Here is a 56,380-nt window from a genome sequence, read left to right on the forward strand (position 1 = left end):
GCGACCGTGGCGGCTACCAGGGCGGCGGCGACCGGGGTGGTTTCCGTGGGGGTGACCGTCCGCAGGGTGGTGGCTTCCGTGGCGACCGGGACCGGTCCTTCGGCGACCGCCCGCGGAGTGACCGTCCGGGCGGAGATCGTCCGGGTTACCAGGGCGGCGACCGTCGTCCGAGTGGTGACCGGCCCGGCTACCAGGGTGGCGGCGACCGCGGTGGATTCCGTGGTGGCGACCGCGACCGTGGCGGCTACCAGGGTGGCGGCGACCGTGGTGGTTTCCGCGGCGGTGACCGGGACCGCGGTGGAGATCGCGGCGGCTACCAGGGCGGTGGCGACCGTGGCGGATTCCGTGGTGGCGACCGCGACCGTGGCGGCTACCAGGGTGGCGACCGGGGCGGATTCCGTAACGACGACCGTGGTGGGTTCCGGGGAGACCGGGATCGGGGCGGCTTCCGGGGGGACTCGGACCGCCGGCCGCAGGAGGAGCAGGACAACGGGCAGGTCTCGTTCGTCGCTCCGGAGATCCCCGAGGACATCACCGCCGACGACCTCGACCAGGAGGTCCGTGCCGAGCTGCTGAGCCTGGCCCGGGATGTCGCGGACAAGGTCGCGCGGCACCTGGTGGCGGCCGGCACGATCATCGACGAGGACTCCGAGCTGGCTCTGCAGCACGCGGTCGCGGCGCGGCGGCTCGCCTCGCGGATCGCTGTGGTGCGGGAGGCCGTCGGTCTGGCCGCCTACGCGGCCGGGGACTGGACGACCGCCATCGCTGAGCTGCGCACCTACCACCGGATGACCGGTCGGCAGACGCACCTGGCCGAGCTGGCCGACTGCGAGCGGGCGCTGGGCCGTCCCGAGCGGGCGATCGACCTGTACCGGGGCGCCGACGTGGCGAAGCTGGAGAAGGCGACCGCGATCGAACTGCTGATCGTCGCCGCCGGAGCCCGGGGCGACCTGGGACAGCACGACGCCGCGGTGGCGATGCTCCAGGTCGGCGACCTGACCGGCAACGACAGCGCGGAGTGGGCGCCGCGCCTGCGGTACGCGTACGCCGACGCACTGCTGGCCGCGAGCCGTCGTGACGAGGCCCGCGAGTGGTTCTCCCGTGCCGCCGCGGTCGACGAGGAGCAGGTCACCGACGCGGCCGAGCGTCTGCTCGAACTCGATGGCGTCACCATCGAGGGTGACGAGCACGACGAGGACGAGGACACCGACACCGACCGTGACCCGTCGGCCGAGGACGACTCCGACTCGGCCTCGGACCATGAGCGGGAGACCGCCGAGAACGACGCCGACGAGGACGACGACCAGGACGGCGACGACCTCGAGGACGACGGGCTCGAAGACGACGACCTCGAGGACCAGGACGAGGACGCCCGGGACGAGATCACCGCGGTCGCGACGACCGACGTGAACACCGACGGGCTCGCCACGGACGCGGACGCGGCCGCTGTCGCCCCGGAGACGTTCGCTGAGGGCACCGGCACGCCGGCCGCCGCGGCTGACGACAAGCCGGACGTGGCGGACGCCGCCGCGCCGGTCGCGGGTGAGCCGGTGGCGACCACCGGTGATTCGGCGGACGACACCGTCGCGCCGTCGGAGAAGGCCGGAGAGCCGGAGGCCAAGGCCGAGGAGAAGGCCGAGGGTGACGAGTTCGTCGGCCGGGCCGACGCCGAGGAGAAGCCGAAGGCGTGAGCGATCACCTGGCCGGCGGCTACGACCTGGTCATCTTCGACCTGGACGGCGTCGTCATCCTGATCGACGAGCCGATCCCGGGCGCGGTGGAGGCGGTCGAGAGACTGCGGGCGGACGCCACGACTGTGGCGTTCGCTACCAACAACGCGTCCCGGCGGTCCGCCGAGGTGGCCGCGCTGCTGACCGGCATGGGTGTGAACGCGGAGCCGGCCGAGGTCCTGACCTCGGCCGGCGCCTCCGCGGCAGTACTCGCCGAACGACTGCCCGCCGGTGCGAAAGTACTGGTGGTCGGCTCGGAGGCGTTGCGGGCCGAAGTGCGTGACGCCGGGCTGATCCCGGTGGAGACGCTGGAGGACGATCCGGCCGCGGTGGTTCAGGGGTACGGGCCGGAGGTCGGCTGGAAGATCCTGGCCGAGGCGGTGCTGGCGGTGCGGGCCGGGGCGACCTGGTACGCCACCAACACCGACCGCACCCTGCCCAGCCCGCGCGGTCCGCTGCCGGGCAACGGCTCGCTGGTCGCGGTACTGCGGACCGCCCTGGACCGGGAACCGGACGTGGTGGTCGGCAAACCGCAGCCGGGCCTGTTCCGGACCGCGGCCAGACTGTCCGGCGCGCAGCGTCCACTGGCCGTCGGTGACCGGCTGGACACCGACATTCAGGGCGCGGTCAACGCCGGGGTGGACAGCCTGCTGGTACTGACCGGAGTGAGCGGGCCCGCCGATCTGCTGGCGGCGCCCGAGGACCGGCGGCCGACCTTCGTCGCCGCCGACCTGTCCGGACTGTTCCGGCCGGCCGACGAGACCCGGGTGCCGGCGCCTCTCCCGGTGGCCGGTGGCTGGCGGGTGACCCGCACCGGAGACCGGGCGGAACTGGACGGCTCCGGCGACCCGGTCGACGCGCTACGCCTGCTCTGCGGAGTGACCTGGAGCGGTGTCCCACTCACCGGCGTCACCGGCGCCTCGGACGAGGCCCGGAACCTGCTGGAAGCCTGGCATATCCGCTAACCGGCGCGACGACCCGGACCCGACCCGACGAACTACGGCTAGCCGTACCGCAGAGGTCAAACTCGGCTCCTATTACCTGTCTGAGGTACGGCTGAGCAACCTCGGCCGTACCTCAGACAGGTAATAGGTGTCTCGAAACATGTCTGAGGTACGGCTAGCCGTAATGGGGCGGTGGTGGGTTGGGGCGGTGGTGGGTTGGGGTGGGTGGTGGTGGGGTGGGGTGGTAGCCGTTTTCGCCGCATTCGGCCCGGCGGTCGCGGGTCGGTCTGGAGTGGGACGGCCGCGCGGGGACGACGCGGGGGGTCCTGGATTTCTGGGGAGGTGTGGAACGTACCGGCGGAGGGTTTGGTTGGGTCTGCCCTTCGGGGTCAACGTGGGCGGGGAAGTGTCGAACAGGAGAGTGTGAGTTCTCTGACGTTGCCCCGGGGTGCGCGGCTGTCCGAGGCGTCCTGGGCGGCGCGGCACCGGATCGTCACCCGGCTGCTCTGGTGTCACGTTCCGGTCTTCCTGGTGGTCGGCTTTCTCGGGCCGCGCCCGGTGTGGGAGACCGTGCTGCTGACGGTCGCGCTGGCGGGGTGGGCGGCGGCCGTTCCGGCGCTGCCGTCGATGAAGACCAAAGCCAGTCACACCAGTGTCGGTTTGATCGCCTGTACGTTCGTCGCGATCGAGCTGACCGGCGGCGAGATGTCGACACACATCCATCTGTACGCCGTGTTGATCTTTGTCGCGCTGTATCAGCAGTGGACGCCGCTGGTGTCGGCGATCCTCGTGGTCGTCGTGCATCACGGGGTGCTCGGGCTGATCGCGCCGGACCGGGTGTTCGGCGACCATCACATGGGGGTCGGCGCGGCACTCGGCATGGTCGCCCTGCACGCCGGGCTGGTCACCCTCGAAGTGGCCGGGATAGTGGTGTTCTGGCACTTCGCCGAACAGGCCGAACACGAGAACGAGGTGCTCTCCCAGCAGGCCGAGCAGGCCCGGCGGGAGGTCGAACGGGCCGAGGAGGAAGCCCGCGAACGAGCCGCCGGTGAACTGCGGGCCCGCTCCGAGGAAGCCGCCGAACGGGCCCGGCGGATCACCGGCGACGTGGCCGGGATCAGCGCCGAAGCGCACGCGGCCATCTCCGCCGTCGCCGCCGTCGACCGGGAACTCGCGGCGCTCACCGAGTCGGTACGCGACATCGCCGAACGGTCCGCGCGGGCCGCCGGCACCGCGTCCACCGGCAAGGACGCGGCTGCCTCCGCCGGGGACAAGGTACGGCGGCTGGAGAAGTCGGTCGGGGAGATCGCCGACGTCAACGCGATCATCGCCTCGCTCGCCGAACAGACCAACCTGCTCGCGCTGAACGCCACCATCGAGGCGGCCCGCGCCGGTGAACTCGGCAAAGGTTTCGCCGTGGTCGCCAGCGAGGTCAAGGACCTGGCCCGGGAGACCGCCACGTCGGTGGAACGGGTGAATCAGGTGATCGCCGCGATCGTCGCCGAGACCGGGGACGTGGCACAGACCTTCGCCGCCACCACGAGCGCCGTCGACGACATCCACGACCTCCAGCTCGACATCGCCTCGTCGGTGGAGGAACAGGCGGCCGTCCTCGCCGAGGTCACCAGTCAGCTCTCCACCGCCACCGTCTCCGCCGGGCAGGTGCTCACCGGGCTCCAGGAACTCTCGGTCGCCGATCGCTGATCTTTGAACCCCCGGTGGGTCGCGCCCGTATCCCCGGGCACAACCCACCGGGTGCGTCGTCAGAGGAGCTTGCGGAGCTTGAGCAGGTCGAACGGGTTCGCCCGGATGCTGGTCAGCACCCGGGAGACGTCCAGCCTGCCCGCCACCAGATCCAGCAACTCGTCGCTCGTGGTGACCAGGGCGATCTTGGCCTTCGGGTCGTCACCGTCGGCGATGTCGAGCAGCAGGCCACCGGCGATCCGACCGTGGAAGGCCACCTTCAGATCGGTGAGCCGGCAGGCGAGAGTGCGATCGAGATCCAGCTTGCCGCGCGCCTCGGCGTTCGCCGCCAGCCGGGCGGCGAGGTCGTGCAGGGCTTGTCGGCAGTCTTCCACGGTGGCCATGGGGCCATCCTGCCTCACGACACCCACCCGGTACCTCAGGAGTTTCCTGGAGGTGCCCGGTAGCGTGGCACCCGACGCGGCGAGAGGAGGCGGGACATGCCGGACGCATGGCGGGCGTATCTGGACCTGGCACTCGGCTTGACGGAGGCCCCCCGGAAGAAAGCACAGCAGGTCGCGGGCGACCTGCTCAACCGGGGCGGTGCCACAGCCACACAGGTGCAGGGCCTGGTGGAGGACCTGGTGTCGGCGGGGCTGGCCAACCGTGAGGCGCTGACGAACATCGTGCGGTACGAGGTGGACCGGGCGCTCGGGCGGGTGGGACTGGCCACCGCCGACGAGGTGTCCGATCTGACCGGCCGGGTGCGCGATCTGGAACGGCAGTTGCGGGAGGCGCGGGCGGAGAAGCCGGCGCCGGCCACGGCCGCCGAGTTCGAGCCCGCCAAGCCGGCGGCGGTCAAGAAGGCGGCCAAGGCGGTTCCCAACGCGATGCCGGCGGCCGGGACCGGGGGGAGTGGGGTCTCCGGGAACGCGGCTGCGGCTTCGGCGCCGTCCGCTTCCTCTTCTCCGGCGTCTGCGGCGGAATCCGTTCCGGCGCCGGCCAAGCGGGCACCGGCCAAACGGGCGCCGCGTAAGGCCACCGGTCCGGTCGCGGAGGTTGCGGCGGCGCCGGTCAAGCGGGCCCCGCGTAGGGCCGCCGGTCCGGTCGCGGAGGCGACGGCGGCGCCGGGCACCGAATCCGTCGCCGGGTCTGCCGGGGCGGACACCGCCGCGCCAGCTCCCGTGCCCGGGAAGGCTCCGGCCAGGAGATCACCCGCGAAGAAGGCTCCGGCCAAGACCACAGCGACGGCACCGGCGAAGAAGGCCGCGCCCGCGGTGAAGCCGGAGGCCGCGCCGGTGAAGAAGGCTGCGCCCGTGGTCAAGCCGGAGGCGGCGGTGGTGAACGCGCCGGTGAAGAAGGCCGCGCCCGCGGTGAAGCCGGAGACGGCGGTGGTGAACGCGCCGGTGAAGAAGGCGGCGCCGCGGAAGGTTCCGGCGGCCTCGTTCGTCGCGCCGGTGACGGAGACGTCGTCCGGGGTGACCGCAGGGACGGACTCCGGTGGCGGTTCGGGGAGTGCTGCGGGGGCTGCCGCGCGGGGGCGGAAGGCGGCGCCGCGGAAGGCGCCGGCCAAGCGGGCTCCGCGGGTGCCCACGCAGGCGAAGCCGGAGCCGGACCCGGTCGAGAGCACGGAGGCCTGAGGCTGTGACGTTTCCCCACGCGGCGAATCCGCACCCGGGCCGGCCGGGTCCGCCTCCGGGTGGTTTCCGGCCGGGGCCTCCGGCGGGTGGTCTCCGGCCGGGAGCTCCGGTGGCGGCGGTTCCGGTGGAGGCCGGGATCCGGGATGGTGAGGGCAGCGGACACCCGGCGGTGGACGCGGTGTTACGGTCGCTCGCCAACGCCGCGCGGCTGGCGCCGGCCGAGCAGATCGCCGAGTACGAGGCCGCGCACCAGGTGCTCCAGGAAACCCTGGCCGGCATCGACCGCTGATCGACCGTTTCGACGAACGTACCGAATAAAAGGAATTTGATGGCCCGCCGTGCGCGTCTCGACGCCGAGCTCGTCCGTCGTAAGCTCGCCCGCTCCCGGGAGCAGGCCGCCACACTGGTCGCGGCCGGCCGGGTGCAGGTGCGCGGCACCGTCGCCCACAAGGTGGCGGCGATGGTGGATCCCGCCGATCCGATCCTGGTGACCGGGGAGGATCCGCAGACCGAGTACGTGTCCCGTGGCGGGCACAAGCTGGCTGGCGCCCTCAAGGCCTTCGATCTGCGGGTCGAGGGCCGCCGGTGTCTGGACGCGGGCGCGTCCACCGGCGGGTTCACCGATGTGCTGCTGCGGGCCGGGGCCCGGCAGGTGGTGGCGGTGGACGTCGGGTACGGGCAGCTGGCCTGGCCGATCCGCACCGATGAGCGGGTGGTGGTGCAGGAGCGCACCAACGTCCGCACGATCACGCCGGAGTCGATCGGCGGCGAGGTCGATCTGACGGTGGCGGATCTGTCGTTCATCTCGCTGCGGCTGGTGCTGCCCGCGCTGACCGCGTGCACCGGGCCGGACGGTGATCTGGCGCTGATGGTGAAGCCGCAGTTCGAGGTGGGCCGGGAGCGGGTCGGTTCGGGGGGTGTGGTCCGGGACTGGCGGCTGCGTGCCGAGGCGGTCCTGGATGTGGCGGCGGCCGCCGCCGGGCTGGGGCTGGGTGTGGCGGATGTGACCGCCAGCCCGCTGCCGGGCCCGAGCGGCAACGTGGAGTTCTTCGTGTGGTTCCGGCGGGACGCCCCGCCGGCCGATCCGGCCCGCATCGAAGCGGTGGTCGAGGCCGGGCCTCATGCTGTCGAGCTCTTGGAGGAGAAATGAGCCGCTCGGCCCTGCTGGTCACGCACACCGGGCGCCGGCAGAGCACACAGCACGCCCGTGCCGTGGCGCTCGATCTGATCGCCGCCGGTTTCGAGGTGCGGGTGATCGCCGAGGAGGTCGACGATCTGGAGCTGCCGCCGGGGGTGAAGCCGGTGGAGGGCCCGGCCGCGGCCGAGGGTGTGGAGATCGTGCTGGCGCTCGGCGGGGACGGCACGATCCTGCGGGCGGCGGATCTGGCCCGGCCGGCGAAGGCGCCGCTGCTGGGGATCAACCTGGGCAAGGTCGGTTTCCTGGCGGAGACCGAGATCGATCACATCGATCATGCGGTGGCCGAGGTGGTGGCCGGGAACTACACGGTGGACGAGCGGCTGACGCTGGACGTGCGGGCGGAGTACGACGGCCGTCTGATCGCCGAGTCGTGGGCGCTCAACGAGGTGACCGTGGAGAAGGGGCAGCGGGCGCAGATGCTCGAACTGCTCGTGGACGTGGACGGGCGGCCGCTGTCCCGCTACGGCTGCGATGGTGTGGTGTGCGCCACACCGACCGGGTCGACGGCGTACGGGTTCTCGGCCGGTGGGCCGGTGGTCTGGCCCGAGGTGGAGGCGCTGCTGCTGGTGCCGATCAGTGCGCACGCGCTGTTCAGCAGGCCGATCGTGACCGCTCCGACGTCGACCTTCGTGCTGACGGTGGACCCGTACACGTCATTTGCGGTGTTGTGTTGTGACGGCCGTCGCACCTGGGACCTTCCGCCGGGCTCGCAGGTCACGGTCGAAAGGGGTCAGCTGCCGGTGCGCCTGGTGCGCCTGGCACCGCGTCCGTTCACCGACACGCTGGTCGCGAAGTTCGGCTTGCCGGTCGTCGGCTGGCGCGGGAATCGACGCTGATCAGACGAACTCCGTTGGGCAATTGTCGGGGGCTCCCGATACTGTCTGGCTGTGCTGGAGGAACTGCGCATCACCGGGCTGGGTGTCATCGACGACACCACGCTGCGGCTCACCTCGGGAATGAATGTGATCACCGGCGAGACCGGTGCCGGTAAGACGATGGTGGTCACCGGCCTCGGTCTGCTGTTCGGTGGCCGGGCCGACGCCGGCCGGGTCCGGGCCGATCCGGGCCGGGCGGTGGTCGAGGGCCGGATGAAACTGCGCGGCACCCTGGGTGACGCGGTGCGGACCCGGATCACCGACGCCGGCGGCGAGGCCGACGACGACGGCGCGATCCTGCTGAGCCGCACCGTGACGGCCGAGGGCCGGTCCCGGGCGCACGTGGGTGGCCGGAGCATGCCGGTGTCGACGCTGAGCGAGCTGGGCGAGCAGGTGCTGGCCGTGCACGGCCAGTCCGACCAGCTGCGGCTGCTGCGGCCGTCGGAGCAGCGTTCGGCGCTGGACCGGTTCGCCGGCCCGGAGCACGAGAAGCTGATCGACACCTACAAGGAGTCGTTCGCCCGCTGGCGCGCGGTGGTCGACGACCTGGCCGACCGGCGGCGCAACGCCCGGCAGCGCTCGCAGGAGGCCGACCTGCTCAAGCTCGGCCTGGACGAGATCACCCGGGTGGACCCGCAGCCCGGTGAGGACGAGGACCTGCGCAACGAGGTGCAGCGGCTGGAGCACGCCGAGGGGCTGCGGGTCGCGGCCACCCTGGCGGCGCAGGCGCTGGCCGGCGGGGTCGAGGTGACCGACGAGACGCCGGACGCCACCCAGCTGCTCGGGCTGGCCCGGCGCACCCTGGAGGGGCAGGCCGCGGTCGACTCGTCGCTGGGTGACCTGGCGGCCCGGCTGGAGGAGGCGGCCACCCTGGTCGCCGACGTCTCCTCGGAGCTGTCCACCTACCTGAGCTCGCTGGACGCCGATCCGGCCCGGCTGGAGGCGATCTACGAGCGGCGGGCGGCGCTGCGGGCGCTGACCCGGAAGTACGCCGACGACATCGACGGTGTGATCGCCTGGGCGGAGAACGCCAAGACCAAGCTGGGCGAGCTGGACTCCTCCGACGAGCTGCTGGAGGAGCTGGACGCCGAGCGCCAGCGCCTGGCGGTCGCGGTCGGCGAGCTGGCCGGGCGGCTGACCGCGGCCCGGCGTGAGGCGGCCGGGCGGTTCTCCGAGGCGGTCAGCGTGGAGCTGGCCGGGCTGGCGATGCCGCATTCGCGGGTCGAGGTGGCGGTGGTGACCCGGGCGCCGTCGCGCGACGAGCCGGCGGTGACGGTGGAGGGGGAGACCCTGGCCGCCGGGCCGGACGGCGCCGACGAGGTGGAGCTGCGGCTGCACGCCCACCCGGGCGCCCCGGCGCTGCCGCTGCAGAAGGGCGCGTCCGGCGGTGAGCTGTCCCGGGTGATGCTGGCGATCGAGGTGGTGTTCGCCGGTGCCGGTGGCCCGCCGACGCTGGTCTTCGACGAGGTCGACTCGGGTGTCGGCGGCACCGCGGCGGTGGAGATCGGCCGGCGGCTGGCCCGGCTGGCCCGGACCCATCAGGTGCTGGTGGTGACGCACCTGCCGCAGGTGGCCGCCTTCGCCGACAGGCACCTGGTGGTCGCCAAGGACACCGGCGGAGCGATCACTACGAGTGGTGTCCGGATCGTGGAGGAGACCGAGCGGGCTCGGGAATTGTCCAGGATGCTGGCGGGTCTGCCCGATTCGGATCTGGGCATCGCGCATGCCGAGGAGCTACTCTCCGTGGCTGCTCGGGAGAAGCGCGCCTGATATTAGTGAGCTGGCGCATGTCGCGGGGGACTCGTGTGCGGTGGCATGTCAGGATGGCCGGGATGCGACTTCCCATTCCCACCCTGCGACGGACCCGGAGCGTCGAGCCCGGTCCGGTCTCCGGCGTGGCCCGGCTCGACCGGCGGACCAAACGGCTGACCGGCCGGTTGCGGCCCGGGGAGATCGCCGTGATCGATCACGTCGACCTCGACCGGGTGGCCGCCGACTCCCTGGTGGCCTCCGGTGTGATGGCCGTGCTCAACGCCAAGCCGTCGATCTCCGGGCGTTATCCGAACCTCGGCCCCGAGGTGCTCGTCCAGGGCGGCGTGATCCTCGTCGACGACCTGGGTGAGGACGTCTTCACCGGCCTGCGCGAGGGCAAGGTGGTGAGCATCGAGGGCGGCACCGTGCTGCTCGACGGCGAGCCGGTGGCCTCCGGGGTCCGGCAGGACGCGGAGTCCGTCGCCAAGTCGATGGCCGACGCCCGCGAGGGCCTGTCGGTGCAGCTGGAGGCGTTCGCGGCGAACACCATGGACTACCTCAAGCAGGAGCGCGACCTGCTGCTGGACGGGGTGGGTGTGCCCGACGTGCAGACCCGTGTCGGCGGGCGGCACGTGCTGATCGTGGTGCGCGGTTATGACTACAAGGAGGACCTGGAGGTTCTCCGGCCGTACATCCGGGAGTACAAGCCGGTCCTGATCGGTGTCGACGGCGGCGCCGACGCGCTGGTGGAGAACGGCTACACCCCCGACATGATCATCGGGGACATGGACTCGGTCACCGACGACGTGCTGCGCTGCGGCGCCGAGATCGTGGTGCACGCCTATCCGGACGGCCGGGCCCCCGGCCTCAAGCGGGTGGAGAATCTGGGCGTCGACGCGCTGACCTTCCCGGCCGCCGCGACCAGCGAGGACCTGGCGATGCTGCTCGCCGACGAGAAGGGCGCGTCCCTGATCGTGGCCGTCGGCACCCACGCCAACCTGGTCGAGTTCCTGGACAAGGGCCGCGGCGGCATGGCGTCGACGTTCCTCACCCGGCTCAAGGTCGGCGGCAAACTGGTCGACGCCAAGGGTGTCAGCCGGCTCTACCGGCAGAGCATCTCCGCGTCGGCGGTGCTGCTGCTGGTGCTCTCCGCGGTGGCCGCGATGGCCTCGGCGGTGGCGGTGTCCACGGTGGGGAAGGCGTACCTCACCGTCGTGTCCGAGTGGTGGGACAATTTCGTCTTCCAGCTCGGCAATCTTCTCTGAGGGCGTCGTGATCAACTTCCGGTACCACGTGGTGTCGCTCACCGCGGTCTTCCTCGCGCTGGCGATCGGCCTGGTGGTCGGCACCGCCGCGCTCAACGGCCCGGTCTCCGAGAACCTGCGTAACAACCTGGCCGCGCTCAACAAGGACAACAACGTCCGGCGCGAGCAGGTCAACAAGCTGAACGAGGAGGTCAACCGCAACCAGGAGTTCGCCACCGAGATCGCGCCGATGCTGCTCGGCGGCAAACTGGCCGGCCGCAAACTGGCGGTGGTCTCGCTGCCCGGCGCCGAGGAGCCGGCCACCGGTGTGGTGGCGATGCTGACCCGGGCCGGCGCCACGGTCACCGCCCGGGTCGCCGTCGAGGACAAGTTCTTCGACCCGAACTTCGTCAACGAACTCCTCGACCTGGCCGACCAGTCGACCCAGCCGAGCATCCAGCCGACCGGCCTGCCGCAGAACAGCGACGGCGTGGAGACGGCGAGCGCGCTGCTGGCCTTCACCCTGGCCCAGGGCGGTGCCACCCCGCCGTCCACCGACGACGTGACAGCGGTGCTGACCGCTTTCGCCCAGCCCGGCTACCTCACCGTCGAGGATGGTGCGACAGGTGGGGCCGAGGCGTTCGTGCTGGTCGCCGGGGTGCCGGCCACCGATCAGGACGCGGTGAAGAAGAGCCGGTTCGCGGTCACCGCCGCCGAACAGTTCGGCAACGACCGGTCACTGGTGGTCGCCGGTGATGACGCGGGCGAGGGAAATCTGGTCGCGAGCATCCGCAACGACCCGACGCTGAGCACCAAGATCTCCACGGTGGACAACGTCAGCACCGTGCAGGGTCAGGTCGCGACCGCCCTGGTCACCTGGGACCGGCTCACCCAGAACAAGATCGGTCACTACGGGCTGGCGGCCGGCGCCACCTCGATCGTGCCGTCCGCCGCCCCCTAGCCGCACCCGTCTAGACTCTGCGGCCATGGCCTACCTCCGTTCCGCCGGTCTCGGTGCCCTGGTCGCCCGTTCCGTCCTCGGCTGGGTGCGACAGGACCCCCGGGCGGGTGAGCTGCGGCGGACCAACTTCCGCGGGCGTTCCGTCACGCTGGCCGGTGGCCCCGCCCTGGCCGCCGGGGCCACCGCCGGAGCCGCCGCCGGCGCGCCGACCGCCCGTCTCGCCGCCGCCGCGGTGACCGCCGGAGCGGTCAGCGGCGCGGTCGGCTTCTACGACGACGTGGCCGGCAACCGGCCCGAACAGAAGTCGGCCAAAGGCTTCGCCGGGCACCTGGGCGCCCTCCGCGAGGGTTTCGTCACCAGCGGCCTCGTCAAGATCGCCGGAGTGGGCGCGGCCGGGCTCGCCGCGTCCGCGCTGATCGGCAGCCGCCGCACCGGCCGGCTCGGGCGCACCACCGACGTGCTGCTCGGGGCCGGGGTGATCGCCGGCACCGCCAACCTGATCAACCTGCTGGACCTGCGGCCCGGTCGTGCCCTCAAAGCCGGCGCGATCATCGGGGCGCCCCTCGCCGTCGGCCGCCACGCGTCGATGACCGCCGGAGCCCTCGGCGCCGGCGCCGCCCTGCTCCCCGACGACCTCGGCGAAGAGATCATGCTCGGCGACGCCGGGGCCAACTCGCTGGGCGCGCTGCTCGGCGTGGCCCTGGTCGCCCGGAGCGGGACGGCCGGCCGGGCCACCGCGCTGGCCGCGCTGGCCGCCCTCACCGCGGCCAGCGAGAAGGTCAGCTTCACCAAGGTCATCAACGACACGCCGTGGCTGCGCACGCTCGACGAGCTGGGCCGCCGCCCACAGTGACGACCGCGCCGGACGATTCCCCCGGTGGCCGGTCCGGGGTGGCCAAGCTCGCCGGGGCCGCCGCGCTCATCTCGGTGCTCACCGTGCTGGCTCGGCTTGCCGGGTTCGGCCGTACCACGGTCTTCTTCTACACCGTCGGCAACGGTCAGGTGGACGGTGGGCTGGCCAGCCTCTATCTGGCCGCGAACACGGTTCCCAACATCGTCTTCGAGCTGGTCGCCGGTGGGGCTCTGGCCAGCCTGGTGGTGCCGTTGCTGGCGGGGGCGGTGGCCGCCGGTGACCGGCAGCGGGTCGACCGGGTCGCGTCCGCTCTGCTGACCTGGGTGCTGGCGCTGACCGTTCCGCTCGCGCTGGTGGTGTTCGCCGCGGCCGGGCCGATCACCGGGCTGTTCCAGGGGATTCCGCCGGAGCAGCAGGAGATCGCCGCCCGGATGCTGCGGATCTTCGCACCGCAGCTGCCGCTCTACGGTGTCGGGATCGTGCTGACCGGGGTGCTGCAGGCGCATCACCGGTTCGCCTGGCCGGTGATCGCGCCGCTGCTGTCCAGTGTGACGGTGATGACCGCGTACCTCGCCTATGCCGGGATCGACGGCGCCCGCAGCGGGTTCGCCGGGCTGAGCCGGGCCGGTGAGCTGACCCTGTCGGCCGGCACCACGCTCGGTGTGGTCGCGTTGAGTCTCTGCCTGGTGATTCCGGTGGCGAGGTTGCGGCTGCGGATCCGGCCGTCGTTCCGGTTCCCCGGTGACGAGGGCCGTCAGGCGGTGCGGCTGGGCTGGGCGGGCGCGGTCACCGTCGGCGCCCAGCAGCTGGTGGTCGGGCTGGTGATGGTGCTGGCCCTGTGGCAGGTGGCGCCGTACACCGGTGCGCAGACCCTGTTCCTGCTGCCCTGGGCGGTGCTGGCGGTGCCCCTGGCGACCGCGGTCTATCCGCGGCTGTCGGCGGCGGCCGAGGCGGGGGACGACGGCGGATACGCCGCGGCGCTGTCCGGTACGGCCCGTTCGGTGGTCCTGCTGGCCGGTCTGGGCACCGCGGGGCTGGTCGGTGTGGCCGTCCCGATGACCTTCCTGATGAACGTGCCGAACGCCGTTCCCGGTGTGCTCGGGTTCGCGCCCGGCCTGCTCGGTCACGCGCTGTTCGCGCTGCTGTCGCGGGCCCTGTACGCGCGGGGCGCGACGGTGGCGGCGGCGGTCGCCTCGGCGGTGGGCTGGGGTACCGCCGGGGTGGGCGTGATCGTCGCCACAGCGGTGGCCGAGGGTGGGCCACAGGTGTTCGGTCTCGGCCTGGCCACCGCGGTGGGCATGTCGGTGACCGGGGTGCTGCTGGTGCTCGCGGTCCGCCGGCATGCCGGGGTGGCCGCGCTCGCCGGGCTGGGCCGGGCGCTGCTCGCCGCGATCGCCGGGGCTGCGCTGGCCGGGCTCGCCGGGTGGGGTGTGGTCGCCGTGCTGGGGTCGGCGGTCTGGCCCACCCCGGGCGTGCTCGGCAGTCTCGTTGAAGGCATGCTGGGCGGTACGGCGGTCGTGGTGGTGTTCGGGGCGGTGGCCTTCGCGCTCGACCGCCGCGATCTGGGGCCGCTGGCCGCCACCGTGCGAAGACGCCTGCGCCGGTGACACCTGCCGTAACGGCGGACGGAAAGCAGCAGGAGAGGGGTTACGGGGTCGTGAGCAGCGACGAGGAGTGGCGCGGTTCGGTCGTGCTGGTGGTCGCGTCCAGTACCGGCGGGATCGGCCAGCACGTCGCCTCGCTGGCCCGTGGCCTGGTCGCCGCCGGCTGCCGGGTGCTGGTGTGCGGGCCGTCCGCGGTCGACCAGCATTTCGGGTTCTCGGCGTCCGGCCTGGAGTTCGCGGTGGTGGAGATCCCGGCCGACCCGGGCCCGCAGGACTCCGGCGCGATCCGGCAGCTGCGCAAGGCTCTCACCGGGCGGGACGCCGAGGTGATCCACGCGCACGGGCTGCGGGCGGCGTTCGTGGCCTCGGTCGCGCGGACCGGCGTACCGCTGGTGGTGACCTGGCACAACGCGGTCCTGGCGCGGGGTCTGAAAGGCCAGGCCGGTGCCCTCCTGGAGCGGATCGTGGCGCGCAACGCCGCGATCACCCTGGGCGCCTCGGACGACCTGGTGCAGCGGGCGGTGGCGCTCGGGGCGCGCAACGCGCGGCTGGGCCCGGTGGCGACTCCGCAGCTGGCGGCCCCGAAACGCACCCGGTCGGCGGTGCGCGCCGAGTTCCGGCTCAAGAGTGACGTGCCGCTGATCGTCTCGGTCGGCCGGCTGCACCCGCAGAAGAACTACGACATGCTCGTGGACGTGGCGGCCCGCTGGCGGGAGCGGACGCCCGCGCCGGTGGTGGTGATCGCCGGTTCCGGGCCGAGTTACATGCCGCTGGCGCAGCGCGCCTCCCGGCTGCACGCCCCGGTGCACCTGCTCGGGCACCGCACCGACGTGCCGGATCTGCTGGCCGGCGCCGACCTCGCGGTGATCACCAGTGACTGGGAGGCCCGGCAGCTGTTCGCGCAGGAGGCGCTGCACGCCGGGGTGCCGTTGATCACCACCGCGGTCGGTGGGCTGCCCGGCCTGGTCGGCGACGCGGCGGTGCAGATCCCGCCGCGCGATCCGGACGCGCTCGACGAGGCGGTCCGCGGGCTGCTGGACGATCCGCAGCGGCGCGCCGACTACGCGGCCCGCGGCCCCCGGCAGGCGGCGACCTGGCCCGGTGAGGCCGACGTGGTCGCCGACGTGCGTTCGGCCTACGCGGAAGTCGCGGCGGTTCGCCGGTGAACATTCTCGGTCACCGGCTGGACCGGCTGCGCCGGGTGCGCCGTCCCGGGAGCACCCGCCGCCCGATGGCCGCCTGGGTGCCGTACCTGCTGACCGTGCTGGTCGCCACGGCCAGCCTGGCCGGGCTGACGATCCGGCCGGGCGGGCAGGCCACCCGCGGTGACGCCGACTACGTGGTGATCGCCGCCGCGGCCGGGCTGCGCTGGGAGGACCTGGACCCGGTGCGGACCCCGGCGCTGTGGGGCCAGGCGCGGGCCGGTTCGGTGGGCTGGCTGTCGGTGCGCTCGGCGCACGCGGTCACCTGCCCGTCGGACGGCTGGCTGACCCTGGGCGCCGGCAACTACGCCGCCTGGGACACCCGCGCGGTCTCCGGCCGCTGCCCGGACGCGGCCCCGAAACTCACCCAGCCGGACGGGATCGGCGCCAACCTCACCGATCAGCCGACGGTGGTGCGGACCAACCAGGACCGATTGCCGTACGGTACGACGCCAGGCGCCCTGGCCGAGTCGGTCCGGTGTTCGGTGGCGGTCGGGCCGGGTGCCGCGATCGCCGCCGCCCGGCCGTTCGGGCGGGTCGACAGGTATGTCGCCGAGCTGCCCGACGACCCGGCCCCGCTGCTCGCCGACTGTGTGATCAGCATCGTCGACCTGGGCACCATCGCCGGGACCGGCGCCGAGCGGGCGGCCGAGGTGGCGGCCGCCGACCGTACCCTGGCGCGGGTCCTGGCGGCCCGCCCGCCGCGGTCGACGATGGTGATCGCCGGCCTGGCCGACACCGACACCACCTCCCGCCTGCACGTGGCGATCGCCGAGGGCCCCGGCTGGGAGAACGGCTGGCTGACCTCGGCCGGCACCGGCCGGGAGGGCTACCTGCAGCTGGTCGACCTGGCGCCGACGGTGCTGGCCGCGCTGGGCCGCCCGGCGCCGGACAAGCTGTTCGCCGGGTACGCCGCCACCTCCACCCCGGGCCGCCCGCTCGACCCGGCCGAGGCCATGCAGGGTGACCGGGACGCCGACCGGCGGGCGATCGCCCAGCGCGGGGTGGCTGAGATCTTCTTCACCGTGCTGGCGATCCTGCAGCTGGTGCTCTTCGCGGCGGTGATCCCGGTGCTGATCCGGGCCCGCCGGCACGCCGGGCCGCTCGGTCCGCCGCTGCCGCCGCGCCGTCTGGTGGAGCTGGCCGAGTTGGCGCTGATCGCGGCCGGTCTGGCCATTCCGGCGGCGCTGCTCGCCGACGTGGCGCCGTGGTGGAGCAGCGAGCATCCGGCCTGGATGTTCGGGGCGGCCACCGCGGTGCTGATGGCCGCCGGGACGCTGCTGGTCCGGCTGGCGCCCCGCTACCAGCGGACGTTGTGGCCGATGGCCGCGGTGTCCGGGGTGAGCGTGCTGGTGGTGGCGGTGGACCTGATGACCGGGGCCCGGCTGCAGCTCAACGGGGTGGCCGGGTATTCGGCGATCCACGGGGTCCGGTACGCCGGCCTGGGCAGTGTCGGCCTGGGTGTGTTCGTGGCCGGCCTGCTCCTGCTGGCCGGGACGCTGGCCCAGTGGGTGAACCGGCGCTGGCGGCCGCTGGTGGTGGTCACCTTCGGCGGGCTGGGCGTGGTGATGGTGGGCAGCCCGTACCTGGGCGCCGACCCGGTCGGTGCGATCGCGGTGACCGCCGGGGTGTGCGTGGCCGCGGCGATCAGCACCGGCGGCTGGCTGACCTTCCCGCGGTTCGCCTGGGCGACGCTGTCCGGGGTGGCGGTGACGATCGCGTTCGCCGTGATGGATCTGCGCCGCCCGGCGCTGGAGCAGGGCACGCTGGGCCGGATCCTGACCGCTCTGGGCGACGGCACGGCCGGCCCGGCGATGCAGCGGTCCACCGCGGCCAACGGGCAGGCGCTGGTGGACAGCCCGCTCACCCTGCTGGCTCTGCTCGGCGCGGTGATGCTGGTGTTCTGCCAGTTCTCCCCGTGGGGCGGCCTGAACCGGCTGTACGGCCTGCATCCGGCGGTCCGGGCCGGGGTGGCCGGGACGGTGGTGGCGACGCTGATCGCGGGGGTGCTGGGCGGCACCGCGCTCGGTGCGGCCGGAGCCGCCGCGGCGGCCGCCGTGCCGGTGGCGGTGCTCACCGCGCTGCGGGTCCTGCTGCACGCCGCGGACCGTACGCCACCGCCCGGCGAGACCGACGGACCCGGTGGCCCGCTGCTGCGTAAAGCCGACGAGGATCAATTGACCGGCTCGTGACACGCAGGTCAACCAGCCCGGACGTGGTGGCCGCGGCAATGAGTGTTACGGTGAACTCCCGTGGATGGGGCTTGCCCCGGCCGCAAGAACCGGTAAGAACGGCGACCACGGGAGCGGGCCTTGGCCTCAACAGTGCGCGACACGCGGCACATCTTCGTCACCGGGGGCGTCGCCTCCTCGCTCGGTAAGGGCCTCACCGCCTCGAGCCTCGGCAATCTGCTCACCGCCCGCGGCTTGCGTGTCGTGATGCAGAAGCTGGACCCCTACCTCAACGTGGACCCCGGGACGATGAACCCGTTCCAGCACGGCGAGGTCTTCGTCACCGAGGACGGGGCCGAGACCGACCTCGACGTCGGTCACTACGAGCGTTTCCTGGACCGGGATCTGTCCGGCAAGGCGAACGTGACGACCGGCCAGGTCTACTCGGCGGTCATCGCCCGGGAGCGGCGCGGTGAGTATCTCGGGGACACCGTGCAGGTCATCCCGCACATCACCAACGAGATCAAGAGCCGGATCTTCGCGATGGCCGATCCGGACGAGAACGGTCTCGTCCCGGACGTGGTGATCACCGAGGTCGGCGGCACGGTCGGCGACATGGAGTCGCTGCCGTTCCTGGAGGCGATCCGGCAGGTCCGCCACGAGGTCGGCCGTGACCACGTGTTCTACCTGCACGTCTCGCTGGTGCCCTATCTGGCTCCGTCGGGTGAGCTGAAGACCAAGCCCACCCAGCACTCGGTGGCCGCGCTGCGCAACATCGGCATCCAGCCGGACGCCCTGGTCTGCCGCAGTGACCGGGAACTCCCGGAGAAGATGAAGCACAAGCTGGCGCTCTACTGCGACGTCGACGCCGAAGCCGTCATCGCCTGCCCGGACGCGCCGAGCATCTACGACATCCCGAAGGTCCTGCACGACGAGGGGCTGGACGCGTACGTCGTACGGCGGCTGGGTCTGTCCTTCCGTGACGTGAACTGGAAGACCTGGAACGACCTGCTGGAGCGGGTGCACCACCCGAAGCGGACGATCACCATCGCGCTGGTCGGCAAGTACGTCGACCTGCCGGACGCCTACCTGTCGGTCAGTGAGGCGATCCGGGCGGCCGGTTTCGGCAACACCGTGAAGATCAAGCTGCGCTGGGTGCCGAGCGACGACTGCGTCACCCCGGCCGGTGCCGCCGCCGCGCTCAAGGGTGTCGACGGCATCGTGATCCCCGGCGGGTTCGGGGTCCGCGGCATCGAGGGCAAGGTCAACACCTCCCGGTACGCCCGGGAGAACCTGGTCCCGATCCTCGGCCTGTGCCTGGGCCTGCAGTGCATGACCATCGACGCGGCCCGCAACCTGGCCGGTCTGGCCGGGGCCAACTCGGTCGAGTTCGACGAGAAGGCCACCTATCCGGTCATCTCCACGATGGCCGACCAGGAGGACATCGTCGCCGGCAAGGGCGATCTGGGCGGCACCATGCGGCTCGGCGCCTACCCGGCCACCCTCAAGGAGGGTTCCATCGTCGCCGAGGTGTACGGCGCGACGGACATCTCCGAGCGGCACCGGCACCGCTACGAGGTGAACAACGACTTCCGCGACAAACTGTCCCAGTCCGGTCTGGTCTTCTCCGGCACCTCCCCGGACGGCCGGCTGGTCGAGTTCATCGAGCTGGACCGGGAGGTCCACCCGTACTTCGTGGCCACCCAGGCCCACCCGGAGCTGAAGAGCCGCCCGACCCGCCCGCACCCGCTCTTCGACGGCCTGGTCAAGGCCGCCGTGGCGTACGCGTCGGCGGACGAGCTGCCGGTCACCATCGAGCCGGACGCCTCCTGAGATGGGCTTCGCACACGAGACGGTGTCCCGCCAGGAGCGCTACCACGGTGCGATCTTCTCGGTCTTCACCGACCGGGTGACCATGTCCGGTGGTGGCACCGCCGCCCGGGACGTGGTGGAGAACCGGGGCGCGGTCGTCGTGGTCGCCGTCGACGACCAGGACCGGGTGGTGCTGATCCGGCAGTACCGGCACCCGATCAAGCGGCACCTGTGGGAGCTGCCGGCCGGGCTGCGCGACGTGGTCGGTGAGGACGAGGCGCTGACCGCCGGCCGGGAGCTGGCCGAGGAGGCCGACCTGGTGGCCGGGCGGATGGAGCCGCTGATCGACCTGCACACCTCGCCCGGGTTCGCCGACGAGTTCGTCCGGGTGTTCCTGGCCCGCGATCTGGCGCCGGTGCCCGAGGCGGACCGGTACACCCGCACCGACGAGGAGGCCGACATCGAGGTGCGCCGGGTCGACCTGGACGAGGCCGTCGCCATGGTGTTCCGCGGTGAGATCACCAACGCGGCCACGGTCGGCGGCGTGCTCGCCGCCGCCCGCGCCCGCGACTCCGGGTGGACGCTGCTGCGCTCCGCCTGAGGCGTTACGCCGCGGCGCTCTCGACGAGCGCCGCGGCATAGGCGGCACCACTGCGCTCCCGCAGGTCCCGGCTGATCCGTGCGCTCTCCGTGCGTACGGCCGGGTCGTTGATCAGATCGTGGAAGGTCTTCCGCAACTCCTCCGCGGTGATCCCGGTGTCGATCCGGCGGGCCACGTTCAGCTCCACCAGCCGGTCGGCGTTGCCGAACTGGTCGGCGGCCTGCGGGGCGACCAGCATCGGCGTGCCGCAGAACAGGCCCTCCACCGAGCCGCCCATCCCGCCGTGGGTGAGGAACGCGTCGGCCTGGCCGAGGATCCGCAGCTGCGGCACCCAGCGGTGCACTTCGACATTCGCCGGTACGTCACCCAGCACCGCCTCGTCGACGTGCTCGCCGATCTGCAGCACGGTGTGCCAGCCCGGCATCGCCCCGAACACCTCCACACAGATCCGGTAGAACTCCGGGTGCTCGGTGAACGTGGAGCCCAGCGAGACCAGCAGAACCTTGCCGGCGTCCGCCGGGCGGGTCCAGTCGCCCTGGTCGTCGCGCTCGCCCAGGATCGGGCCGGCGAACGTGAAGACGCTCTTGTCGACCCGCTCCGCGAACGGTTGCATCACCTCCGGGATCAGCACGATCCCGCGGTCCGGCCGACCTTGGAACGACAGGCTGTCGGTGGTCTCCGACCCGGCTTCGGCCAGCCAGCGCTCGAACCGGCCGTAGTAGCCGGCGCCCCGCGGGTCGGCGCGCATCTGCTCGATCATCGGCGCCATCTCCTGCTCGTAGCCCTCCCAGGCGACGAAGGTGGGGGACAGCTGGACGGCCGGGACACCCCACTCGCCGGCCAGGATGCGGGCCGGGGCGCCGGCGATGTCGTACAGGAAGATGTCCGGCCGGTCGTCCCGGTAGAGGTCGCGCAGCTGGGGGAGCATGGCGATCGCGTCGTCCAGGAACATCGTCAGCTGGTCGATGGTGTCGCCGTCGTGGTCGCGGTCGAGCAGGGTGCTGCGGTAGGCCTTGAGCTCGGCGCCGGTGGACTCGACCGGCCGGCGCCAGGACGGGTCGTTCGCGTAGGTGACGCGATGGCCCCGGGCGGCCAGTTCGCGGATGACCTCGATGCTCGGGTTGACGTGGCCGGGGAACGGGATGCTGACCATGGCGATGTGCACGGGGTGCCTTTCGAAGTAATCGGCGAGACGAGACGTAGCGTCTCGTCTTTTCCGGGTCCTGTCAAGACGAGACGTCGCGTCTCGTATGGGTTAGGCTCCGAGCCGTGCCGAACCCACCCGACCCCGCCCGCCGCAGCGAACGCTCCCGCACGGCCATCCTCGACGCCGCCCTCGCCCTGATCGCCGAATCCGGGTACGCGAACCTCACCATCGAGGCCGTCGCGGCCCGCGCCGGAGTCGGCAAACAGACCATCTACCGCTGGTGGAGGGGTCGCGGCGCGATCGTCCTGGACGCCCTCGCCGAACAGGCCGGCCCGGACGGGCCGCCCGCGCTGCCGGACACCGGCGACCTCGAAGCCGACCTGCGCCTGGTCGTCCGGGCCACCGTCGCCGAACTCGCCGACCCGAAGCTGTCCGAGATCACCCGGGCGCTCACCGTCGAATCCCTGACCAGCGAGGACTTCGCCGCCCAGGTCCGCGACCGGATCCTGCGCCCGCAACTCGACACGATCAAGAACCGGCTCCGCGGTCACATCCGCCCCGGCACTGACCTCGATCAGGCCGTCGAGCTGATCGTCGGCCCGATGTACCACCGCTGGATGCTGCGCACCGGCCCGCTCACCGACGAGTACGCCGACGGCATCGTCGACCTGGCCCTGGCCGCGCTCGGCATCAAAACCCGGCCGGTGGGTACGACGACGTCATGACAGTGCCGATCCTGCGCTCGTTCGTGCTCGACACCACCGGCGCGCGCCGACTCGCCGAGTTCTACCGCGCGCTGTTCGGCCTGGAATACCGCGACGGCGACGAGCCGCCGGAGGCGGGCGCCGACGATCCGCGAGGCCGCGACTGGCTGGTGTTGCGCGCGCCGCACGGTTCCTGGCAGCTGGCGTTCCAGCAGACGACTGGCGTACGCCCGACGACCTGGCCGTCCGACGAGGTCCCCCAGCAGTCCCACCTGGACTCGTCGGTGGACTCGGTGGAGGAACTGAACCGCCAGCACGAGCGGGTGCTGTCCCTGGGCGGCACCCTGCGTTTCGACCGCTCCGACGACCCGGAGGAGCCACTGCGCGTCTACGCCGACCCCGACGGCCACACCTTCTGCGTCTTCGTCGCCTGATGGCCCCTTGTACGGTGGGGCGGGTGGAGAAGAAGACGTGACCGCGGTCCGGGGGATCGACAACGTGCTGTTCACCGTCGGTGATCTCGATGCCGCCGTGGAGTTCTACGGCGAGCGGCTCGGCCTTCCGGTGGCGTTCCGGCGGGACGAGTCGGGGATCGTGCTGTTCCGGCTCGGTGAGCAGGCGCCGGGGCTGCTGGTGCGCCGCACCGGGGAGGAGCCGCGGAACGTGACCGGCCCGCGGCTGTGGCTGGAGGTGGCCGACGCCCGGGCCACCGCCGGCGAGCTGGCCGATGCCGGGGTGGCCCTGCTGGACGAGCCGTTCCCGGTGACCACCGGCTGGACGGTGGAGGTCGCCGACCCGTGGGGCAACGTGGTCGGGTTCACCGACCACACCTCGCGCGACGCCGGCGTTTGACGGCCACCCCGCCGGACATCCGCACACGGGTGTCGTCCGTCAGGCCCGCCGGCCGACTGATCGCTATCGGACGCCGGTCACCCCGCGATCCACAGTGCTCCCGCCGGGGCGGTCAGCGCAGCTCGACCTCGACCCCCGAGTCGGCGAGATATCCGAGCAGGTCGTCCATGGTCACCGCCGGGGTCCACCAGCGCCTGTCGTAGCCGGGGACCAGGTGCTCCCGGGCCACCGCGGAGTCGTGCCAGACCAGCCGGAACGCGGGCGCCGCGCCCCAGCCGCCGTTGGCGCAGTCGTGCAGGGCGCCCAGGTTCCAGCCGAAGTAGCCCCCCGGCCCGTTGACCGCCTCACCGATCGCGCAGAAGAACCCCTCCACGTCGGTGACGTGCCGTCCGGCCAGGTGGTAGGTGGCGCCGGACGGGCGGTCCGGGCGGTGCTCGTGGTGGGCCAGGGCCACCCCGGCCCACTCGTGCCGCAGGTCGGCGTCGTACTCGGCCCACTCGCCGAGCACGTCCGGGCGGCCGGCCCGCCACCGCTGCCAGACGGTGCGGGCGCCGGCCGGGCGGGGGCCGCCGATCGCGTCGCCGTAGGTGGGCTCGACGGTCACGTCGACCAGCCCGTCACCGAGCCGGGACGGGCGCACCTCGGCCACCTCGGCGCCCAGGGCGGCGCCGACCATGCCGACCGCGGTGCCGTCCCGGTCCACACTGAAGATCGAGCCTTGCACCCAGCGCCGCCGCCGGGCCCCGCCGCGGGCCAGCGCGTCCAGGGCACGCTGCAACGGCGGCTCCGGGCGGCAGCCGAGCAGGGTGGCGCCGCGGGGCGCCGGCGCGGGCCGGGCGCGGAACACGCCGTCCACGTCCCGGCAGGCCCCGAGGTCCTGGTCGCCGTGCCCGGTGACACCGACCAGGCGGTAGCCGTCGGCGTCCGGGGCCTTGTCGGCGCCGCGGGCGAACCGGGCCAGCTCCTCGATCCGCAGTCGGCCCTCCAGGGTGACGTCCAGCAGGCCGGGGGCGACCACCGAGGGCCGGGAGCCGAGCACGGTGATGTCGAGCAGCTCCTCGGCGCAGTGCCAGCAGTGCGCCGGGTGTCCGGAGTGCGGCGGATGGATCGCGTCCAGGCCGACGTTGCCCAGCCAGGCCGGCCCGAATCCGTCGCAGGCGTCGAGCAGCCGGCCGGCCGGTTCGCAGCCGAGCAGGGTGTACCGCTCGACCGGCGGCTGTGGTGGGTCGACGAACAGGCCGTCGATGTCCGAGCAGGCGGCGATCACGAGTTCACCGTCGTCGGTGTTCTGGTCCACCAGAAGCCAGGGAAAGCCGCTCATCGGGTGGAACCGTACAGGCCGGACCGTCGAGGCGCGGACGCCGGTACGCGCATACGCGCGGATCGGCAGGTCAGGCGTACGCTCAGGGAATCCGGACCGGAAGGGGTGCCGCGCTGAGCCTGGACCGGGCGATCAGGACCTATCTCGACCATCTGAGTGTGGAACGTGGCCTGTCCCGCAACACGCTCGCCTCCTACCGCCGTGACCTGGAGCGCTACGCCGAGGAGCTGGCCGCCGCCGGGATCACCGAGCTGGGCGGGGTGCGGGCCGCCGACGTGTCCGGGCATCTGGCCCGGCTGCGTGAACAGGGACTGGCCTCGTCGTCGGCGGCGCGGGCCGTCTCCGCGGTCCGTGGACTGCACCGGTTCGCGGTCCGCGAGCGGCTGGTCCCGCACGACGCCGCCGCCGACGTACGCCCCCCGGCCCCGCCGAAGCGTCTGCCCAAAGCCCTGGACGTGGAGCAGGTCGGCCGGTTGCTCGCGGTGCCGGACGCCGGCTCGCCGCTCGGGTTGCGCGACCGGGCGCTGCTGGAGTTCCTGTACGGCACCGGCGCGCGGATCTCCGAGGCGGTCGGCGCGGACATCGACGATCTGGAGCTGGACGTCGATCCGGCGGTCGTGCTGCGGGGTAAGGGCGGCAGGTCGCGGCTGGTCCCGGTCGGTGGTCACGCGCGGTCGGCGGTGCGGGCTTATCTGGTACGCGCCCGGCCCTCGCTGTCCGAGTCCGGCCGGGGCACCCCGGCGGTGTTCCTGAACGCCCGGGGTGGCCGGCTGTCCCGGCAGAGCGCGTGGACGGTACTGCGCCGGTGCGCCCTCGCGGTGGGCCTGCCGGTGGATGGGCCGTACGCGGTCAGCCCGCACACGCTGCGTCACTCCTACGCGACTCATCTGCTGGACGGCGGCGCCGACGTACGGGTGGTGCAAGAACTGCTGGGACACGCCTCGGTCACCACGACGCAGGTGTATACGCTGGTGACCGTCGAACGCCTCCGTGAGGTGTACGCGACCGCACACCCTCGCGCTCGTTAGATGCTGGGGAGGCGTGGGCGCGACACGCCGAACGGCTGACCCCGTGCGGGCAGCACGGTTGGCGTACAGTCGGGCATCGGCTCCGGCTGAGTCGGAAGGGGGCGAAGGCGATGTCAGGGAACGGCGAGCGTGCGGAGGCCTGGACCTCCACGCTCCGGGAACAGCAGAATTCCCTGGATCTCGGTGCCGACCTCGGTCCGGCCGACCCCACGGCGTACACCATGCGCCGCCCCATCCCCGAGCCGATGCCCAAGGACCGGCACGGCCCGGCCCGGATCATCGCGCTGGCGAACCAGAAGGGTGGCGTGGGCAAAACCACGACCACCATCAACCTGGGCGCCGCCCTCGCGGAGTACGGGCGCAAGGTCCTCCTCGTCGACTTCGACCCGCAGGGCGCCTGCTCGGTCGGCCTCGGGGTGAACCCGCACAACCTCGACCTGAGCGTCTACAACCTGCTGATGCAGGACGACGTCGCCACCGAGGACGTGATCATCAAGTCCGACGTGGCCGGCCTGCACCTGCTGCCCGCCAACATCGACCTCTCGGCCGCCGAGATCCAGCTGGTCAACGAGGTGGCCCGGGAGATGGCCCTGGCCCGGGCGCTGCGCTCGGTCCGCAAGGAGTACGACTTCATCCTGATCGACTGCCAGCCCTCGCTGGGCCTGCTGGCGATCAACGCGCTCACCATCGCGCACGGTGTGCTGATCCCGCTGGAGTGCGAGTTCTTCTCGCTCCGCGGTGTGGCCCTGCTCCTGGACACCATCGACAAGGTGCGCGAGCGGCTCAACTTCGATCTCGAACTCGAAGGCATCCTCGCCACCATGTACGACTCCCGCACCACGCACTGCCGCCAGGTCCTGCAGCGGGTGGTGGAGGCGTTCGGCGACAAGGTGTACCAGACGGTCATCACCAAGACGGTCAAGTTCCCCGAGTCGACCGTGGCGGGCGCTCCGATCACTACGCTGGACCCGGCGTCGTCCGGCGCCCGCAACTACCGTCAGCTCGCCCGCGAGGTCATCGCCGCCCAGGCAGAACGAGGCTAGGTTCCGCACCCGTGCTCTTCGCGCTCGGCGACCCGGTGGCGTTCGTCGCCCTGGTCGTCGCCTTCCTTCTCGCCATCGCTCTGCGTTCCGTGGCGATGCGGTTCACCGCGCGCGTCGTCGGTCTCGGCGACGGCGCCCCACCCATGCGGTTCAGCCCCCGGCGGGAGATCGACCCGTTCGGCGCGGTCTGCGCGGCCATCGGCGGCACCGGCTGGGGCCGCCCGGTCACCGTCGACGAGGTGCCGCGCTGGCGGGGCCGGGGCCGGGCGGCCGCGGTGTTCGCCGCCGGGCCGGTCGCCTGCATCCTCGCCGGTGAGCTGATCATCGCCGGGTACGCCCTGGCGTACGCCGGCGCCGGCCTGGAGACGGTGGAACCCGGCTGGATCCTGCGGGGCGGTCTCGGCGTGCTCGACTACGGCGCGCAGATCGTGCTGTCGCTCGGCGGCGGCCTGCTCGGCTTCGGTCTGCTGGCGCTCATCCCGATCCCGCCGCTGGACGGATTCGGCATCCTGTGGCACGCGCTGCGCCGCCCCGGCCCCGGCATGAACTGGATGCGGCTCTGGTTCGAGGACAAGAACTTCGGCGCCCTGCTCCTGCTGGTCTTCGCCTTCTTCCCGACCAGCTATCCCGTACTGCTATGGGTCATCGATGTTCTAGGCGTGCTCTTCCTTCGAATCTGGGCCTGACCAAGCCCGTTCACCGCGGTTATCGTGGTGAACGATGTCGATATCACTGGTAGTCGCCGTATTGATGCTCGGCGTCGCCGATTCGATGGTCGGCTCGTACTTCGTCCTCTACGTCACCGAGGTCACCGGCTTCGGCCCGCTGGAGACCGGCCTGTTCGTCTCCATCCACGGCATCGGCGGCATCCTCACCAGCTGGCTCGCCGGCCACGCCTTCGACCGCCGCCCGTCCCGCCGCTACGCCGCCGCCGCGATGCTGTCCGGCGCCATAGCCCTCGGCCTGATGACCGTGCTCACCTCGTTCCCGCTGCTCATCCTGCTCGCGTTCACCCTGCTCGGGGCGCTGGCGGCGGCGTTCCCCCAGCTGTTCGCCCTGGCCCGGGTGATCCTCGGCGACAGCCCGGCCGGCCGCCGCTCGGCGCCACTGCTGCGCTCCGTCTGGTCCCTGGCCTGGGCGATCGGGCCACTGCTCGGCGCGCTGGTGCTGGCCACCGGCGGATTCAAGGCCATCCCGCGTACGGCGGCCCTGCTCATCGCGGTGGCCGCCGTCTGGCTGCTCACCGCCGTACCCACGCCGGGTGGAACCGCCCCCACCGCCAGGCCCGGCGGCGAACCGGAGACCCGCCTCGCCCGCACCGCCACCATCCTGCTCACCGGCGGCATCACCCTGTTCTTCACCGCCATGTTCGCCGGCTCGGTGGTGATGCCCCTGTACGTCACGCGGGAACTCGGCCACCAGCCCACCCCCACCGTCGGCGTGCTGTTCAGCGTGTGCGCCGCCGTCGAAGTGCTGGCCGCGCTCGCCCTCGCCGCCATCCCGCCGGCCGTCAGCCAGCGCCTGATCATCCTGGCCGGGATGGGCTGCTTCGTGCTGTTCTTCGCGCTGACCGTGGTGGCCCGCAACATGCCGCTGCTGATCGCCGGGCAGGTCGCCCGCGGCATCGGCATCGCGGTCGTCGGGGCGGCCGGAATCCGCTGGTTCCAGGACGCGATGGCGCCCGCCACCGGCCGCGCCACCACCCTGTTCGCCAACGCCACCACCGCCGGGATGGTTCTGGCCGGGATCATCGCCGGGGGAGCGGTCGCGCTGCTCGGCTATCCCGGCACCCTGCTGCTGTGCGCCGCCACCACGATCGCCGCGGCCCTGCTCTTCGCCGCCGGTTCGGCCCACACCACCCACCCGGCCGCCGAGCTCCAGAAGCGGCGGTAGAACTGGTACACCTACCGAGGAGGATCGTGATGGAGCAGGCCCGCCACACGGAGCCGGCCGGGCTCCGGCAGCTCACCGAAGGGGGCGGTTGGGCGGCCATCCTTCCGGGCCTGCCGGTGCACGGCGACGGGAAGACCATCGACTCCGCACTGGATGATGCGATCCTGCCCCTGAGGGAGTACGCGGAGGACTGGAACGGCCGTCTGTGCACCGCACCCGATCATGCCCGGCACCGGCCCGTCGTCGAATTCGACGAACTCTCCACGGACGAGCAGCTGCGCGACTGGCTCCTCGGTGGTGTGGTGCCGGCCGCCGGAGCCCGCGCCGACCACAACCGTTCTGTATCACCCGGCAGTGGCAGACGGTCCGTGACGCTCGCGACCGTGCAGTCGGTCAGCGCGTCACCTACGAGATGTCGTTGAGCCTGCGAAGACCATCCTGGGCGACCCGTAAGTCGCCTCGGTTCAACGGGCGTGATCGAACGGTGACTTGGGGGACGAACGACAATCCATGCAAGAAGGAGAAGTGAGAAGCCTGTTGGGAAAGCGTAGCGATGTGCTTTCCGTTCAGGATCCGGTGCTTGATCCTCATGATCTCTATCTTGATGAGCAGGACATCCTGGTCGTGCGCCATGAAAATCAGGGAAGTGTTCTGTGGGGTTTCCCGTGCTGAGGGGCTCGACCACAAGATGAAGTGGAAGGACCGAAAGAGTGGCGCGGCCGCTCGGTGGCGTGACTATCGGGCGCCCTTGTCTGCCTTTCTGCTCGAGTCGATGCTCGAAGAGGCGATGTTCAGCGGGTCGCTGAGTACGGTGTATTGCGAAATGGATTCGAGCGGGTTCGCGGCAATCGAGGACGCCTTCGCTCCGCTGGACTTCCCGCCGCATGTCTATTGGCCCGAGCCTGACGGTGGTCCGGTCAAGTGGTTCGGCGGCCGCGGGGTGCTGATCCGGAAAGACAGCACCACCGCATGGGCGACGGGACAGACCGAAGATGCGGTCGACCTGCTGCTCGAAAGAGTGCCGAAAGACTGGGAGTGGCTGGACGCCTAGAGATCGCCGAGAACTGGCTCACCCCCATTTCGCGAAACGATAAAGAAGGCTCGCGCTTTCCTTGAACAAAATCGCTTGCCGTAGGTGAGGAGCGCCGTGATGGCTACCGTACTGGATCCCTTCGATAATGATGGTGCGGCGGATCTTCTCGATGAGTTGCGTGAGTCCTCGCCGGGGAGTTCGGGTGAAATCCTGGAGCAGGCGCTTCAGGTGACCGTCGAGGTAGGCGCCAGCGAGTATCTAGAAAAGGACTTCGCTGAGGCGGCGGTTGCGGCTGCTGCGCTTGTTGCTGCTATCCGCAATGGTGACCGCGAAATGCTTGGTCGTCGGCGTTTGAGTGGCGTGGAATTCGTCTCGGTGGAGCATCTTGTCGACTCGGCCTTGGTGGCATTGGATCGAGTGGCGGCAGAGGGATCTGAATTGCTGGAGCTGGGGGAGGATGAAGGCGAGGAGGATTCTATTGTCGAGGGCTTGGGAAGAATTGCCTCCGCGCTGCGGGATTCGTAGCATTCAGGGATCCTGATTCTCCCTCGGTCGGCAGCCTCGGTCCTACGTTAAGGGCGTCCAAGGGCTGGGCTGGAAATAGAGACATGCCGGCGCCCATCTGCTCGCCGATCTCGCTGACGCGGCCGGTCTGACCAGCACGTTCAGTCAAGCACTCGGCCGGCTCCGGGAACGACAAGGTGGGCACGACCCTTGGCGGATCGCTGTTGACCTGGCCGAGCTTCGTGCTGCCCGGGCATCGACCCGCGAGATCGCCGGGGCCCAGTGCGCCAACATCCGCGGCGTTTCCCGCAGGCCAACGCCGCCGGCCAGCAGATCGAGGGCCTGATCCTGGACGGCGCCCCCACGTCCCCTGAATTTTTTCTATTCCACAATTTGAAGGTCGGCAAGGGGCGCCATCAGGTTCCCGGGAATGTTGATACCTTCTTCTTCCGGTCGGTATATTGCTGGCTTTGGTCGACAATGAGACCGGGCTCGGTAACCTATCCCGGTGCTTGGTCAATGCTTTGGTTGGCGAGCTGGACGTCGAAAAATGATATTGATTCCAGGGAATCTGGGCGATACTTGGTCCTACCTTGTAGGGGCTGATATTCCAACTGTTTTATCGTGATGCTGGACTATTTTTAATGCCGTCTGGTCCTCGACGAATTGCTGCCCGAACGGCGGCTACGCGTTAACGCCTGCACCGCCGAACGAGCGATCTCCAAGTCCAACGCCCGCGGCCTGAACGCCGGCCGCCACACCTGCCAAACCACCATCAGCCTCAACGTCCTCGCCGGACCGGTCTCGACGACCAGCACTGAAACCTCGGCTACCCGGCATTGCGCCTGGCCCTAGGCTGTTCTCGTGTACATCAAGGAGATCAGGCTGGAGAACGTCCGGGGCTTCCACGGCTCCCGGCGGGTGTCGCTCGATCTCACCAGGCCCGACGGCACACTGGCCGGCTGGACGGTCATCGCCGGCCGTAACGGGTCCGGCAAGACCTCGCTGCTGCGCGCGGTAGCGCTGGCCCTCGGCGGTCCGAGCGCCGCTCATACGCTGGTCAGCGACTTCACCTCGTGGGTGTCGGCCGGTTCGACCTTCGGCTCGGCTGTTGTGGACCTGGTTCGTGACGGTGCGGCCGACAGGTTCGTCGACGTCGGTCACGAGTCGGCGGAGACGCTTCCACTGGGGCTGGGGTGGAAGCTCCCCCGCGCGGGCGCCGGCGATCCGGGTGAGCTCAAGCCGGCGATGGGATCGATTCACTTCACCGACCGCGGGCTGCCTTTCGCCGACCGGACGGCGGACGTTCAGATCTCCGGCCCCTGGAACGAGAATCCCGTCGGCTGGTTCTGTGCGGCATATGGTCCTTTTCGCCGGCTGGCCGGCGGCTCGGTGGATGCTCAGCGGCTGGCCGAGAGCAGGGGGCCGGCAGCCCGAATGACCAGCCTCTTCCGTGAGGACGCCTCCCTGGCGGAAGGCGTCACCTGGCTCATCGAGCAACATCTCCGGGCGTTCGAGGGCCGTCCCGGAGCTGAGGCTCTGAAACAGGGGGCGCTGGAGATTCTCGGTGATGGGCTTCTGCCCGACGGCTACCGGATTCGCGAGGTCAACTCGGACGGTCTCTGGGTGGAGAGCAGAGGACAGCGGTTTCCTCTGAAGGAGATGAGCGACGGCTACCGTACGGTGGCGGCACTGATCGTCGACCTGCTCAAGCAACTGCACGAGGCCTATGGGTCGGTGACTTTCGAACGTGACGGCCGATCGATATCCGTCGTCGACCCGGGTGTCGTCCTGATCGACGAGGTGGACGCGCACCTGCACGTCTCGTGGCAGAAGCGTATCGGCGACTGGCTCAAACAACACTTCCCGCGGATCCAGTTCATCGTCACCACGCACAGCCCGTACATCTGTCAGGCCGCTGACGAGCACGGTCTGATCAGGCTGCCCGGTCCGGGTGAGGACGAGCCGCCCCGGATCATCGGCGCGGACCTGTATCAGCGGATCATCTACGGCAGCGGCGACGATGCCATCGTGTCGGACCTGTTCGGGCTGGACACGCCCTACTCGGAGGTGGCACTCCGCCTTCGGCGGGAACTGACCGTCCTGGAAACCGATGTTCTCATCGGCCGGGCGGACGCCGAGGGCATCCGCCGTTACGAGGAGCTGCGGGACCGTCTCAGCAGTTCACCTGCCGCCCATGCCGAAGAACTCGCGGCGAGGATCATCGTCGACAGGGAGCGGCCCCGCCCGTGATCCCGATTGTCCGGGCCGCCCTGCCACCCGAGGTCACCGACCGAATGGTGGAGCTGACCAGCCGTATCCTGGTGATGGAAGCGGAGGGGCGGGCGTCGCACGCGAAGGCCCTGTGGAGACAGGGCAACGTCCGGCGCGAGGTCAAAGACCCCTTGCGGGCTGTTCTGAAGCGGATGGCCGGGGATCGCGATCGGTGCATGTACTGCGGAGACAGCGAGGGGACGGCTGTCGACCATCATGAGCCGATGGCCAGGAATCCACTCCGCACCTTCGACTGGCTGAATCACCTGTTGGCATGCGAAGGATGCAACAGCGACCGGAAAGGCGGCCGCTACCCGGTCGACTCTGACGGCCGCCCCCTTCTGATCGACCCGACTGCCGAAGATCCCTTCGACCACCTGATGTTGTCGCTGGCCACCGGTGAGTACCGCCCACTGACCGAGAAGGGCCGGCAGACCATCGAGGTTCTGGCCCTGAACCGGTCTGTTCTGGTCAGAGGCCGGGTGGCGTGTCATGCCACCGTGATCCTGTGGCTTCGGCAGTGGCCGGAGGCCGTGGTGGGCAGGGGGTTCTACCGGCCGGCCGAATTGGTCGAGCAGATCCGGTGGCAGCCTTTCGCGGATGTCTGCCAGTCGATACTCCGCCAGGTCGAACTGCCCGGAGCAGCGGTGATCTTCTCCCGCGAACCCGATGTGATCGACATCCTGCGGGATGCCGGTGTGCGGCGATTGTTGCTGGGCTGAGGGCTCCGGCTCGCCTCCTGGCATGCCGGAGCCCTCCGGTGGTCAGGAGGTCGCGGCCAGGGTGACGGGGGAGGGGACGCCGCGGAGGGTGGCGTCGGCGGAGGCGTCGTCGGGCTGGGTCTGGGCGGCCAGTTCGGCGATCACGTGGGACTCGTAGGCTGCCGCCTCGGTGTTCGCCTGCGCCTCGGACCAGGACAGGAACGGGGCGATCAGCGGGGCGGCCGCGCGGGCAGCCGTCACGCCGCGGTCGGGGGTCTCGAACGCGATCCGGGTCCGCCGGGTGAGCACGTCCTCCAGGTGGCGGGCGCCCTCGTGGCTGACCGCGTAGACGATCTCGGCCCGCAGGTGACCGGGGGCGCCGTCCAGCGGCAGGCCCAGCGACGGGTCGGCCTCGATCAGCGACAGCACCTCGTCGGCGAGGGTGCCGTAGCGGCGCAGCAGGTGTTCGATCCGGGACACGGTCAGGCCGGACTGGCGGGCCAGGGCGGCGCGCCGGTTCCAGGCGGCCCGGTAGCCGTCGGCGCCGAGCAGCGGCACCTGGTCGGTGCAGGACGGCGGCACCCGGGTGGACATGTCGCGGGCGGCCGCGTCCACGGCGTCCTTGGCCATCACCCGGTAGGTGGTGTATTTGCCGCCGGCCACCACGATCATGCCGGGGACCGGGTTGCCGACCGCGTGCTCGCGGGACAGTTTGGCCGTGCTGGCGGCCTGCGCGGACAGCAGCGGGCGCAGTCCGGCGTACACACCCTGCACGTCGTCCCTGGTGAGCGGGGTGGCGAGGGCTTTGTTGACCTCGTCGAGCAGGTAGTCGACGTCCTTGCCGGAGGCGGCCGGGTCGGACTTGTCGAGCGTCCACGGGGTGTCGGTGGTGCCGATGATCCAGTGCTGGTCCCACGGGATCACGAACAGGACGCTGGTGGCCGTACGCAGGATCATGCCGGTGCTGCCGGCGATCCGGTCGCGCGGGACCACCAGGTGGATGCCCTTGCTCGCGGTGACGCTGAACTCGCCGCGTTCGCCGGTGAGCAGCGCCTGGCTGTCGCCGGTCCACACCCCGGTCGCGTTGATCACGGTGCGGGCCCGGATCTCGAACTCGGCGCCGGTGGCCAGGTCGCGGGCCCGGACGCCGACGACCCGGCGGCCGTCGCGCAGGAACCCGGTCACCTCGGTACGGGACGCGACGTGCGCCCCGTGTGCCATCGCGGTACGCACCAGGAACATGGTGTGCCGGGCGTCGTCGACCTGGGCGTCGTAGTAGCGGATGGCGCCGACCAGGCTCTCCGGCCGCAGGGAGGGGAACGCCTTGAGCGCCTCGACCCGGCTGAGGTGCCGGTGCATGGGCACACCGGGCCCGCCGCCGGACAGGGCGAGGATGTCGTACAGCGCGATGCCGGCGCCGATGTAGAGCCGCTCCCAGGCCCGGTGCTGCAGCGGGTAGAGGAACGGCACCGGGCGGACCAGGTGCGGGGCCAGTTTCTGGATCAGCAGGCCGCGTTCCCGCAGCGCCTCCCGGACCAGGCTGAAGTCGAGCATCTCCAGGTAGCGCAGGCCGCCGTGGATGAGTTTGCTGGAGCGGCTGGAGGTGCCGCTGGCGAAGTCGCGGGCCTCGACCAGACCGACGGAGAGCCCGCGGGTGGCGGCGTCGAGGGCCGATCCGGCTCCGACCACGCCGGCGCCGACGACCAGAACGTCCAGTTCCTCGCCGGACGACAGGGCCGCGAGGGCCTTCTCCCGTGCCTGGGGTGAGATCACTCCGGTCTTCATTTCACGATCCTCTTTTCCAGAGCCGGTCAGCTGACGCTGACCCAGTCGAGGGTGCGGTCGATGGCCGCGCGCCAGCGGGTGACGCCTTCGGTGCGCCGTTCGGGCGTCCAGGACGGCTCCCAGCGCCGGTCCTCGTGCCGGTTGGCGCGCAGCTCGTCCAGCGACTTCCAGAAACCGATCGCGAGCCCGGCGGCGTACGCGGCGCCCAGCGCGGTGGTCTCGGCGACCACCGGGCGGCTGACCGGGACGCCGAGGATGTCGGACTGGAGCTGCATGCAGAGCGCGTTGGCGGTGACGCCGCCGTCGACCTGGAGACAGTCCAGGGCGGTGCCGGTGTCCTGGGCCATCGCCTCGACCACGTCCCGGGTCTGGTAGCTGATGGCTTCCAGGGCGGCCCGGGTGATGTGGGCGGCGGTGTGGAAGCGGGACAGGCCGACGATGGCGCCGCGGGCGTCCGGCCGCCAGTAGGGCGCGTACAGGCCGGAGAACGCCGGCACGAAGCAGACGCCCTCACTGTCCTGGACGCTTCCGGCGAGGGTCTCGCTGTCGGCCGAGGTCTCGAACATGCCGACCTGGTCGCGCAGCCACTGGATGGCGCTGCCGCACGCGGCGATCGAGCCTTCCAGCGCGAACACCGGCTGCTGGTCGCCGAAGCGGTAGGCGACGGTGGTGATCAGGCCGTGGCTGGACCGGACCGGTGTGGTGCCGGTGTTCATCAGCAGGAACCCGCCGGTGCCGTACGTGCACTTGGCCTCGCCGGGTTCGAAACAGGTCTGCCCGAACAGGGCGGCCTGCTGGTCGCCGAGGGTGGCGGCGATCGGCACGCCGGGCAGGGCCGCGTCGGCGGTGCCGTAGACCTCGCCGGACGAGCGGATCTCCGGCAGCATCACCCGCGGGATCCCGAACAGGCCGAGCAGGTCGTCGTCCCAGTCCAGGGTGCCGAGGTTCATCAGCATGGTGCGGCTGGCGTTGGTCACGTCGGTGAGGTGCCGGCCGCCGGTCAGGTTCCAGATCAGCCAGGAGTCGACGGTCCCGAACAGCACCTCGCCGCGTTCGGCGCGGTCGCGTAGCCCGGGGGTGTTCGCCAGCAGCCACTGGATCTTTGTGGCCGAGAAGTAGGTGGCCGGCGGCAGGCCGGTCCGGCTGCGGACGAAGTCCTCGTCGAGCCGGGCCACCAGGTGGTCGGTGCGGGTGTCCTGCCAGACGATCGCCGGGGCCACCGGAACACCTGTGTCCCGGTCCCACAGCACCGCGGTCTCCCGCTGGTTGGTGATCCCGATCGCGGCCAGGTCGTCCGGGGCCAGCCCGGTGTCGGCGAGCGCCACCGCGATGGTCTTGAGGGTGTTCTCCCAGATCTCCGCCGGATCGTGCTCGACCCATCCGGAGCGCGGCTGGATCTGCCGGTGTTCCAGCTGGTGGCGGCCGATCTCGTGACCGGCCCGGTCGAAGATCATGAACCGCGTGCTGGTGGTGCCCTGATCGAGTGCGCCGATGTAGTGCGCCACAAGTGCCTCCCGTCCTCGACCTGCCGGACGTTATGGACCGTTCAGGGCCGCGGCAACCGGCAGCGTGCGACAATGTCGCACGTGCCCGGCCTGATCCAGTCCATCGAGCGCTCCTCGGCCGTGTTGCGGCTGCTCGCCGCGGGGGAGGACCGGCTGCGCGTCAAGGAGATCGCCGACGCGCTCGGCTGGCCGAAATCGACGGCGCACAGCATCCTGCGCACCCTGGAGCACGTCGGCTTCGTCGAGCAGGATCCGCGCACCGCCCGCTACCGGCTCGGCCGTGGCCTGCTCGACCTGGCGTCCACCGGCATCGACGACAACGAGCTGCGCGGCCGGGCGCTGAACTGGGCCGACGCCCTCGCCGCCCGCAGTGGCGAGGAGGCCCGGCTGGGTGTGCTCCGCGACGGCCAGGTGCTCGTCGTCCACCACGTGTTCCGTCCCGACGATTCCCAGCAGAACCTTTCGATCGGCGTACGCCTGCCCGCGCACGCCACCGCCCTGGGCAAAGTGCTGCTCGCCTACCACGCCACCGCCGCCGCCGCGGTGATGACGGCCGGGCTGGACGCGTACACACGAAGAACGGTGACCGACGATGATCGCCTCGCCGAGGAGCTGACCGTGACCCGCGCCCGCGGCTGGGGTCTGTCCGCCGAGGAATGGCGGCCGGGACTCGCCGCGATCGCCGCCCCGGTGCGCACCTCCGGCGGCCTGGTGGTCGGCGCGATCGGCGTGGCCGGCCCGGTGGAACGGCTCACCGACACCCGGCGGCAGGCCCGCCCGCACCTGGTCGAGCAGGTCCTGTCGGCGGCCCGGTCGATCTCCCGCGAGGTCCGGTCGTGAGCTACGTCCTGGCCGTCGACCAGGGGACCACCTCGACCCGGTGCATCCTGTTCGACAGGCGCGCCACCGTCGTGTCGGTGGTGCGGGCCGAGCATCCGCAGTCCTACCCGAAACCCGGCTGGGTGGAGCACGACGCCTCACGGATCTGGCGGGACGTGCAGAAACTGATCAGGCGGGCGCTGCGCGAGGCGGACATCGGGCCGGATCAGGTGGCGGCGATCGGGATCGCCGGCCAGCGGGAGACCACGGTGCTGTGGGACCGGGCGACCGGGGTGCCGGTGGCTCCCGCGATCGTCTGGCAGGACACCCGCACCGACGTGGCGGACCTGGACGCCGAGTTCGTGCGGAACCGGACCGGGCTGCCGCCGGCCACCTACTTCTCGGCCACCAAGATCCAGTGGCTGCTGGCGAACACCCCCGGGCTGCGCGAGCGCGCCGAACGCGGGGAGGTGCTGTTCGGGACCATGGACAGCTGGCTGATCTGGAACCTGACCGGTGGACTGCACATCACCGACGTGACCAACGCCAGCCGCACCATGCTGATGAATCTGTCCGATCTGGATTGGGACGACGACCTGCTCGCCCTGTTCCGGATCCCGCGGGCCATGCTGCCGGCCATCCGGTCCTCGTCCGAGGTGTACGGGACGGCCGAGACGGTGCTGCCCGGGGTGCCGATCGCGGCGGCCATCGGGGACCAGTCGGCGGCCCTGTTCGGGCAGACCTGTTTCGAGCCGGGCGAGGCCAAGTGCACGTACGGCACCGGCGGCTTCCTGCTGATGAACACCGGCACCACCCCGGTCCGCTCCCGCCACGGCCTGATCACCACCGTCGGTTACCGGATCGGCGGCGAGAGACCGGTGTTCGCCCTGGAGGGCTCGATCGCGATCGCCGGATCCCTGGTCCAGTGGGTGCGCGACGGCCTGGGCCTGATCGCCACCGCCTCCGAGATCGAGACCCTCGCCGGTACGGTCCGCGACAACGGTGGCTGCTACATCGTGCCCGCCTTCTCGGGGCTGTTCGCACCCTACTGGCACAGCGAGGCCCGGGGGGTGATCGTGGGGCTGACCTCGTACATCACGAAGGGTCATCTGGCCCGTGCGGTCCTGGAGGCGACCGGCTGGCAGACCCGCGACGTGGTGGACGCCATGAACGCCGACTCCGGTCTGGCGCTCACCGGCCTCAACGTGGACGGTGGGATGACCGCCGACAACCTGCTGATGCAGATCGTCGCCGACTTCCTCCAGGTGCCGGTGGTGCGCCCGATGGTGGCCGAGACGGTGTCGCTGGGCGCCGCCTACGCCGCCGGGCTGGCCGTCGGGTACTGGTCGGATCTAAGGGACCTGCGCGCCAACCGGCACCGGGCCGGCAGCTGGCGCCCGGTGCTGGACGCCGGCCGGCGGGAGAGGGAATACGCCAACTGGCGCCGCGCCGTCGACAGCGCCGTCTTCTTCAGCCGCGGTCAGGACGGCTTGCGGTAGACCGAGACGTGATCGGTGCTGTCCGCCGTGAACGGATCCCGTCGCCAGGTCGCGAACCGGGCCTCCAGCTCCAGCCCGGCCGCCGTGGCCATCGCGTCGATCTGCTCCGGCCACTGGTAGCGCATCCCGAACGGCTCCAGCCGCACCGCGCCGTCGGTGAACGTGACGGTCTGCCGGACGAAGGTCTGCGCGACCCGGTCGTACCGGTGCAGGCGGACCGTCACCGCCTCCTCGGTCACGTCGCGGACCTGGACCTCCCGCTCCTCCTGGTCGAACCTCGCCTCGTCCGGCACGAACGCCTCGACCACGAACCGGCCGCCCGGCCGCAGCACCCGGGCCACATTGCGCAGACAGTCCTCCTGCCGGCCCGGCACGGTCAGGTTGAACAGCGTGTTGAAGACCAGATAGACCAGGGGATAGGTGCCGTCCACCGGGACATCGGCCATGTCCGCCACCACCACCGGGAGATCCGCGCCGCCCGGCTTGGCCCGCATCCGGTCCACCATCTCCGGGGAGGCCTCCACACCCGCCACCGGCACCCCGCGCGCGGCCAGCGGCAGGGCCACCCGGCCGGTGCCGATCGCCAGCTCCAGGGCGGGCCCGTCACCGGCCAGCGGAGCCAGGAAGTCCACCGCCGGGCCGGGATCGGGATTGCCGGGGTCGTCGTATCTCGCCGCCCATTGCCGGCCGAACAGTCCGGGATCGTCGAGAATCGCCATGCCTCCACGTCTACCGGCGTCTGATCAGGACGGCAACTGGATTGTCCGGCGTATCGGGCGGGCGACATGATGGTGAACGTCTCACTTCGGCCATGTGGACGTCAGATTTTGTGAAAGCGTCTACAGTCGCCGTCACCAGGCGCGATGCGCGGGAACGACACGAGAGGAGGCTGCCGTGGCGAAGGTCAAGGAAGCCGTCAAGGCCAAGGCTGACAAGGTGAAGAAGGCCGTCAAGGTCGAGACGGCGCCGGTCAAGGTGAAGAAGGCCAAGAAGGCCGCCGTCACCGAGCCCATCGTGGTCGAGACCCCGCCGAAGGCCGTCCAGACCCCGAAGGCGAAGAAGGTCAAGGCGGAGAAGGCCCCGAAGGTCGCGGCCGTGAAGCCGGTCAAGGCCGAGAAGGCGCCGAAGGCCAAGAAGGCCGCCAAGAAGAAGTGACGCACCGGGCCGCCGTGTTCCTCAGCCCGGCGGCCCGTCACTGTTCGGTGGTGAACAGCTCGCACGTCATGTTGTAGTACCGGTCGGTCTGCCCGGCGTGCCGCATCCCGAGCCGCCGGCACACCGCCTGCGAGGCGGTGTTCTCCGGCCAGGTGACCGCCAGCACCGGCGCGATGCCGGACCGGGCGGCGTAGGCCAGCACCGCGTTCGCCGCCTCGGTGGCGTAACCCCTGCCCCACGCGTTCGGGTGCAGATGCCAGCCGACCTCGGTGTCCGCGGAGGGGGTCAGCCGCTCGCCGGAGTCCATCAGCGGCACCAGCAGCGCGGTGCCCAGCAGATGCCCGGTCGCCCGGTCCTGGATCGCCCAGATGGTGTGCACGTCGTCCTGCCGCTCCCGCCACCGGGTGAGCGTCGCGACCGCGTCCTCGGGACCGTCCAGCACCCGGGGCGCCGAGCCGAGGAACCGCGCCACCTCCCAGCGTGAGTACATGTCGAGGAGGAAGTCGATGTCCTTCTCCTCCCACTCGCGCAGAAGCAGCCGGGGTGAGATCAGTGACCGCATCGCCGCAGCGTAACCGGGATCACCGGGAAACGTAACCGGCCGGTAACACGGTTGCGGAGCAACCCGGCACTGTTTACGCCGTTGGAGAAGCGTGCGCCAGGATCAACTCGTCAGCGGCATGGTCTACGGTCGGCACGTGCTTGAAGAGCCCGGCCAGCCGCCCCCCGATGGTGATCCCCCCGTCCCCGACGCGGAGACCGCCGGATTCACCGTGCGGCTGGACCAGTTCACCGGTCCGTTCGACCTGCTGCTCCAGCTCATCGGCAAGCACAAACTCGACGTCACCGAGATCGCGCTGCACCAGGTCACCGACGACTTCATCGCCTACATCCGGGCCATGGGCGACGACTGGGACCTCGGCGAGACCAGCGAGTTCCTGCTGGTCGCGGCCACCCTGCTGGACCTCAAGGCGGCCCGGCTGCTGCCCGCCGCCGAGGTCGAGGACGAGGAGGACCTCGCCCTGCTGGAGGCGCGTGACCTGCTCTTCGCCCGGCTCCTGCAGTACAAGGCCTTCAAGGAGGCCGCCGCGCACATCTCCGAACTCGAGGAGGCCGGGGCGCGCCGCTGGCCGCGCCTGGTCACCCTGGAGCCGCGGTACGCCGAAGCACTCCCCGAACTCGTCCTCGGAGTGGGGCCGGAGCGGCTGCTGAAACTGGCGCTCCGGTCGTTCCTGCCCAAACCGGGGCCGCCGCAGGTGTCCATCGCCCACATCCATCAGGTGCGGGTCAGCGTCCGGGAGCACGCCGGGCTGCTGCGCGACCGGCTGCGGCGGGCCGGCAGCGCCACCTTCAGCCTGCTCGTCGCGGACTGTGCGAACACGCTGGAGGTGGTGGCCCGGTTCCTGGCGCTGCTGGAGCTGTACCGGGAGGGGCTGATCGACTTCGAGCAGCCGGTGTCGCTGGACGAACTGGTCGTCCGGTGGATCGGCGGTGCCGACGTGGGTGACGTCGAGCTCGACATCGACGACTACGAGGGCAGCAAACCGGTCGAGGAAGGCGCCGGTTCGGACGATCCTGCGGCGCCGCCGCTTGACTCGGCCGCATCCCCTGCCGATCTTGGCGAGGGCGACGACGAGGTCCCGGCGGGTGAGCCGGCGGCTGTGGAGGAGAGATCGTGAGCACCGAGGAGCGTCCCGAGTCCCTGGCCGCGCAGGCGGCGGCGTGGGTGCCGCCGTGGGAGCGGCGCCGGGAGCCGGACCGCGACTACCAGGAATCGGTGGAGGCCTCCGCTCCCGTCGTCGACGACATTCCGGAGATGTCGGGCGGCGACCCGGTCGAGCCGGAGCCTGCCGCCGAGCCGGGGGACGAGATCGTGACAGTTGCCGAGCCGGAGCCGGAGCCGGAGCCGGAGCCGGTGATGGAGGCCGCGGTGCCCCGGACGCCGGAGCCGGTGGCGGAGATCGCGGCGGTCGTCGTGCCGGAGCCGGCCGCCGTGGACGAACCGGCGCCCATGGGGCATCCGCTCGCCGGGGCGTACGCCCCGGTCCCGGCGCAGCCCCGGCGCCCCCGGGTGAAGGTGCCCGCGGTGGCCGAGGTGGCCGCGCCGGTCGCCGTGCTGGACGACACCGATCTCGCCGCCGCCCTCGAATCGATCATGCTGGTGGTCGACGAGCCGGTGGGTGAGCTGCAGCTCGCACAGGTTCTGGAGCAGCCGGCCGAGCGGATCGCCCGCGCCCTGGAGGACATCTCGGCCCGCTACACCGCCGCCGGTCACGGCATCGACCTGCGGCGGGCGGCCGGTGGCTGGCGGCTCTACACCCGGCCGGAGTACGCGGCGTACGTCGAAAGGTTCGTCCTGGACGGCCAGTCGGTCCGGCTGACCCAGGCCGCCCTGGAGACACTCGCCGTGGTCGCCTACAAACAGCCGGTCACTCGTTCCCGCATCTCGGCCATCCGCGGTGTGAACTGTGACGGGGTCATGCGTACGCTGGTCACTCGCGGCCTGATCGAGGAGTGCGGCACCGAGCCGGAGACCGGGGCATACCTGTACCGGACGACGCCGTTGTTCCTGGAGAAACTGGGCCTCAACTCGGTCGATCAGTTGCCGCCGCTCGCCCCGTTCCTGCCCGACGATGTGGAAGAAGTGCTCGATGCCTCAGGCTGACACCGCCGAACGCCTCCAGAAAGTCCTGGCCCTTGCCGGTGTCGGATCCCGCCGCGCCTGCGAAGACCTGATCTTCCGGCGGCGTGTCACCGTCAACGGCCGGGTCGCCCGGCTCGGCGACAAGGTCGACCCCGCGACCGCGGAGATCCACGTCGACGGCCAGCGGGTGATCACCAACACCAAGATGGTCTACGTGGCGCTCAACAAGCCGCGTGGCGTCGTCTCCAGCCTCGACGACGAGAAGGGCCGCACCGAGCTGGCCGACTTCCTCGGCGCCAACTTCGAGCAGCGGCTGTTCCACGTGGGCCGGCTGGACGCCGACTCCGAGGGCCTGCTGCTGTTCACCAACGACGGCGGGCTGGCCCACAAGCTGATGCATCCGTCGTACGAGATCAACAAGACCTACCTGGCCGAGGTGGTGGGGCCGCTGCCGCGCACCGTCGGCCGGGCGCTGCAGGCCGGCATCGTGCTGGAGGACGGCCCGGCCAAGGTGGACTCGTTCCGCCTGGTCGACGCGATCGGCAAGACCGCCCAGGTGGAGATCGTCCTGCACGAGGGCCGCAAGCACATCGTGCGCCGGATGATGGACGAGGTGGGGCACCCGGTGACCCGCCTGATCCGGACCGCGGTGGGCCCGATCCGCCTGGGTGACCTGCGGCCGGGTGGGTTCCGGCACCTGTCCGCCGCCGAGGTCGCCGCCCTGTTCAAGGCCGTCGGCGACTGACGCCGGTCAGTTCGTGTGCCGATTCGTGGCTCGATTCGAGCCACGAATCGGCACACGAATTCGCTAGTAGGGGCGGTCGGCCAGCACGTCCTCGGCGGAGAGGGCGGTGAAGACGTTCTTCTCCGGTGAGATGCGCTTGTCGACCCGCCCGCCGAGGAACAGGTCGACGACCACGCCCATCAGCTGCTCGCCGATCAGCGGGCTGCACTCGACCACGTAGTTGAGTTTGCCGGCGACCAGGCCCTCCAGGCCCTTCTTGGTGGCGTCCACGGTGACCAGCCGGACGTCGGTGCCGGGTTTGCGGCCGGCCTGCTCCAGCGCCTTCACCGCGCCCAGGCCCATGTCGTCGTTCTGCGCGAACACCGCGTCGATGCGTTTCACCCGGCGGATCAGCCGGCGCATCGCGGCCTCGCCGCCGTCCACCGTCCAGTCGCCGGTCTCGCTGGCGACCACCGTGAGTTTGCCGGTGCGCCCGGCGGTGGCGGCGAACCCCTCGGAGCGCTGTTTGGTGGGGGTGGCGCCGGCGGTGCCGAGGATCTCCACCACGTGCACCGGCTGATCGGTGCCGTTGTAGTCGTTCTCCAGGTAGAGGGCGGCCAGGTTGCCCTCGGAGGTGAACTCGGCGCCGATCGAGCTGACGTACAGCGAGGGGTCGGCGGTCTCGATCAGCCGGTCGGTGAGGATCACCGGGATCTTCGCCGACCGGGCCCGGCGCAGCACGTCGTCGTAGCCCTGCTCCACCACCGGGGAGAAGGCGATCGCGGTGACGCCGGCGTCGATGAACGACTGGAGATCGGCGAGTTGCCGTTCCTGATCGCCCTCGGCGTTGCGGAACAGCAGATCGACCCGGTTGCGCTCGGCCGCCTTCTTGATCGACGCGGTGTTCGCCAATCGCCAGCCGCTCTCCGAACCGACCTGGGAGAAGCCGAGAACGATCGGGCCCTGTGGCGGATTGTGCAGGTCGATGCCACCGGCCGGCTTCTCACTGCCGCACCCGGCCAGGAGAAGCGCCCCTACTGTCAACAGCGAACGTCTATGCATGAAGATCAACCCCCGTCCTCGGCGAACGGGGGTTGACGGTAACAACGGCATTGACGGGGCTCTACCCCACTAATTGAATTGTCGGACTTCGGTCAGGCCCGCATCACGGTGGCGATCGGGATCCCGGCCGCCCGGATCGCCGGGATCGCGCCGCCCAGCACACCCGCGACCAGGCCGGCGATCACCCCGGCCACCCCGGCGTCCCAAGGGAACTCGACACCTTGCAGGAACGGCTGCGAACCACCGGCGACCTGGACCACCACCTTCAGGGCCGCGGCACTCGCCGCGATCGCCAGCGCCGCGGTGAGCAGCCCGGTGATCAGGGTCTCGGCCAGCACGATGCCGGCCAGCAGGGCCCGCGGGGTGCCGACCGCCCGGCGCAGCGCGAACTCCTCGACCCGTTCACCGACGGTGGCCAGGCCGACGTTCAGGATGCCGGCCACACCGATCAGCAGGACCAGCCCGGCCATCGCCAGGAACACCAGCCGCATCAGGGCCAGTTGATCCTCCATCTGGGTACGGGTGTCGATCACCCGTACATGCGGCTCGATGTTGATCGCCTTGAGCTTCGACGTCAGAACCTGCTCGACCGGCGTTGGGGTCGTCATCAGGATCCGCACGTCGCTGTAGTTCGGGTCGACCAGTTTGCTCGCCGGCACCCAGTGGGTCAGCTCGTCCATCCGCACGTAGGCCCGCGGCTGCTGGTCGGCGTCGTCGACCACCCCGATGAACTGCGGGGTCAGGTTCGCGGTGGAGCCGGCGATGCGCATCTCGGCCGGCACCCGGTACTTGGCGAAGCCGTCCGCCGCGGCCTGGTTCAGCACCAGCCGCGGGGCCAGCGAGGGCACCGTGGTGAAGTCGAGCCACTGACCGGACCTGGGGTGGTACGGCCGGAACTGCCGCACGTCGCCGGTGAGCGCGGTCAGCCGGATCTCGACGGCCTGCCCGTTCGGCGCCTGCTCGGACGCCGGCACCTCGTAGCAGCCGTTGTTGTCGCAGGTCATCTGCGGTCCGCCGCCGGAGTCACCCCAGCTGCCGTCGAGCGGGGCGGCGCCCTCGTTCACCGGCCGGACCCCGGGCTCGCCGATGATCGCCGACATGCCGGTCAGGGCGACCGCGTCGGTACGGCCGGCGAGGGTGTCCACCACGATCGGCCCGATCTTGGCCGATCCACCGCCCATCTCCATCACGGTGGTGCCGTCGTAGCCCTCGTACAGCTCCGAGTCGACGAGCATGGCCCGTTCGGCGATGCTCGCGCCGGCCTGCACCACCACCACGGCCAGCACGCCGAGGAAGAGGCTGACCATGGACAGCAGGGTGCGTGTCTTGCGGGCCCGGATGCCCTGGACGCCGATGATCAGGGCGGACCGCAGTCGTCCGGAGAACCGCATCAGAGAGCCACCCGTCGCTGTTCGGTGAGGACACCCGTCTCCAGGTGCATGACCCGGCCCATCCGGGCGGCGTGGTCCCGGTCGTGGGTGACCAGGATGAGCGCGCACCCGCGGGCGGTGACCGCCGACAGCGCGTCGATCACCAGCGTGCCGGTCTCGGTGTCCAGGGCGCCGGTCGGCTCGTCGGCGAGCAGGATCTTCGGTTCCCGGACCAGGGCCCGGGCGATCGCCACCCGCTGCTGCTCGCCGCCGGACATCCGGGCCGGGCGGTTCTTCGCCAGGTGCGCGATGCCGACCTCGTCGAGGGCCTGCATCACCCGTGCCCTCCGGTGCCGCCGGGGCAGCCAGCCCTGGCCGTTGACCAGCGCCATCGCCACGTTCTGGGCTGCGGTCAGGTGCTTGAGCAGGAAGAACCGCTGGAACACGAAGCCGTAGTGGGAGCTGCGCAGTCCCGCCGCCCGGCGCTCGGGCAGACGGCTGATGTCGGTGCCGTCCAGCACGTAGCTGCCCTGGTCCGGGCGGTCGAACAGGCCCAGGATGCTGAGCAGGGTGCTCTTGCCGGAGCCGGACCGGCCGACGATGGCGATGCTCTCCCCGGCGTGCACGTCCAGGTCGACGCCGTCGAGGATCGTACGCGGCTGCTCCTGTCCTTTTAGGATCTTGGTGATTCCGGAGAGCTGGATCAGCGCCGTCACCCGCCGGTCACCTCCTCGGCCGGCTCCGGGGTCGGCAGGTTCGGCGCGGGGACCGCGATGGTCTCGTTGCCGACCAGGCCCTTCTTGATCTCGACCACCTTGCCGTCCGAGATGCCCAGCTCCACGTCGATCGTCTTGCGGGTCCTCTCGTCGCCGATCACCAGGTCGACCTTGCCCTTGCCGGACAGCCCGGCGACCGCCTCGACCGGCAGCACCAGCGCGTTCTTCGCCCGGCCGGTGATCACGTCGAGGGTCACGTCGGAGCCGTTGATCAGGCGGGTCTTCTTCGGGGCCACACAGACCAGCTGGAGGCCGGTCGGCTCGGAGCCCTCGGCGCCGGCGCCGGTCTCGGTCTCCGGGGCCTCGACCGGGCCGGGCGCCCCGGACGAACCGGGCCGCGGCTCGCCGGTCTTCGTCTCGGTGGGCTGGGGGAGGGTGCCGGCCGGCAGCGCGGCGATGGTGCCCACCGGCTCACACTCGAACGGGCCGGGACCGCTCTTGATCTGCGCTTTGATCGACTCGACCGAACCGGAGATCCGGTACGCCTGGGCGCTGTCGATGTCGGCCACGATGCCGTACCCGACGTGCTTGGCCGACACCACCGGCATGCCCTTGGAGACCGGCGCCCGGTCGTCCATCAGGCGTCCGGCCATCACCGACCCGATCGGGATCTCCACCCGGCGTGGCACGCCGTCCTTCCAGACCGAGGCCACCCAGGTCCGCCGGTCCACCGGGGTGGTGCTGGGCTTGCGGTCCACATACCGCAGCTCGCCGGCGACCGGGGAGACCAGCCCGAAGATCGGGTTGATGGTGACCTTGCCGGCCAGGCTGATCTGGTTGGTCAGATCCTGCCGGGCAGGTGTCACGGTGGTGAGCACGGTCCCCCGGGCCTCAAGACCGGGCATCTCGGGCGCGTCGTTCTCCGCGGTGCAGCCACTCAGGACGACCGTCACGGCGATGGCCGTGGCACCCACACGTCTCTTCACAGGTTCCCCGTTCCGCGATCTCTCGGACATGCCGGCATCGACGGAGATGCCTGCGAGCCGGCGCGGCAGAACGGTACCGTACGGTCGCAACCGCTATATCGCGAACCTGTGCCAAATCTGTGGACCGGTCGGTCAGTCCTCCGGGTACCCGTGGGCGACCAGCACCGACAGCAGTCGCGCATCCCACGCCGACTCGTCGTCGTCCCGCCACCGATGCCCGCGCGGGCACTGCCAGTGGGGCGGACTGCTGGGCATCATGCAGCCGCCGAGCGCCAGCTCGCCGCGCTGGGCGGCCTCCTGGGCCTCGGGCACCGGCAGGCCGAAGATCAACGGAACGCCGGCCGCCCCGCACTCCGGACAGGAGAAGGTCATCCCCGCACGGTACCCAGCTCGGTCAGGAGGATGCGACCACCCTCGAAAACGCCGCCGTCGATCGCCAGGACACGGCCCTCGCCGTACCGGTGGGCCGCCCGGACCGTCTCCGGGGTGTAGCCGAAATAGCTGATCAGGGTGCTGTGCCCGTGCACGATCGCGGAACCGCCGAAGGCGTCCAGCAGGGCCCGCACCGCCGCCGGGGAGGACAGCTCGGCCCGGCCGCTCATCCGCCCGGCGAACCACAGCCACGCGCCCGGGTCGGTGCCGGCCATCCGGCTCGCCACATCCTTGTTGACCTCCGCGAGGGAGCCGCCGAACTCCAGGTACCGGGTGCTGTCGCAATGCATCAGCAGGTGGCCGTCGACCAGGGCCAGCGCCGGCAGGGTGTGCAGCCAGGCCAGATGGTCGGCGGTCAGGCCGAGCATGTCCCGCTCCCGGCCGCCGTACCGCAGCCACGCCCCGTGATATCCGTCGGCGCACGTCTCCCAGCCCGGGATGGTCGCGGTGCCGAACCGGTACGCGCCCAGCAGCTGCACCTCGTGGTTGCCGAGCAGGGCGCCCACCTGACCACCGGCCGCGGCGGCCTGCACGGTCAGCCGCCGGATGTCGTCGACCACGCCGATCCCGTCCGGGCCCCGGTCGAAGTAGTCACCGAGCAGCCACAGCCGGGTGTCGGCGCCGGACCAGTCGCCGGCCGCGTCGGTCAGCCCGGCGTCGCGGAGCACGGCGCGGAACTCGTCGCGGTGGCCGTGGATGTCGCTGGCGACGAAGAGAGGTGGCATGGCCGGACACTCTAACCAGCGAATGTGTCGATCGGCACCTCAGATCAGGACCGGATCGGCCAGCAGTTCCTCGATCTCGGCGGCCGGGACCGGCCGGGCGAAGTAGTAGCCCTGGGCGTAGCGGTAACCCAGCGCGTGCAGCCGCTCCACCTGATCACGGGTCTCCACCCCCTCGGCGACCGCCCGCAGGCCCAGCGTGCTGGCGATGGTGCTCAGCGACGAGGCGATCGCCTCCTGCTCGGCGGTGCCGTTGAGGTCGTCGATGAACGACTTGTCGACCTTCAGCGTGGTGACCGGGCAGGTGCGCAGCAGGGTCAGCGAGCTGTGCCCGGTGCCGAAGTCGTCCAGGGCCAGGCCGACACCCAGTTCACGCAGCTCACGGACGGTCTCCAGGGCCGCGCCGCCGGCGAACACCGCGGTCTCGGTGATCTCGACGGTGATCGCGTCCGGGGCCAGGCCGTGCCGGTGCAGCGCGTCGGCCACCAGGCCGGGCAGGTCCGGGTCGAGCAGCTGCCGCGCCGAGACGTTGATGTTCACCCGGGGCGCCCCGCTGCCGTGCCGCCGCTGCCAGGCGGCCGTGTCGGCGCACGCCTGGTCGATGATCCAGGCGCCCAGGTCGATGATCAGGCCGCTGTGCTCGGCCACCGGGATGAACTCGGCCGGCGAGATCACCGGCTGGTCCGACGGCTGCCAGCGGATCAGCGCCTCCACCCCGCTGAGCCGGCCGGTGGGCAGCTCCACGATCGGCTGGTAGTAGAGCCGGAACTCGCCGGTCTCCAGGCCCCGGCGCAGCGCGGCGGCCAGCTCGGCGTGGTGCTGGGCGGTGGCGTCCAGGGCGGTGCTGTGCTCCCGGGCCCGGTCGGTGCCGGTGTACTTGGCGGCCTGCAACGCGACCTCGGCCCGGCGCAGCAGATCCGGCACGTCCGCGCCGGTGCCAGTGGCGACCCCGGCGGTCACCGTCACCAGCAGGTCCCGGGCGTCCACCCGCAGCGGGGTGCGGAACGCCGTCACCAGGGTCTCGGCCAGCCGGGCGTCCCCGCCGGGCAGCAGCACCCCGAACTCGTCGCCGAGCAGCCGGGCCACCACCGCGTCCGGGCCGGCGACCACACCGACCCGCTCGGCGGCGGCCCGCAGCAGGGCGTCCCCGGTGGCGTCACCGAGCCGGTCGTTGAGGGTGGCGAACCCGTCCAGGTCGCAGACCGCCACGGTGGCCGGCGCGCTCCGGGCGGCCAGGGCCGCGGTGAACATCCGCCGGTTCGGCAGCCCGGTCAGATCGTCGTGGTGCGCCTGGTCGTCCAGCCGGTCGAGCAGCACCGCGTTGTCCAGCAGCGCGGTCAGCTGCCGGACCACCACCAGCGCGGTCAGCGCCACCGAACCGCCGGCCAGCCCGGACGGCAGGAACCCGGTACGGACCGTGACCACGATCAGCATGGTGCCGACGGTGGCGACCGCCGCGTACGGCACCAGGCTGATGTTCCGCCACACCCCGCCGCGCCGCTCGGTGGGCAGCGGCTGCGGTCCCTCCGGGCGAGGGTTCCGGTTGATCCGGGTCTGCACCAGCGCGGCCAGCGTGAACAACAGACCGGCCACCGGCAGGGTGACCACCGTGCCGGTCAGGTGCGGGACGTCCACCAGCAGCGGATCGACCAGCCAGGAGACCGGGCCGAGCAGCCCGGCCGGAGCCAGCGTCCACAGCGCCGGGGCCAGCGCCGGGCCGGCGCCGGTCACCCCCACCTTGATCACCGCGACCACCGCGGCGCCCACCGTCACCATCACCACCAGCAGCAGGACCGCGGTGAGCGGCTCCTCCGCGGCGAACCGGCTGGTCCGCCACACGAAGTGGGTGAGCAGCAGGGTCGCGGCCACCCCGACGATCGCCACGTCCAGACAGGTGGCCACGGCGCTGCGCCAGGACCGCCGGTCGGTGGGCAGCCGGATCACCGCGGCCATCGCGAACCCGGCCGCGACGGCGTAACAGAGCGCCGTCACCGGGTTCATCACCTCGTCCGACCCGGTCAGCGCCTGGAACACCAGATGCGTGATCGATCCGGTGGTCAGCAGGGCGCAGACCGTGGACAGCCGCCGCCAGAAGTCCCGGACCGGGCCCTGCCCGGTCAGCGCCGCCGTCCGGCAGGCCAGCACCGCGATGCCGGTGGCCCCGGCGGTGACCGGCCAGAGCAGCCACTCCGGCGCCGCCCACAGGAACCCGGTGGCGCCGAGCGCGACCGCGGCCAGCGTCCAGCCCACCGCCAGAAAGAGGAGGATCACGAGCCGTTCGATCGGCAACGGAAGGCACTCAACTGAGCAAACCCTTCTGCACCTTGCCCATGCCGTTGCGGGGCAGGCTGTCCACCAGATGCACGGCCCGGGGGCGCTTGTGCGCGGCCAGCCGCTCGGCCACGAAGCCGATCAGCTCCTCCGGAGCGACCGGGTCGGCCACCACGAACGCGGTGATCCGCTCACCCAGGTCGGTGTCCGGCCGGCCGATCACCGCGGCCTCCCGCACCGCCGGATGCAGCAGCAGCGCGTCCTCCACCTCACCGGCGCCGACCCGGAACCCACCCGTCTTGATCAGATCGGTGGAGGCCCGGCCGACGACGCGGTGCCAGCCGTCCGGGCCGATGGTGGCCACGTCACCGGTCGGGAACCAGCCGTCCACCAGCTCGGCCGGGCGCACCCCGCCCTCGTGCAGGTAGCCGTCGAGCAGTGTCGGCCCGCGCAGCTGGAGATGCCCGATGGTCTCGCCGTCGTGCGGCAGGACCGTGCCGGACTCGTCGACCAGCCGGGTGGCGATGCCGTCCAGGGGAGTGCCTACGTAGCCGGGGCGGCGGTCGCCACCGGCCCGGGCACTGACCGTGATCAGGGTCTCGGTCATCCCGTAGCGCTCCACCGGGGCCTGACCGGTCAGCGCGGCGAGACCGTCGAAGACCGGCGCCGGCAGCGGGGCACTCCCGGACACCAGCAGCCGGGCCGGGGCCAGAGCACGTGCCGCGGCCGGATCGGCGGCGACCCGGGACCACACGGTCGGGACACCGAAATACATGCTGCCGGGCGTGGACGCGTACGCGATCGGTGTCGGTTTATGGGTGTGCGTCAGCCGGGAACCGATCCGCAGCGGCCCCAGCACGCCGAGGACCAGACCGTGCACGTGGTAGAGCGGCAGACCGTGCACGAGAGTGTCGTCCGCCGTCCACTGCCAGGCCGCGGCCAGCGCGTCGAGATCGGCGGCGATCGCGGCCCGGGAGAGCACCACCCCCTTCGGGGCGCCGGTGGTGCCGCTGGTGTAGAGGACCAGGGCGGGCGCTGAGGCCGGCGGCTCCGGCGGCACCGGGCCGGAACCCGCCGACGGCTCCAGCATGACCGCACCGGAGTCGCGCAGGATGTGCTTCCGCTCCAGCGAGCCGGCGTCCGGCGGGATCGGCACGACCGGCACCCCGGCCAGCAGCGCGCCGGTGACCGCCACGACGGTGGACAGCTCCGGTGTCGCGGTCACCGCCACGATCGGTGCGCCGGCTATCGACGCCGCCACCCCGCAGGCCCGTTCCAGCAGCTCGTGACGCGACAGCGCGCCCTCCGGGGTGACCGCGGCCCGCTCCTGATCGGCGGCCTGGTGCAGCGAGTCCAGCAGACGCATGGGCACGATCCTACGAAAGGACGACCGCCCGCCCCTTGCCGCGCTCACGTCCGGGCGCGTCGATTGCCACCCTTTTCGCCTTCTGCCTACCGTCGAATCACCTGTTCATAGGGGGTTCGATGGACCTGCGCAGCCTCACCCGCGGATACCGTCGCCCGATCGTCGCCGCCGCCGCGCTCAGCCTCCTCGGCACCCTGCTCGCCCTCACCCAGCCGCTGCTGGCCCGGTCCGCTGTGGACGGCGCCGCCGCCGGGCGGGTGCCGTGGCCGGTGATCGGCGCCCTGACCGCGCTGTTCGCCGCCCAGGCCGCCGCCCTGGCCCTGGCCCGCTGGGTGCAGGCGCACACCGGCGAGACGATGACCCGCGACCTGCGCCGGCACGTCACCGGGCACCTGCTGCGGGTGCGGCTGTCCGCGTTGGACGACGGCCGGATCGGTGACCTGATCGCCCGCGCCTGCGGGGACACCGCGACGGTCAAGACCCTGATCGCGCAGAGCCTCGGCACCGGGCTGGCCGGGGTGATCGGGCTGATCGCCGCGATCGGCGTGCTGGCCTGGCTGGACCCGTGGCTGCTCGGCGCGGTGGTGCTGCTGTTCGGCGGCTCGTTCGCCGCCCTGCTGACCGTGGTCCGCCGGGTGCGGATCGAGTCACGGGTGGCACAGACCGCCGAAGGGGAACTGCTCGCCGACCTGGAACGGGCCCTCGGCGGCATCCGGGTGGTGCGCGCCTGCCGGGCCGAGGAGGTGGAGGCCGGGCGGCTGGACTCGTCGGCCCGGGGCGCGTACCTGGCGAATCTCCGGATGGCCGGCATGGTCGCCCTCAGCGGGCCGGCCAACGACCTGGCGGTCAGCGGCGCGTTCCTGGCGGTGCTGCTGGTCGGCGCGAGCCGGGTGTCGTCAGGCGCGATAACCCTCGGTGAACTGGTCGCGTTCACCCTCGCCATGACCTACCTGGCCGCGCCGGTCTACGAGATCTTCCAGGCGGTCGGCGCGGTCCAGCAGGGCTCCGGCGCGCTCCAGCGGATCGGCGAGGTGCTGGCCCTGCCGGTGGAACGGGACCGCCCGGTCGCGGTGGCCCGGGTGGCCGGCACACCCCGGCGCCGCGGGCCGGTGCTGGAGTTCCGGGACGTCTGGTTCGGCTACCAGCCGGACCGCCCGGTGCTGCGCGGCGTCGGCTTCAGCATCCCGGCCCGCGGGCAGACCGCCCTGGTCGGCCCGTCCGGGGCGGGCAAGTCGACGATCTTCGCGCTGGCCGAGCGGTTCTACGAACCGGACTCCGGCACGGTCCTGCTGCACGGCCGGGAGAGCCGTTTCACGTCGTACGCCCGGCACCGCTCGGCGATCGGCCTGGTCGAACAGGACTGCCCACTACTGGCCGGCACTCTGCGTGACAACCTGCTCTACGGCGCCGGTGCGGTCACCGACGGTGAGATTCGCCGGGTGCTGGCGATGACCGGCCTGCACCGCACCGTCGAAGCCCTCCCGCGCGGCCTGGACACCCCGGTCGGCGACCACGGCCGGCGCCTGTCCGGCGGCCAGCGCCAGCGGGTCGCGATCGCCCGGTGCCTGCTCACCCGCCCCGACCTGATCCTGCTCGACGAGCCCACCGCCCACCTCGACCCGGACAGCGAGAACACCCTGGCCGCCACCCTGCACGAGGTGTCCGCGGTGTGCGCCCTGGTAGTAATCGCCCACCGCTTCTCCACGATCCGCACCGCCGACCGCGTCCTGGTCGTCGACGCCGGCCGGATCCGCACCGAGGGCACCCACGCCGACCTGCTGCGCACCGACCCCTACTACCGGCGGCTGGCCGGTCAAAACCCTTAAAACCGCCATATGGTACGTCTGTCGGGCACTGCCGAATCGACATGCCCTGCCGGGTCCCCGCGACGCGGGCGAGGCGCACGCACTCCCCGCGACCGCCGGGCGAATGCGCCCGGTCACCGGCTATCCGCCCGGAATCACTCGTCCGCCCACCGGACCACGATGTCGTCGATGTCGCTGACCAGCCGCCGCCAGCTTTCCAGCTTCGTCACCGGCCCGTGCCGATCCAGCCGTTCGAGGAGCTGCCTGCGATTCTGGGGGAATCGATTCGCGATCCGGTCCCTGCGCCGCCCCTTCTCCTCAGCCGCTTTGAGCAGGCACTCGGCGAGGAGTTGTTTAGGGTCGGCGTGCCGTTCGGCCTCGCGCCATCCCGGCAGGCCCAGATGTGTCCGCCCGCCCGGTTTGCCGGCCACACTCCGGATCGCTGATTCGTCGAGGAGCAGCCAGGCCTCCGTCATCCGCACCGGGATGACAGGCAGGATCGTCGAGGTCGATTGAAGAGATCTGACGGCTCGATCGGTCTCGTCCCGTCTGCTCTCCGGCCCGCATTGTCCGCGTCCCGGTGGACCACGATCAGGTCGATCCGTCCGCCGGCGAGTCATGTCGCCGCCTCGATACGGGAACGGACGTCCTTCTTCACTTTTCGAGAAGACCGAAATCGGGTTTGCTCAGGCGAACGGAGATCTCGCGGTCCAGGAAAAGGCTCTCGACGATGTCGGAGATCGGCATGTCCGAGCTGCCCTCACCGATGAACACACCGGAATACTGTCGTGTCCTCATCCGGCGATCTCCGAGGGAAGTGTGATCCGGGCGTCTTCCGGGGAGGTCAGGTAGGAGACCACGTCGGCACGAGTGAAGACAGTGCCGGCGGACTCGGCGCGCCATGATTCCGCGAAGGGAAGGAGCGACAGCGCGCGGGCATGATCACCGCTCGCTGACCGGAACTGTTTCACCTCGGCGAGCAGCAGATCGTCGGGGTCGCACAGCTGGACCACCCCGGGCGAGTGGGTGTTCACGATGACCTGCCGGAACGGATTGCCCGCATCGGGCGTTCCCGACGGGTCGACGGCCAGATCCCGGATCAGATCCACCATCGCCGGAAGGTTGGCGGGATGTATCCCGTTCTCGGGTTCCTCCATGCAGATCAACCCTACAAAACTGGGGTCCTCCAGCAGCACACACAGAGCCAGGAAACGAAGAGTCCCCTCCGACAGGGCTCTCGCGGGTAGCCGGAGGCCACCCTTCTCCCGCAGGAAGAGGGTGAAGACCTCCCGGACCTGGTCGAGTTCCACTTCGACGCCCTCCACGCCAACACCGACGAGGTCGGAGAGGCGGTTGGCGACCCGTGCATAGACGGCGTCGGGATCGACGATTCCGGTGACCGGGTCCGGTTCGCGGGCTATCCGGTACAGAGTGGCCGCCAGGTGGCTGCCATCGGTGTCCAGCGATCGGGAACCGTGCAGATTGTCGGGCCCTCGCAGGGCGGACGGTTCCAGCGCGAGCCGGCGCCAGCTCTGCATTTCGCGCCGGGCCGCCAGAATCGTCGGATAGTCGTTGGTCGTGACGGTGCTCATGACAGTGCGACCCGCCCGGGCGGCCGCCCGGGGCTGTGGTCTGCCGAAGCTTCCACCGTCCCCGTGAACGTTGACGACGGTGCCGGTATCGCGTTGCTCGGTCGAGAGGAACGGGCCGCCGCGTCGCTGACCGGTCACCACCGCGTTCCGAAAGGTCCTGGCCTCGTGCGGGAACCGGAGATGCCGTCCGGCTTCACCCTTGGTGATGTGCCGGAGGACCTCGGCCAGCAGGGTCAGCCGCCCGATGCCGCCCTCACCCTCCGGTGCCGAGTAGCCCAGCGTCACCTCGTAGCGCAGGAAGGTCGTCGTGGCGGTGGTCGGGGTGCCGAGATCGTCCTCCACCTCGGCCGGAACGAGCATCTCCACGGCGAGGTGGATCTCCCGCGGGTGGTCCCGGTAGCCGTCCCAGAAGAGATCACGGGGATCACCACTGATTCCGGAAGCGCCCCGCACCCGTCGGGCTGCCTCCACCAGTGAGTCGCTCGCCAGGTACGACAGGAACTCGATGGCGTCGAAGACGTTGGACTTCCCGATTCCGTTCGCCCCGGCGATGCAGGTGAAGGGACCGAAATCAACGGCTACATCCAGGAGGTTCTTGAAGCCCTGGACCTCGAGCCGGGTGAGCATGCTGGCAGCTTACTCATCGGCACGGAGTGCTTCCGCCCTGTTGTGGTGCGTGATCGCACTGTCGGTGCGGCTGTGGGAAGACTCAGCCGGTGAAGTGGGGGCTTCGGGCCATGGAGCGGTAGGCGGACAGGGCCGCGGCGTCGGTGTCGAAGCGGAAGTTGTTGTCGGTGCCCTGCTGGATGTCGGTGTCGAACCACACCACCGCGCCGACCGACGGGGTGTCCTCGACCCACGAGTGCAGCTGCTTTATCCACTTCGCCTTGTTGCGCACGGCCGCCGTCTCGCTCAGGATGATCGGTTTTCGGGGGCCGTACAACCTGGTGATCGGGTTGAAGAGGGTGGACGGGGTCTCGTTGTAGAAGTTGTAGCCGGAGACGCCCACCCAGTCCACGTGGTCGTCGCCGGGGTAGTACTTCTGGATCTTGTTCCATGACGTGTTCGGGGACGAGTTCCAGTTCGGGCTCCACACCCAGGCCACGTTGCCGGCGCCCTGGTCGGTGAAGACGCCGTGGATCCGTTTCCAGGCCTTC

Annotated in this window: 53 protein-coding genes and 1 pseudogene (1 of these 54 cut by a window edge); 36 read left to right on the plus strand and 18 right to left on the minus strand. The window is 71.2% G+C overall.

The window, feature by feature from the left end:
• Positions 1-617: 617 nt before the first annotated feature.
• The 3 genes from ACQ0O7_RS29805 (at position 618) to ACQ0O7_RS29815 (ending at position 4,378) form a co-directional block, all read left to right on the plus strand.
• Positions 618-1,691, plus strand: a complete 1,074-nt coding sequence (locus tag ACQ0O7_RS29805; RefSeq protein WP_430786831.1) for a Replicase polyprotein 1ab — start codon at positions 618-620, stop codon at positions 1,689-1,691.
• Positions 1,688-2,695 (plus strand): HAD-IIA family hydrolase, encoded by a 1,008-nt coding sequence (locus ACQ0O7_RS29810; protein WP_430786718.1) that lies wholly within the window; start codon positions 1,688-1,690, stop codon positions 2,693-2,695. The genes ACQ0O7_RS29805 and ACQ0O7_RS29810 overlap by 4 nt, the downstream gene beginning before the upstream one ends.
• A 402-nt stretch (positions 2,696-3,097) precedes the next feature.
• The gene (locus ACQ0O7_RS29815; RefSeq protein ID WP_430786720.1) at positions 3,098-4,378 is read left to right on the plus strand and encodes a methyl-accepting chemotaxis protein; all 1,281 of its coding nucleotides are present in this window, start codon (positions 3,098-3,100) and stop codon (positions 4,376-4,378) included.
• 59 nt (positions 4,379-4,437) lie between these two features.
• On the opposite strand, the gene ACQ0O7_RS29820 is transcribed toward ACQ0O7_RS29815, so the two are convergent.
• On the minus strand, positions 4,438-4,761 hold the full coding sequence (locus ACQ0O7_RS29820) for a sterol-binding protein (protein WP_430786722.1): 324 nt from the start codon (positions 4,759-4,761) through the stop codon (positions 4,438-4,440).
• Positions 4,762-4,857: 96 nt separating this feature from the next.
• Here ACQ0O7_RS29820 and ACQ0O7_RS29825 point away from each other — a divergent pair, with 96 nt between their 5' ends.
• The 13 genes from ACQ0O7_RS29825 (at position 4,858) to ACQ0O7_RS29885 (ending at position 20,270) form a co-directional block, all read left to right on the plus strand.
• The gene (locus ACQ0O7_RS29825) at positions 4,858-5,997 is read left to right on the plus strand and encodes a hypothetical protein (protein ID WP_430786724.1); all 1,140 of its coding nucleotides are present in this window, start codon (positions 4,858-4,860) and stop codon (positions 5,995-5,997) included.
• A 109-nt stretch (positions 5,998-6,106) separates the two neighbouring features.
• Positions 6,107-6,286 carry a hypothetical protein gene (locus ACQ0O7_RS29830; RefSeq protein ID WP_430786726.1) on the plus strand — a complete coding sequence of 60 codons (180 nt, stop codon included), beginning with the start codon at positions 6,107-6,109 and terminating at the stop codon, positions 6,284-6,286.
• A gap of 39 nt (positions 6,287-6,325) precedes the next feature.
• Complete coding sequence (locus tag ACQ0O7_RS29835; protein WP_430786728.1) at positions 6,326-7,147, plus strand: TlyA family RNA methyltransferase; 822 nt, start codon at positions 6,326-6,328, stop codon at positions 7,145-7,147.
• Entirely contained in the window at positions 7,144-8,031 is an 888-nt protein-coding gene (locus ACQ0O7_RS29840; protein ID WP_430786730.1) for an NAD kinase, read from the plus strand. Before ACQ0O7_RS29835 ends, ACQ0O7_RS29840 begins: the two co-directional genes overlap by 4 nt.
• 51 nt (positions 8,032-8,082) lie before the next feature.
• Positions 8,083-9,840, plus strand: coding sequence for a DNA repair protein RecN (gene recN / locus ACQ0O7_RS29845; RefSeq protein ID WP_430786732.1), 1,758 nt, complete (start codon positions 8,083-8,085; stop codon positions 9,838-9,840).
• A gap of 53 nt (positions 9,841-9,893) precedes the next feature.
• Entirely contained in the window at positions 9,894-11,087 is a 1,194-nt protein-coding gene (gene steA / locus ACQ0O7_RS29850) for a putative cytokinetic ring protein SteA (protein ID WP_430786734.1), read from the plus strand.
• A 7-nt stretch (positions 11,088-11,094) separates the two neighbouring features.
• Positions 11,095-12,027 (plus strand): copper transporter, encoded by a 933-nt coding sequence (locus ACQ0O7_RS29855; protein WP_430786736.1) that lies wholly within the window; start codon positions 11,095-11,097, stop codon positions 12,025-12,027.
• A 25-nt stretch (positions 12,028-12,052) separates the two neighbouring features.
• A complete protein-coding gene (locus ACQ0O7_RS29860) occupies positions 12,053-12,880 on the plus strand; it encodes a hypothetical protein (RefSeq protein WP_430786738.1) in 828 nt (275 codons plus the stop codon).
• Positions 12,877-14,487: a murein biosynthesis integral membrane protein MurJ gene (gene murJ, locus ACQ0O7_RS29865; protein WP_430786740.1), complete on the plus strand. Its 1,611-nt coding sequence runs from the start codon at positions 12,877-12,879 to the stop codon at positions 14,485-14,487. The genes ACQ0O7_RS29860 and murJ overlap by 4 nt, the downstream gene beginning before the upstream one ends.
• A gap of 50 nt (positions 14,488-14,537) precedes the next feature.
• The gene (locus ACQ0O7_RS29870; RefSeq protein ID WP_430786742.1) at positions 14,538-15,650 is read left to right on the plus strand and encodes a glycosyltransferase family 4 protein; all 1,113 of its coding nucleotides are present in this window, start codon (positions 14,538-14,540) and stop codon (positions 15,648-15,650) included.
• Positions 15,651-15,715: 65 nt separating this feature from the next.
• Complete coding sequence (locus ACQ0O7_RS29875) at positions 15,716-17,878, plus strand: hypothetical protein (RefSeq protein WP_430786833.1); 2,163 nt, start codon at positions 15,716-15,718, stop codon at positions 17,876-17,878.
• 120 nt (positions 17,879-17,998) lie between these two features.
• Positions 17,999-19,690 carry a CTP synthase gene (locus ACQ0O7_RS29880; RefSeq protein WP_430786744.1) on the plus strand — a complete coding sequence of 564 codons (1,692 nt, stop codon included), beginning with the start codon at positions 17,999-18,001 and terminating at the stop codon, positions 19,688-19,690.
• 1 nt (position 19,691) lies between these two features.
• On the plus strand, positions 19,692-20,270 hold the full coding sequence (locus ACQ0O7_RS29885; protein WP_430786746.1) for an NUDIX domain-containing protein: 579 nt from the start codon (positions 19,692-19,694) through the stop codon (positions 20,268-20,270).
• 4 nt (positions 20,271-20,274) lie between these two features.
• Here the strand turns inward: ACQ0O7_RS29885 and ACQ0O7_RS29890 are convergent, their stop codons facing one another.
• Positions 20,275-21,435, minus strand: a complete 1,161-nt coding sequence (locus tag ACQ0O7_RS29890) for a macrolide family glycosyltransferase (protein ID WP_430786748.1) — start codon at positions 21,433-21,435, stop codon at positions 20,275-20,277.
• Positions 21,436-21,539: 104 nt separating this feature from the next.
• Between ACQ0O7_RS29890 and ACQ0O7_RS29895 the strand changes: the two genes are divergently transcribed.
• Genes ACQ0O7_RS29895 through ACQ0O7_RS29905 form a run of 3 tightly spaced genes read left to right on the plus strand, consistent with a single transcriptional unit; the run spans position 21,540 to position 22,973 of the window.
• Positions 21,540-22,142: a TetR/AcrR family transcriptional regulator gene (locus ACQ0O7_RS29895; RefSeq protein ID WP_430786750.1), complete on the plus strand. Its 603-nt coding sequence runs from the start codon at positions 21,540-21,542 to the stop codon at positions 22,140-22,142.
• The gene (locus ACQ0O7_RS29900) at positions 22,139-22,555 is read left to right on the plus strand and encodes a VOC family protein (RefSeq protein WP_430786752.1); all 417 of its coding nucleotides are present in this window, start codon (positions 22,139-22,141) and stop codon (positions 22,553-22,555) included. The genes ACQ0O7_RS29895 and ACQ0O7_RS29900 overlap by 4 nt, the downstream gene beginning before the upstream one ends.
• A 37-nt stretch (positions 22,556-22,592) precedes the next feature.
• Positions 22,593-22,973, plus strand: a complete 381-nt coding sequence (locus tag ACQ0O7_RS29905) for a VOC family protein (RefSeq protein WP_430786754.1) — start codon at positions 22,593-22,595, stop codon at positions 22,971-22,973.
• 112 nt (positions 22,974-23,085) lie between these two features.
• On the opposite strand, the gene ACQ0O7_RS29910 is transcribed toward ACQ0O7_RS29905, so the two are convergent.
• A complete protein-coding gene (locus ACQ0O7_RS29910) occupies positions 23,086-24,294 on the minus strand; it encodes a barstar family protein (RefSeq protein WP_430786756.1) in 1,209 nt (402 codons plus the stop codon).
• 89 nt (positions 24,295-24,383) lie between these two features.
• On the opposite strand from ACQ0O7_RS29910, the gene ACQ0O7_RS29915 reads away from it, so the two are divergent.
• The 10 genes and pseudogenes from ACQ0O7_RS29915 to ACQ0O7_RS29960 all read left to right on the plus strand — a co-directional run bounded on the left by ACQ0O7_RS29915 (position 24,384) and on the right by ACQ0O7_RS29960 (position 32,791).
• Positions 24,384-25,322, plus strand: coding sequence for a site-specific tyrosine recombinase XerD (locus tag ACQ0O7_RS29915; protein WP_430786835.1), 939 nt, complete (start codon positions 24,384-24,386; stop codon positions 25,320-25,322).
• A gap of 110 nt (positions 25,323-25,432) precedes the next feature.
• Positions 25,433-26,365 (plus strand): ParA family protein, encoded by a 933-nt coding sequence (locus tag ACQ0O7_RS29920; protein ID WP_360979260.1) that lies wholly within the window; start codon positions 25,433-25,435, stop codon positions 26,363-26,365.
• Between the two features lie 11 nt (positions 26,366-26,376).
• Positions 26,377-27,051, plus strand: a complete 675-nt coding sequence (locus tag ACQ0O7_RS29925; RefSeq protein WP_430786759.1) for a hypothetical protein — start codon at positions 26,377-26,379, stop codon at positions 27,049-27,051.
• 34 nt (positions 27,052-27,085) lie between these two features.
• Complete coding sequence (locus ACQ0O7_RS29930) at positions 27,086-28,258, plus strand: MFS transporter (RefSeq protein ID WP_430786761.1); 1,173 nt, start codon at positions 27,086-27,088, stop codon at positions 28,256-28,258.
• Positions 28,259-28,287: 29 nt separating this feature from the next.
• Positions 28,288-28,680 carry a hypothetical protein gene (locus ACQ0O7_RS29935; protein ID WP_430786763.1) on the plus strand — a complete coding sequence of 131 codons (393 nt, stop codon included), beginning with the start codon at positions 28,288-28,290 and terminating at the stop codon, positions 28,678-28,680.
• 158 nt (positions 28,681-28,838) lie between these two features.
• Positions 28,839-29,309, plus strand: a complete 471-nt coding sequence (locus tag ACQ0O7_RS29940) for a hypothetical protein (RefSeq protein WP_430786765.1) — start codon at positions 28,839-28,841, stop codon at positions 29,307-29,309.
• Between the two features lie 99 nt (positions 29,310-29,408).
• Positions 29,409-29,816, plus strand: coding sequence for a DUF4259 domain-containing protein (locus tag ACQ0O7_RS29945; protein WP_430786767.1), 408 nt, complete (start codon positions 29,409-29,411; stop codon positions 29,814-29,816).
• An 82-nt stretch (positions 29,817-29,898) separates the two neighbouring features.
• Positions 29,899-30,149: pseudogene (locus ACQ0O7_RS29950) on the plus strand (IS1380 family transposase); the annotation flags it as partial.
• A gap of 510 nt (positions 30,150-30,659) precedes the next feature.
• Complete coding sequence (locus ACQ0O7_RS29955; protein ID WP_430786769.1) at positions 30,660-32,048, plus strand: AAA family ATPase; 1,389 nt, start codon at positions 30,660-30,662, stop codon at positions 32,046-32,048.
• A gap of 44 nt (positions 32,049-32,092) precedes the next feature.
• Positions 32,093-32,791: a hypothetical protein gene (locus ACQ0O7_RS29960; protein ID WP_430786771.1), complete on the plus strand. Its 699-nt coding sequence runs from the start codon at positions 32,093-32,095 to the stop codon at positions 32,789-32,791.
• Between the two features lie 42 nt (positions 32,792-32,833).
• Here the strand turns inward: ACQ0O7_RS29960 and ACQ0O7_RS29965 are convergent, their stop codons facing one another.
• Positions 32,834-34,555 (minus strand): glycerol-3-phosphate dehydrogenase/oxidase, encoded by a 1,722-nt coding sequence (locus ACQ0O7_RS29965; protein ID WP_430786773.1) that lies wholly within the window; start codon positions 34,553-34,555, stop codon positions 32,834-32,836.
• Between the two features lie 26 nt (positions 34,556-34,581).
• Positions 34,582-36,060 carry a glycerol kinase GlpK gene (glpK, locus tag ACQ0O7_RS29970; RefSeq protein ID WP_430786775.1) on the minus strand — a complete coding sequence of 493 codons (1,479 nt, stop codon included), beginning with the start codon at positions 36,058-36,060 and terminating at the stop codon, positions 34,582-34,584.
• 81 nt (positions 36,061-36,141) lie between these two features.
• On the opposite strand from glpK (ACQ0O7_RS29970), the gene ACQ0O7_RS29975 reads away from it, so the two are divergent.
• Positions 36,142-36,900, plus strand: a complete 759-nt coding sequence (locus tag ACQ0O7_RS29975; RefSeq protein ID WP_430786837.1) for an IclR family transcriptional regulator — start codon at positions 36,142-36,144, stop codon at positions 36,898-36,900.
• Complete coding sequence (gene glpK, locus ACQ0O7_RS29980; RefSeq protein ID WP_430786777.1) at positions 36,897-38,378, plus strand: glycerol kinase GlpK; 1,482 nt, start codon at positions 36,897-36,899, stop codon at positions 38,376-38,378. The genes ACQ0O7_RS29975 and glpK (ACQ0O7_RS29980) overlap by 4 nt, the downstream gene beginning before the upstream one ends.
• Here glpK (ACQ0O7_RS29980) and ACQ0O7_RS29985 read toward each other — a convergent pair.
• Positions 38,360-39,097 carry a class I SAM-dependent DNA methyltransferase gene (locus tag ACQ0O7_RS29985; RefSeq protein ID WP_430786779.1) on the minus strand — a complete coding sequence of 246 codons (738 nt, stop codon included), beginning with the start codon at positions 39,095-39,097 and terminating at the stop codon, positions 38,360-38,362. The genes glpK (ACQ0O7_RS29980) and ACQ0O7_RS29985 overlap by 19 nt on opposite strands.
• A 175-nt stretch (positions 39,098-39,272) precedes the next feature.
• Here ACQ0O7_RS29985 and ACQ0O7_RS29990 point away from each other — a divergent pair, with 175 nt between their 5' ends.
• Complete coding sequence (locus tag ACQ0O7_RS29990) at positions 39,273-39,533, plus strand: hypothetical protein (protein ID WP_430786781.1); 261 nt, start codon at positions 39,273-39,275, stop codon at positions 39,531-39,533.
• Positions 39,534-39,570: 37 nt separating this feature from the next.
• On the opposite strand, the gene ACQ0O7_RS29995 is transcribed toward ACQ0O7_RS29990, so the two are convergent.
• Positions 39,571-40,095, minus strand: a complete 525-nt coding sequence (locus ACQ0O7_RS29995) for a GNAT family N-acetyltransferase (RefSeq protein ID WP_430786783.1) — start codon at positions 40,093-40,095, stop codon at positions 39,571-39,573.
• A gap of 118 nt (positions 40,096-40,213) precedes the next feature.
• On the opposite strand from ACQ0O7_RS29995, the gene ACQ0O7_RS30000 reads away from it, so the two are divergent.
• From ACQ0O7_RS30000 to ACQ0O7_RS30010, 3 genes are read left to right on the plus strand one after another with little or no spacing between them, the layout of a single operon-like run.
• On the plus strand, positions 40,214-41,212 hold the full coding sequence (locus ACQ0O7_RS30000) for a segregation and condensation protein A (RefSeq protein WP_430786839.1): 999 nt from the start codon (positions 40,214-40,216) through the stop codon (positions 41,210-41,212).
• Positions 41,209-42,198, plus strand: a complete 990-nt coding sequence (gene scpB / locus ACQ0O7_RS30005; RefSeq protein ID WP_430786785.1) for an SMC-Scp complex subunit ScpB — start codon at positions 41,209-41,211, stop codon at positions 42,196-42,198. Before ACQ0O7_RS30000 ends, scpB begins: the two co-directional genes overlap by 4 nt.
• Positions 42,167-42,922 carry a pseudouridine synthase gene (locus tag ACQ0O7_RS30010; protein ID WP_430786787.1) on the plus strand — a complete coding sequence of 252 codons (756 nt, stop codon included), beginning with the start codon at positions 42,167-42,169 and terminating at the stop codon, positions 42,920-42,922. The genes scpB and ACQ0O7_RS30010 overlap by 32 nt, the downstream gene beginning before the upstream one ends.
• Positions 42,923-42,985: 63 nt before the next feature.
• Here ACQ0O7_RS30010 and ACQ0O7_RS30015 read toward each other — a convergent pair whose 3' ends face one another.
• The 8 genes from ACQ0O7_RS30015 to ACQ0O7_RS30050 all read right to left on the minus strand — a co-directional run bounded on the left by ACQ0O7_RS30015 (position 42,986) and on the right by ACQ0O7_RS30050 (position 51,826).
• The gene (locus tag ACQ0O7_RS30015; protein WP_430786789.1) at positions 42,986-43,963 is read right to left on the minus strand and encodes an ABC transporter substrate-binding protein; all 978 of its coding nucleotides are present in this window, start codon (positions 43,961-43,963) and stop codon (positions 42,986-42,988) included.
• A 92-nt stretch (positions 43,964-44,055) separates the two neighbouring features.
• On the minus strand, positions 44,056-45,354 hold the full coding sequence (locus ACQ0O7_RS30020; protein WP_430786791.1) for an ABC transporter permease: 1,299 nt from the start codon (positions 45,352-45,354) through the stop codon (positions 44,056-44,058).
• Complete coding sequence (locus ACQ0O7_RS30025) at positions 45,354-46,049, minus strand: ABC transporter ATP-binding protein (protein WP_430786793.1); 696 nt, start codon at positions 46,047-46,049, stop codon at positions 45,354-45,356. Before ACQ0O7_RS30025 ends, ACQ0O7_RS30020 begins: the two co-directional genes overlap by 1 nt.
• Positions 46,046-47,002 (minus strand): efflux RND transporter periplasmic adaptor subunit, encoded by a 957-nt coding sequence (locus ACQ0O7_RS30030; protein WP_430786795.1) that lies wholly within the window; start codon positions 47,000-47,002, stop codon positions 46,046-46,048. Before ACQ0O7_RS30030 ends, ACQ0O7_RS30025 begins: the two co-directional genes overlap by 4 nt.
• 165 nt (positions 47,003-47,167) lie before the next feature.
• On the minus strand, positions 47,168-47,407 hold the full coding sequence (locus ACQ0O7_RS30035; RefSeq protein WP_430786797.1) for a hypothetical protein: 240 nt from the start codon (positions 47,405-47,407) through the stop codon (positions 47,168-47,170).
• Positions 47,404-48,192: a metallophosphoesterase gene (locus ACQ0O7_RS30040; protein WP_430786799.1), complete on the minus strand. Its 789-nt coding sequence runs from the start codon at positions 48,190-48,192 to the stop codon at positions 47,404-47,406. The genes ACQ0O7_RS30035 and ACQ0O7_RS30040 overlap by 4 nt, the downstream gene beginning before the upstream one ends.
• 39 nt (positions 48,193-48,231) lie before the next feature.
• A complete protein-coding gene (locus tag ACQ0O7_RS30045) occupies positions 48,232-50,460 on the minus strand; it encodes a putative bifunctional diguanylate cyclase/phosphodiesterase (protein ID WP_430786801.1) in 2,229 nt (742 codons plus the stop codon).
• A 28-nt stretch (positions 50,461-50,488) separates the two neighbouring features.
• Positions 50,489-51,826, minus strand: coding sequence for an AMP-binding protein (locus tag ACQ0O7_RS30050; RefSeq protein WP_430786803.1), 1,338 nt, complete (start codon positions 51,824-51,826; stop codon positions 50,489-50,491).
• A gap of 119 nt (positions 51,827-51,945) precedes the next feature.
• Here ACQ0O7_RS30050 and ACQ0O7_RS30055 point away from each other — a divergent pair, with 119 nt between their 5' ends.
• Positions 51,946-53,652 (plus strand): ABC transporter ATP-binding protein, encoded by a 1,707-nt coding sequence (locus ACQ0O7_RS30055; RefSeq protein WP_430786805.1) that lies wholly within the window; start codon positions 51,946-51,948, stop codon positions 53,650-53,652.
• A gap of 134 nt (positions 53,653-53,786) precedes the next feature.
• Here the strand turns inward: ACQ0O7_RS30055 and ACQ0O7_RS30060 are convergent, their stop codons facing one another.
• The 3 genes from ACQ0O7_RS30060 to ACQ0O7_RS30070 all read right to left on the minus strand — a co-directional run.
• Positions 53,787-54,107, minus strand: coding sequence for a hypothetical protein (locus tag ACQ0O7_RS30060; protein ID WP_430786807.1), 321 nt, complete (start codon positions 54,105-54,107; stop codon positions 53,787-53,789).
• A 318-nt stretch (positions 54,108-54,425) separates the two neighbouring features.
• On the minus strand, positions 54,426-55,850 hold the full coding sequence (locus tag ACQ0O7_RS30065) for an AAA family ATPase (RefSeq protein WP_430786809.1): 1,425 nt from the start codon (positions 55,848-55,850) through the stop codon (positions 54,426-54,428).
• A gap of 82 nt (positions 55,851-55,932) precedes the next feature.
• Positions 55,933-56,380 carry the 3' end of a glycoside hydrolase family 26 protein gene (locus ACQ0O7_RS30070; protein ID WP_430786811.1) on the minus strand. The gene runs 626 nt beyond the window's last position, so only the last 448 of its 1,074 coding nucleotides appear in the window; its start codon lies off the right edge, out of view — the gene reads right to left on this strand; the stop codon is at positions 55,933-55,935.

The organism is Actinoplanes sp. G11-F43, assembly GCF_050589265.1.
GTDB lineage: Bacteria > Actinomycetota > Actinomycetes > Mycobacteriales > Micromonosporaceae > Actinoplanes.

What these genes read in the sequence shown, in the direction of transcription:
- ACQ0O7_RS29820 (WP_430786722.1), bottom strand. Translation starts at nt 4,761, where the DNA reads ATGGCCACCGTGGAAGACTGCCGACAAGCCCTGCACGACCTCGCCGCC.
- ACQ0O7_RS29825 (WP_430786724.1), top strand. Translation starts at nt 4,858, where the DNA reads ATGCCGGACGCATGGCGGGCGTATCTGGACCTGGCACTCGGCTTGACG.
- ACQ0O7_RS29835 (WP_430786728.1), top strand. Translation starts at nt 6,326, where the DNA reads ATGGCCCGCCGTGCGCGTCTCGACGCCGAGCTCGTCCGTCGTAAGCTC.
- ACQ0O7_RS29840 (WP_430786730.1), top strand. Translation starts at nt 7,144, where the DNA reads ATGAGCCGCTCGGCCCTGCTGGTCACGCACACCGGGCGCCGGCAGAGC.
- steA (WP_430786734.1), top strand. Translation starts at nt 9,894, where the DNA reads ATGGCCGGGATGCGACTTCCCATTCCCACCCTGCGACGGACCCGGAGC.
- ACQ0O7_RS29860 (WP_430786738.1), top strand. Translation starts at nt 12,053, where the DNA reads ATGGCCTACCTCCGTTCCGCCGGTCTCGGTGCCCTGGTCGCCCGTTCC.
- ACQ0O7_RS29875 (WP_430786833.1), top strand. Translation starts at nt 15,716, where the DNA reads ATGGCCGCCTGGGTGCCGTACCTGCTGACCGTGCTGGTCGCCACGGCC.
- ACQ0O7_RS29885 (WP_430786746.1), top strand. Translation starts at nt 19,692, where the DNA reads ATGGGCTTCGCACACGAGACGGTGTCCCGCCAGGAGCGCTACCACGGT.
- ACQ0O7_RS29900 (WP_430786752.1), top strand. Translation starts at nt 22,139, where the DNA reads ATGACAGTGCCGATCCTGCGCTCGTTCGTGCTCGACACCACCGGCGCG.
- ACQ0O7_RS29910 (WP_430786756.1), bottom strand. Translation starts at nt 24,294, where the DNA reads ATGAGCGGCTTTCCCTGGCTTCTGGTGGACCAGAACACCGACGACGGT.
- ACQ0O7_RS29920 (WP_360979260.1), top strand. Translation starts at nt 25,433, where the DNA reads ATGTCAGGGAACGGCGAGCGTGCGGAGGCCTGGACCTCCACGCTCCGG.
- ACQ0O7_RS29930 (WP_430786761.1), top strand. Translation starts at nt 27,086, where the DNA reads ATGTCGATATCACTGGTAGTCGCCGTATTGATGCTCGGCGTCGCCGAT.
- ACQ0O7_RS29935 (WP_430786763.1), top strand. Translation starts at nt 28,288, where the DNA reads ATGGAGCAGGCCCGCCACACGGAGCCGGCCGGGCTCCGGCAGCTCACC.
- ACQ0O7_RS29945 (WP_430786767.1), top strand. Translation starts at nt 29,409, where the DNA reads ATGGCTACCGTACTGGATCCCTTCGATAATGATGGTGCGGCGGATCTT.
- ACQ0O7_RS29960 (WP_430786771.1), top strand. Translation starts at nt 32,093, where the DNA reads ATGGTGGAGCTGACCAGCCGTATCCTGGTGATGGAAGCGGAGGGGCGG.
- ACQ0O7_RS29965 (WP_430786773.1), bottom strand. Translation starts at nt 34,555, where the DNA reads ATGAAGACCGGAGTGATCTCACCCCAGGCACGGGAGAAGGCCCTCGCG.
- ACQ0O7_RS29985 (WP_430786779.1), bottom strand. Translation starts at nt 39,097, where the DNA reads ATGGCGATTCTCGACGATCCCGGACTGTTCGGCCGGCAATGGGCGGCG.
- ACQ0O7_RS29995 (WP_430786783.1), bottom strand. Translation starts at nt 40,095, where the DNA reads ATGCGGTCACTGATCTCACCCCGGCTGCTTCTGCGCGAGTGGGAGGAG.
- ACQ0O7_RS30000 (WP_430786839.1), top strand. Translation starts at nt 40,214, where the DNA reads ATGGTCTACGGTCGGCACGTGCTTGAAGAGCCCGGCCAGCCGCCCCCC.
- ACQ0O7_RS30010 (WP_430786787.1), top strand. Translation starts at nt 42,167, where the DNA reads ATGTGGAAGAAGTGCTCGATGCCTCAGGCTGACACCGCCGAACGCCTC.
- ACQ0O7_RS30015 (WP_430786789.1), bottom strand. Translation starts at nt 43,963, where the DNA reads ATGCATAGACGTTCGCTGTTGACAGTAGGGGCGCTTCTCCTGGCCGGG.
- ACQ0O7_RS30020 (WP_430786791.1), bottom strand. Translation starts at nt 45,354, where the DNA reads ATGCGGTTCTCCGGACGACTGCGGTCCGCCCTGATCATCGGCGTCCAG.
- ACQ0O7_RS30035 (WP_430786797.1), bottom strand. Translation starts at nt 47,407, where the DNA reads ATGACCTTCTCCTGTCCGGAGTGCGGGGCGGCCGGCGTTCCGTTGATC.
- ACQ0O7_RS30040 (WP_430786799.1), bottom strand. Translation starts at nt 48,192, where the DNA reads ATGCCACCTCTCTTCGTCGCCAGCGACATCCACGGCCACCGCGACGAG.
- ACQ0O7_RS30050 (WP_430786803.1), bottom strand. Translation starts at nt 51,826, where the DNA reads ATGCGTCTGCTGGACTCGCTGCACCAGGCCGCCGATCAGGAGCGGGCC.
- ACQ0O7_RS30055 (WP_430786805.1), top strand. Translation starts at nt 51,946, where the DNA reads ATGGACCTGCGCAGCCTCACCCGCGGATACCGTCGCCCGATCGTCGCC.
- ACQ0O7_RS30060 (WP_430786807.1), bottom strand. Translation starts at nt 54,107, where the DNA reads ATGACGGAGGCCTGGCTGCTCCTCGACGAATCAGCGATCCGGAGTGTG.
- ACQ0O7_RS30065 (WP_430786809.1), bottom strand. Translation starts at nt 55,850, where the DNA reads ATGCTCACCCGGCTCGAGGTCCAGGGCTTCAAGAACCTCCTGGATGTA.